The organism is Actinoplanes sp. NPDC048988 (genome assembly GCF_043197815.1).
In the GTDB taxonomy this organism is placed as follows: domain Bacteria; phylum Actinomycetota; class Actinomycetes; order Mycobacteriales; family Micromonosporaceae; genus Actinoplanes.
In genome coordinates, this window is the sequence record NZ_JBICTW010000011.1 from 1 (window position 1) to 57,078 (window position 57,078).

The 57,078-nt window shown below is 70.3% G+C and carries 51 protein-coding genes and 2 pseudogenes (1 of these 53 only partly in view); 24 read left to right on the forward strand and 29 right to left on the reverse strand.

Annotation, left to right across the window (positions count from 1 at the left end; genetic code table 11):
- Positions 1-257 (forward strand): hypothetical protein (locus ACGFJ7_RS29080; RefSeq protein WP_392644863.1); only part of this gene is annotated, 257 nt, incomplete at its 5' end.
- Between the two features lie 424 nt (positions 258-681).
- Here the strand turns inward: ACGFJ7_RS29080 and ACGFJ7_RS29085 are convergent.
- A complete protein-coding gene (locus ACGFJ7_RS29085) occupies positions 682-1,569 on the reverse strand; it encodes a hydroxymethylglutaryl-CoA lyase (RefSeq protein WP_392644865.1) in 888 nt (295 codons plus the stop codon).
- A gap of 49 nt (positions 1,570-1,618) precedes the next feature.
- Between ACGFJ7_RS29085 and ACGFJ7_RS29090 the strand changes: the two genes are divergently transcribed.
- The 5 genes from ACGFJ7_RS29090 to ACGFJ7_RS29110 all read left to right on the forward strand — a co-directional run bounded on the left by ACGFJ7_RS29090 (position 1,619) and on the right by ACGFJ7_RS29110 (position 6,541).
- The gene (locus ACGFJ7_RS29090; RefSeq protein WP_360261650.1) at positions 1,619-2,281 is read left to right on the forward strand and encodes an isochorismatase family protein; all 663 of its coding nucleotides are present in this window, start codon (positions 1,619-1,621) and stop codon (positions 2,279-2,281) included.
- Between the two features lie 79 nt (positions 2,282-2,360).
- The gene (locus tag ACGFJ7_RS29095; protein ID WP_392645142.1) at positions 2,361-3,173 is read left to right on the forward strand and encodes a class I SAM-dependent methyltransferase; all 813 of its coding nucleotides are present in this window, start codon (positions 2,361-2,363) and stop codon (positions 3,171-3,173) included.
- Between the two features lie 128 nt (positions 3,174-3,301).
- Positions 3,302-4,174 carry a hypothetical protein gene (locus tag ACGFJ7_RS29100; RefSeq protein ID WP_360261645.1) on the forward strand — a complete coding sequence of 291 codons (873 nt, stop codon included), beginning with the start codon at positions 3,302-3,304 and terminating at the stop codon, positions 4,172-4,174.
- Positions 4,171-5,355, forward strand: a complete 1,185-nt coding sequence (locus ACGFJ7_RS29105; protein WP_392644867.1) for a serine hydrolase domain-containing protein — start codon at positions 4,171-4,173, stop codon at positions 5,353-5,355. The genes ACGFJ7_RS29100 and ACGFJ7_RS29105 overlap by 4 nt, the downstream gene beginning before the upstream one ends.
- A 172-nt stretch (positions 5,356-5,527) precedes the next feature.
- Positions 5,528-6,541 (forward strand): alpha/beta fold hydrolase, encoded by a 1,014-nt coding sequence (locus ACGFJ7_RS29110; RefSeq protein ID WP_392644869.1) that lies wholly within the window; start codon positions 5,528-5,530, stop codon positions 6,539-6,541.
- Between the two features lie 87 nt (positions 6,542-6,628).
- On the opposite strand, the gene ACGFJ7_RS29115 is transcribed toward ACGFJ7_RS29110, so the two are convergent.
- From ACGFJ7_RS29115 to ACGFJ7_RS29125, 3 genes and pseudogenes are all read right to left on the reverse strand, one after another.
- Positions 6,629-6,808 (reverse strand): hypothetical protein, encoded by a 180-nt coding sequence (locus ACGFJ7_RS29115; RefSeq protein WP_392645155.1) that lies wholly within the window; start codon positions 6,806-6,808, stop codon positions 6,629-6,631.
- A gap of 2 nt (positions 6,809-6,810) precedes the next feature.
- A pseudogene (locus ACGFJ7_RS29120) lies at positions 6,811-6,927 on the reverse strand (methyl-accepting chemotaxis protein); the annotation flags it as partial.
- 107 nt (positions 6,928-7,034) lie between these two features.
- Positions 7,035-8,099 carry an erythromycin esterase family protein gene (locus ACGFJ7_RS29125; protein WP_392644871.1) on the reverse strand — a complete coding sequence of 355 codons (1,065 nt, stop codon included), beginning with the start codon at positions 8,097-8,099 and terminating at the stop codon, positions 7,035-7,037.
- A 56-nt stretch (positions 8,100-8,155) separates the two neighbouring features.
- Here ACGFJ7_RS29125 and ACGFJ7_RS29130 point away from each other — a divergent pair, with 56 nt between their 5' ends.
- The gene (locus ACGFJ7_RS29130; protein WP_392644873.1) at positions 8,156-9,382 is read left to right on the forward strand and encodes an endonuclease/exonuclease/phosphatase family protein; all 1,227 of its coding nucleotides are present in this window, start codon (positions 8,156-8,158) and stop codon (positions 9,380-9,382) included.
- 45 nt (positions 9,383-9,427) lie between these two features.
- Here ACGFJ7_RS29130 and ACGFJ7_RS29135 read toward each other — a convergent pair whose 3' ends face one another.
- Positions 9,428-10,297: an SDR family NAD(P)-dependent oxidoreductase gene (locus ACGFJ7_RS29135; RefSeq protein WP_392644875.1), complete on the reverse strand. Its 870-nt coding sequence runs from the start codon at positions 10,295-10,297 to the stop codon at positions 9,428-9,430.
- Between the two features lie 21 nt (positions 10,298-10,318).
- Positions 10,319-11,290 carry an alpha/beta hydrolase gene (locus ACGFJ7_RS29140; RefSeq protein WP_360261628.1) on the reverse strand — a complete coding sequence of 324 codons (972 nt, stop codon included), beginning with the start codon at positions 11,288-11,290 and terminating at the stop codon, positions 10,319-10,321.
- Between the two features lie 111 nt (positions 11,291-11,401).
- Between ACGFJ7_RS29140 and ACGFJ7_RS29145 the strand changes: the two genes are divergently transcribed.
- Positions 11,402-11,959: a TetR family transcriptional regulator gene (locus ACGFJ7_RS29145; protein WP_360261625.1), complete on the forward strand. Its 558-nt coding sequence runs from the start codon at positions 11,402-11,404 to the stop codon at positions 11,957-11,959.
- Here ACGFJ7_RS29145 and ACGFJ7_RS29150 read toward each other — a convergent pair.
- The 8 genes from ACGFJ7_RS29150 to ACGFJ7_RS29185 all read right to left on the reverse strand — a co-directional run bounded on the left by ACGFJ7_RS29150 (position 11,946) and on the right by ACGFJ7_RS29185 (position 27,047).
- The gene (locus ACGFJ7_RS29150; RefSeq protein WP_392644877.1) at positions 11,946-12,890 is read right to left on the reverse strand and encodes a hypothetical protein; all 945 of its coding nucleotides are present in this window, start codon (positions 12,888-12,890) and stop codon (positions 11,946-11,948) included. The genes ACGFJ7_RS29145 and ACGFJ7_RS29150 overlap by 14 nt on opposite strands.
- 8 nt (positions 12,891-12,898) lie before the next feature.
- The gene (locus ACGFJ7_RS29155) at positions 12,899-13,519 is read right to left on the reverse strand and encodes a hypothetical protein (RefSeq protein WP_392644879.1); all 621 of its coding nucleotides are present in this window, start codon (positions 13,517-13,519) and stop codon (positions 12,899-12,901) included.
- Between the two features lie 10 nt (positions 13,520-13,529).
- Positions 13,530-16,523 carry a family 43 glycosylhydrolase gene (locus tag ACGFJ7_RS29160; RefSeq protein WP_392644880.1) on the reverse strand — a complete coding sequence of 998 codons (2,994 nt, stop codon included), beginning with the start codon at positions 16,521-16,523 and terminating at the stop codon, positions 13,530-13,532.
- A gap of 11 nt (positions 16,524-16,534) precedes the next feature.
- Positions 16,535-21,979: an Ig-like domain-containing protein gene (locus ACGFJ7_RS29165; RefSeq protein ID WP_392644882.1), complete on the reverse strand. Its 5,445-nt coding sequence runs from the start codon at positions 21,977-21,979 to the stop codon at positions 16,535-16,537.
- Between the two features lie 40 nt (positions 21,980-22,019).
- Entirely contained in the window at positions 22,020-23,960 is a 1,941-nt protein-coding gene (locus ACGFJ7_RS29170; RefSeq protein ID WP_360261615.1) for a beta-L-arabinofuranosidase domain-containing protein, read from the reverse strand.
- A gap of 7 nt (positions 23,961-23,967) precedes the next feature.
- Complete coding sequence (locus tag ACGFJ7_RS29175; protein ID WP_360261613.1) at positions 23,968-24,783, reverse strand: carbohydrate ABC transporter permease; 816 nt, start codon at positions 24,781-24,783, stop codon at positions 23,968-23,970.
- Entirely contained in the window at positions 24,783-25,595 is an 813-nt protein-coding gene (locus ACGFJ7_RS29180) for a sugar ABC transporter permease (RefSeq protein WP_360261611.1), read from the reverse strand. Before ACGFJ7_RS29180 ends, ACGFJ7_RS29175 begins: the two co-directional genes overlap by 1 nt.
- A 141-nt stretch (positions 25,596-25,736) precedes the next feature.
- A complete protein-coding gene (locus ACGFJ7_RS29185; protein ID WP_360261608.1) occupies positions 25,737-27,047 on the reverse strand; it encodes a sugar ABC transporter substrate-binding protein in 1,311 nt (436 codons plus the stop codon).
- A gap of 138 nt (positions 27,048-27,185) precedes the next feature.
- Here ACGFJ7_RS29185 and ACGFJ7_RS29190 point away from each other — a divergent pair, with 138 nt between their 5' ends.
- A complete protein-coding gene (locus ACGFJ7_RS29190) occupies positions 27,186-28,226 on the forward strand; it encodes a LacI family DNA-binding transcriptional regulator (protein WP_392644885.1) in 1,041 nt (346 codons plus the stop codon).
- A 1,828-nt stretch (positions 28,227-30,054) separates the two neighbouring features.
- Positions 30,055-30,876: a phosphotransferase gene (locus ACGFJ7_RS29195; protein ID WP_392645144.1), complete on the forward strand. Its 822-nt coding sequence runs from the start codon at positions 30,055-30,057 to the stop codon at positions 30,874-30,876.
- Between the two features lie 82 nt (positions 30,877-30,958).
- Here the strand turns inward: ACGFJ7_RS29195 and ACGFJ7_RS29200 are convergent, their stop codons facing one another.
- On the reverse strand, positions 30,959-31,084 hold the full coding sequence (locus ACGFJ7_RS29200) for a hypothetical protein (protein WP_360260401.1): 126 nt from the start codon (positions 31,082-31,084) through the stop codon (positions 30,959-30,961).
- Positions 31,081-32,472, reverse strand: coding sequence for an OFA family MFS transporter (locus ACGFJ7_RS29205; protein ID WP_392645145.1), 1,392 nt, complete (start codon positions 32,470-32,472; stop codon positions 31,081-31,083). The genes ACGFJ7_RS29200 and ACGFJ7_RS29205 overlap by 4 nt, the downstream gene beginning before the upstream one ends.
- Positions 32,473-32,961: 489 nt before the next feature.
- Here ACGFJ7_RS29205 and ACGFJ7_RS29210 point away from each other — a divergent pair, with 489 nt between their 5' ends.
- The 7 genes from ACGFJ7_RS29210 to ACGFJ7_RS29240 all read left to right on the forward strand — a co-directional run bounded on the left by ACGFJ7_RS29210 (position 32,962) and on the right by ACGFJ7_RS29240 (position 36,931).
- The gene (locus tag ACGFJ7_RS29210) at positions 32,962-33,459 is read left to right on the forward strand and encodes a hypothetical protein (protein ID WP_392644887.1); all 498 of its coding nucleotides are present in this window, start codon (positions 32,962-32,964) and stop codon (positions 33,457-33,459) included.
- Entirely contained in the window at positions 33,456-33,899 is a 444-nt protein-coding gene (locus ACGFJ7_RS29215; protein ID WP_392644889.1) for a hypothetical protein, read from the forward strand. Before ACGFJ7_RS29210 ends, ACGFJ7_RS29215 begins: the two co-directional genes overlap by 4 nt.
- Positions 33,900-33,943: 44 nt before the next feature.
- A complete protein-coding gene (locus tag ACGFJ7_RS29220) occupies positions 33,944-34,312 on the forward strand; it encodes a hypothetical protein (protein WP_392644891.1) in 369 nt (122 codons plus the stop codon).
- A gap of 70 nt (positions 34,313-34,382) precedes the next feature.
- Positions 34,383-34,772 (forward strand): hypothetical protein, encoded by a 390-nt coding sequence (locus ACGFJ7_RS29225; RefSeq protein WP_392644892.1) that lies wholly within the window; start codon positions 34,383-34,385, stop codon positions 34,770-34,772.
- A complete protein-coding gene (locus ACGFJ7_RS29230; RefSeq protein WP_360260393.1) occupies positions 34,766-34,993 on the forward strand; it encodes a helix-turn-helix transcriptional regulator in 228 nt (75 codons plus the stop codon). Before ACGFJ7_RS29225 ends, ACGFJ7_RS29230 begins: the two co-directional genes overlap by 7 nt.
- Entirely contained in the window at positions 34,990-35,919 is a 930-nt protein-coding gene (locus ACGFJ7_RS29235; protein WP_392644894.1) for an NAD(P)-dependent alcohol dehydrogenase, read from the forward strand. The genes ACGFJ7_RS29230 and ACGFJ7_RS29235 overlap by 4 nt, the downstream gene beginning before the upstream one ends.
- 7 nt (positions 35,920-35,926) lie before the next feature.
- Complete coding sequence (locus tag ACGFJ7_RS29240; protein ID WP_360260387.1) at positions 35,927-36,931, forward strand: methyltransferase; 1,005 nt, start codon at positions 35,927-35,929, stop codon at positions 36,929-36,931.
- Here the strand turns inward: ACGFJ7_RS29240 and ACGFJ7_RS29245 are convergent.
- Entirely contained in the window at positions 36,921-37,628 is a 708-nt protein-coding gene (locus tag ACGFJ7_RS29245; protein ID WP_360260384.1) for an alpha/beta hydrolase, read from the reverse strand. The two genes, ACGFJ7_RS29240 and ACGFJ7_RS29245, sit on opposite strands and share 11 nt — an antisense overlap.
- Positions 37,629-37,683: 55 nt before the next feature.
- On the opposite strand from ACGFJ7_RS29245, the pseudogene ACGFJ7_RS29250 reads away from it, so the two are divergent.
- A pseudogene (locus ACGFJ7_RS29250) lies at positions 37,684-38,091 on the forward strand (SigE family RNA polymerase sigma factor); the annotation flags it as partial.
- Positions 38,092-38,405: 314 nt separating this feature from the next.
- Here ACGFJ7_RS29250 and ACGFJ7_RS29255 read toward each other — a convergent pair.
- From ACGFJ7_RS29255 to ACGFJ7_RS29265, 3 genes are read right to left on the reverse strand one after another with little or no spacing between them, the layout of a single operon-like run.
- On the reverse strand, positions 38,406-38,846 hold the full coding sequence (locus ACGFJ7_RS29255; protein WP_392644896.1) for a hypothetical protein: 441 nt from the start codon (positions 38,844-38,846) through the stop codon (positions 38,406-38,408).
- A gap of 55 nt (positions 38,847-38,901) precedes the next feature.
- Positions 38,902-39,048 carry a hypothetical protein gene (locus ACGFJ7_RS29260; RefSeq protein WP_392644897.1) on the reverse strand — a complete coding sequence of 49 codons (147 nt, stop codon included), beginning with the start codon at positions 39,046-39,048 and terminating at the stop codon, positions 38,902-38,904.
- Between the two features lie 13 nt (positions 39,049-39,061).
- Entirely contained in the window at positions 39,062-39,187 is a 126-nt protein-coding gene (locus ACGFJ7_RS29265; protein WP_392644899.1) for a hypothetical protein, read from the reverse strand.
- 203 nt (positions 39,188-39,390) lie between these two features.
- On the opposite strand from ACGFJ7_RS29265, the gene ACGFJ7_RS29270 reads away from it, so the two are divergent.
- From ACGFJ7_RS29270 to ACGFJ7_RS29285, 4 genes are all read left to right on the forward strand, one after another.
- Entirely contained in the window at positions 39,391-40,563 is a 1,173-nt protein-coding gene (locus ACGFJ7_RS29270; protein WP_392644900.1) for an SGNH/GDSL hydrolase family protein, read from the forward strand.
- 50 nt (positions 40,564-40,613) lie between these two features.
- Positions 40,614-41,810 carry a M28 family metallopeptidase gene (locus tag ACGFJ7_RS29275; protein WP_392644901.1) on the forward strand — a complete coding sequence of 399 codons (1,197 nt, stop codon included), beginning with the start codon at positions 40,614-40,616 and terminating at the stop codon, positions 41,808-41,810.
- A 42-nt stretch (positions 41,811-41,852) separates the two neighbouring features.
- Positions 41,853-42,539, forward strand: a complete 687-nt coding sequence (locus ACGFJ7_RS29280; RefSeq protein WP_360260373.1) for a hypothetical protein — start codon at positions 41,853-41,855, stop codon at positions 42,537-42,539.
- A 75-nt stretch (positions 42,540-42,614) separates the two neighbouring features.
- Positions 42,615-45,131 (forward strand): M14 family zinc carboxypeptidase, encoded by a 2,517-nt coding sequence (locus ACGFJ7_RS29285; protein ID WP_392644903.1) that lies wholly within the window; start codon positions 42,615-42,617, stop codon positions 45,129-45,131.
- Here the strand turns inward: ACGFJ7_RS29285 and ACGFJ7_RS29290 are convergent.
- From ACGFJ7_RS29290 to ACGFJ7_RS29300, 3 genes are all read right to left on the reverse strand, one after another.
- On the reverse strand, positions 45,128-45,268 hold the full coding sequence (locus tag ACGFJ7_RS29290) for a hypothetical protein (protein WP_360260367.1): 141 nt from the start codon (positions 45,266-45,268) through the stop codon (positions 45,128-45,130). The two genes, ACGFJ7_RS29285 and ACGFJ7_RS29290, sit on opposite strands and share 4 nt — an antisense overlap.
- A 44-nt stretch (positions 45,269-45,312) precedes the next feature.
- Complete coding sequence (locus ACGFJ7_RS29295; protein ID WP_360260364.1) at positions 45,313-45,819, reverse strand: class I SAM-dependent methyltransferase; 507 nt, start codon at positions 45,817-45,819, stop codon at positions 45,313-45,315.
- 125 nt (positions 45,820-45,944) lie between these two features.
- A complete protein-coding gene (locus ACGFJ7_RS29300) occupies positions 45,945-49,859 on the reverse strand; it encodes a discoidin domain-containing protein (RefSeq protein WP_392644905.1) in 3,915 nt (1,304 codons plus the stop codon).
- Between the two features lie 239 nt (positions 49,860-50,098).
- Between ACGFJ7_RS29300 and ACGFJ7_RS29305 the strand changes: the two genes are divergently transcribed.
- Complete coding sequence (locus tag ACGFJ7_RS29305) at positions 50,099-50,653, forward strand: ATP-binding protein (RefSeq protein ID WP_360260358.1); 555 nt, start codon at positions 50,099-50,101, stop codon at positions 50,651-50,653.
- Here the strand turns inward: ACGFJ7_RS29305 and ACGFJ7_RS29310 are convergent.
- From ACGFJ7_RS29310 to ACGFJ7_RS29325, 4 genes are all read right to left on the reverse strand, one after another.
- A complete protein-coding gene (locus ACGFJ7_RS29310) occupies positions 50,637-50,960 on the reverse strand; it encodes a hypothetical protein (protein WP_360260355.1) in 324 nt (107 codons plus the stop codon). The two genes, ACGFJ7_RS29305 and ACGFJ7_RS29310, sit on opposite strands and share 17 nt — an antisense overlap.
- A gap of 68 nt (positions 50,961-51,028) precedes the next feature.
- Positions 51,029-51,850: a MetQ/NlpA family ABC transporter substrate-binding protein gene (locus ACGFJ7_RS29315; protein WP_360260352.1), complete on the reverse strand. Its 822-nt coding sequence runs from the start codon at positions 51,848-51,850 to the stop codon at positions 51,029-51,031.
- A gap of 13 nt (positions 51,851-51,863) precedes the next feature.
- Positions 51,864-52,520 (reverse strand): methionine ABC transporter permease, encoded by a 657-nt coding sequence (locus ACGFJ7_RS29320; RefSeq protein WP_360260349.1) that lies wholly within the window; start codon positions 52,518-52,520, stop codon positions 51,864-51,866.
- Entirely contained in the window at positions 52,517-53,491 is a 975-nt protein-coding gene (locus ACGFJ7_RS29325) for an ATP-binding cassette domain-containing protein (protein ID WP_360260346.1), read from the reverse strand. The genes ACGFJ7_RS29320 and ACGFJ7_RS29325 overlap by 4 nt, the downstream gene beginning before the upstream one ends.
- Positions 53,492-53,758: 267 nt before the next feature.
- Between ACGFJ7_RS29325 and ACGFJ7_RS29330 the strand changes: the two genes are divergently transcribed.
- Positions 53,759-56,020, forward strand: a complete 2,262-nt coding sequence (locus ACGFJ7_RS29330; RefSeq protein WP_360260342.1) for a catalase — start codon at positions 53,759-53,761, stop codon at positions 56,018-56,020.
- A 56-nt stretch (positions 56,021-56,076) separates the two neighbouring features.
- Here the strand turns inward: ACGFJ7_RS29330 and ACGFJ7_RS29335 are convergent, their stop codons facing one another.
- Both ACGFJ7_RS29335 and ACGFJ7_RS29340 read right to left on the reverse strand, forming a co-directional pair.
- Positions 56,077-56,586 carry a class I SAM-dependent methyltransferase gene (locus ACGFJ7_RS29335; RefSeq protein WP_360260339.1) on the reverse strand — a complete coding sequence of 170 codons (510 nt, stop codon included), beginning with the start codon at positions 56,584-56,586 and terminating at the stop codon, positions 56,077-56,079.
- Positions 56,587-56,717: 131 nt separating this feature from the next.
- A protein-coding gene (locus tag ACGFJ7_RS29340; RefSeq protein WP_360260336.1) for a caspase family protein crosses the window boundary here: on the reverse strand, positions 56,718-57,078 show its 3' portion. It continues 1,265 nt past the right edge of the window; only the last 361 of its 1,626 coding nucleotides appear in the window; its start codon lies off the right edge, out of view; its stop codon occupies positions 56,718-56,720.

A 57,078-nucleotide genomic window follows, 5' to 3' on the forward strand; every position in this document is an offset into this window, starting at 1 on the left:
CTCCCACCGACTCTCCGCAAAGAGAAGCCGGCCGGGGTATTACTAATTGGCACTGGCTTATCAAGCACCCTGTTGAGTTCTCAAAGAACAACCGCGTTCCGGTTAACCGCCCCGGCGCGCTTGCCTGGAATTACTTTACCCGCCGTTTCCCGTTCCGCCAAATTCAGCGTTTCGAAGAAACCGTGGGCACCATTCACCACCGCGACCCGCACCGCCGACCCGAAGGCGCAGCAAAGCGAACCCCGCTGAGTTCATGATTTCCGTCAGGACGGCCGCGCCGGGCCTCGGAAGAGTCCCGCTCGCTCGCCCGTCTCCCTGGCGGCTCGGAAAACATTACCCCCTCATCGCCGCAACGCCAAATCGGGGTCCGGCCGAGCGCGTCCGCCCAGATGGAGGCGGCTTGACCGCACACGCAAGGCGCTGAACCCGCGAAGCAGGAGGCGCAAACGCCCCCGAGGGGTTGCGACTGGGCGGTACCCGCGAGCTGGGTGCCGACGGCGCCAGGGAGAGGAGGAAGGAGGAGGAGGAGGAGGAGATGGAGAAGGCAGCGAGGGCGACCAACCAGGTGAAGGCCGGCTGGGACCACCCATGCCGTTGGCCGGCTCCGCGTTGTAGGAGCACGCCGTCGCACTATGCCGGCGACCGTCGGGTCCGCACCGACGGTCCTGACGCGAGTGGGTCTTACGCGGGGAAGTTCCCGGCCCGGCCGAGCTGGGCGGGAACGACCGGTAGTCCCAGCCGCTCACCGATCCAGGTGCCCGCGGCCGCGGCCACGGGCACCTCGACGCCGGTGGGTTCGTCGCTGCGGTTGAGCAGGTAGGCGAGATCCTCGGTGGCGATGTTCCCGGTGGCGGCCGGAGCGAACGGGCAGCCGCCGATGCCGCCGAGACTGGCGTCCAGGGCCCGGAACCCGGCCGCGGCGGCGGCGATCGCGTTGGCGTAGCCGGTGTTGCGGGTGTTGTGGAAGTGGGCCCGGAGCGGGGCGGCGGAGACCTCCCGGACGGCGGCCGCGAGGGCGGTCACCTGAGCGGGGACGCCGACGCCGATGGTGTCGGCCAGGCACAGTTCGTCGATGTCGTCGCCGGCGGCCGCGACCACGTCCCGTACCCGATCGGGGGTGACCTCACCTGTGAACGGACAGCCGAAGGCGGCGGCAACCGTGAGGGTGACAGCGAATCCCTCGGCGCGGGCGCGGGCGGCGACAGCCCGGAAGCCGGCCAGGGATTCCATCGTGGGTACGCCCTGGTTGCGCTCGGAGAACTCGTCGGTGGCGACCACGACGTAGTTGATCTCGTGCGGCCGGTTGGTGAGGGCCAGGGCGCGGTCGAGCCCGCGGGCGTTGAGCACGAGGGCGATGTAACGGACGCCCTCCGCTCGTGGCACCGACTCCAGGACGGCCTCGGCGTCGGCCATCTGCGGGACGCGGTCGGGGCGGGCGAAGGCCGCCACCTCGAGGCGGCGCAGCCCGGCCGCGATCGCCCGGCGTACGAAATCGGTTTTGGTCTCCGTGCCGAGCACTCGCTTCTCGTTCTGCAGGCCGTCGCGCGGCCCCACCTCGACGATCTCCATCTTCGATTCCCTGTTCCGTAGAAGAGCGCCGGCCGGGATAAAGTGAGTGATGCCGGATCTCGATCGAGACTATGCCGCCGCCGGCTTCGCCCGGCGTCTCGGCTGGGGGAACCGCCCGGCCGTCCTGCTGGTGGATCCCGCGCTCGCCTACACGAAGGCCGGGTCGCCCCTCTATCTGAAGTCGGGCCAGGAGGCCGCGACGGCGATGTTCGCTCTGGCCTCGGCGGCCCGCTCGGCCGGACTGCCGGTCATCTGGACGCGCGTCCACTTCGCCGACACCTCCTGCGCTGAGGCGCCGCTGTTCGCGGCCAAGGTTCCGGCGCTCGCGGTCTTCGCCGGCGGGAGCCCGCTCGCCGCGTTCACGCCGCCCCTGTCACCCGAGCCGGGCGACCTCGTCGTGGTCAAGCATTACGCCAGCGCCTTCGCCGGCACCTCGCTCGCGGCCTGGCTCGCCTCCCACGGCGTGGATACGCTGGCCATCGGCGGTTTCTCGACCAGCGGTTGCGTACGGGCGTCGGCCCTGGACGCCCTGCAGAACGGCTTTCGCCCCATGGTCGTACGAGAGGCCTGCGCCGACCGGGACCCCGGCCCGCACGAGTCCAATCTGTTCGACCTCGACGCCAAGTACGCCGACGTGATCGCTCTCGACGAAGCAGTCCGTCAGCTCAGTCGATTTCGTTCGCACCACGATGGCGAGCCGCCGAGGAGTTGATCCACGGTACGGTGAGCCGATGAGCACCGACAGGTGGGCCAGCTGGCTGCTGACCAGGCGTGACGGCGGCTCGGCGGCGATGCGCGGGCGGCACGCGCCAGGTTTGGAGGCATTCCGTGACGGGGTGCTCGACCGGGCCGACCTCGAGCCGGGCGACACGGTGCTCGACGTCGGCTGCGGTACGGGGCTGATCGCGTTCGGCGCCCTTGAGCGGCTGGGCCCGGACGGGCGAGTGATCTTCAGCGATATTTCGCAGGATCTGCTGGATGAATGCCGTCGCCGGGCCGGCGATGATGATCGTTGCCGCTTCGTCCGGGCCGATGCGTCCGATTTGTCGGCGATCCCGGACGGCGAAGTGGACGTCGTCACCACCCGGTCGGTGCTGATTTACAGCGAGCAGCGGGCGGCGGCCTTCGCCGAGTTCCATCGGGTCCTCCGGCCCGGCGGCCGGCTGTCGATCTTCGAGCCGATCAACCGGTTCCTCGCCGAGTACCGGCCCGGCCACCTGTTCGGCACGCCGCTCACGACCGGGGCCGACGATCTTGTCGCCAAGGTGGTCGCCGCATTCCGCTCCGCGTCGCGGGACGACGTTCTGGTCGGCTTCGACGAGCGGGATCTGCTGGATTGGGCTCACCGCACCGGATTCGGCGCGGTCGAGCTCGATTACCGGGCTCAGCTCGACGTGCCGGGCGAACCGTTCGCGGATTGGGAGGGCCTGAAAAGGACCGCGCCCAATCCGCTCGCGCCGACGTACGGCGAGGCGATCGAGGCGGCGCTCACTCCCGCCGAGCGCGAGCGGCTGGACGCCGCGATGACGGCCCTGGAGGGCACTCCGGTGCGGCGGACGCTCGCCGTCGCGTACCTCCGCGCGGTGAAAGAACCAGTGAAATAATTCAATGCGTGATGGCTCGGTTACCCATTGCCACGATTTCACCATTCGAAATCGACTGAAGGACTAGCCTCCGAGTACTACGCACGCGCGTACTTGATGGAACGCGAATCCGAGACAGAATCACTCCTATGACGTACGGAAAGAAGGATCTTCCCTACCCATACTGTCTGGATTTTTCGGGAATCGTCACCCGGGTCAAGGGTGTCCGTGAGTCCACCCGGGCCGCTCTGGTGAACTCGCTCAAGGTCGCGTCCTACCTGAAGGCGGGATCGAACCTGGTCGAGCGCAATCTCGGCGCCGGCGAGCGGGTCACGCCCAACGGGGACGGCCGTAAGCAGTACTGGTCGGGGCTGAGCTTTCTGACCGAGCGGGCGCTGTCGCGTGAGGTGGCCGAGCTGGACCCCCCGTTCCTCCGGCAGAAAGGCGCCGGGCCGTACCGCTCGACCTGGGCCAGCCACGACGACTACCTCAACGACCTGCTCACCTTCCTGCTGCACGCGGCGAGCTACGACCCGCAGTACGGGGCCGAGATGGAGACGCGGGGCGACTGGCTGGTCGACGACGTGAGCTTCGTCGACGCGGTCTACCGCTCGGCGTACCAGGAGCTCATGACGATCTGCCGGATGCCCCTGTTCCGGCTGCAACTGATCATGGTGGCCACGGCCGACCGCAACGACGGCATCCACACGGCCATCGCGAACAACTACCGCGGCGCCCTCGAACCGTGGATGAAGATCTACGACACCACGATCTCGTCGCGCGGCCTCCAGCTGCGCAAGGGGATCACCATCGAGCAGTTCACCAACATCATCGCCGCCGTCCTCGAGGGGTTCGCTGTCCGCCACATGGGTGATCCCGGAGCGGGGGTCGTGGAGGACAACCTGTTGGGTATGGCGATTCTCGGCATCATGAGCAGCTACCTCGAGCCCGCCGATGAACCATCCGGGCTCACCCTCCGTGAACTGTTCGAGGGTGGACCGGAGAACGGGGAGCCGAGATGACCAGCACAGCCGAGCCGGCCGCGGCCGCGCGTGAACCCTCCTGGTGGGACCGCCAGGGCGATCTGATCATGCGCAGGCCGATCAACGAGTGGACGTTCACCCACATGAACTGGCTGATGCCGACCGAGCGGGTCGCCCGCGGCCCGTTCCGTTCGCCGCTGCCGTTCGACCCGCACCCGCTCGACCTGACCTACCGGTTCGAGGACGCCGACTACAGCCTGGCCGAGCTGCACCGGCGAACCTTCACCACCGCCTTCGTGGTGCTGCACCACGGCGCGATCGTGCACGAGACGTACCCGGGCGCCTTCGCCGGCCCCCGTACCCGCATGCAATTGTTCTCGATCTCCAAATCGGTCACCTCGCTGCTGATCGGAATAGCGCTGAACGACGGCGTCATCGGCAGCGTGAAAGACCGGGTCACCGATTACCGGCCCGACTTCATAGGTACGGCGTACGAGGAGAACACGATCGCCGACCTCCTCGACATGAGCAGCGGCGTCGGCGACCTGGAAACGTGGGAAGTGGCCGACAGCGGCATCAAGAGATTCGAGCAGGCCGTCATGGGCGGCGGCGACGTGGCCACCGTGGTCCGCGGGGCGCAACGGCGCGCGCCGGCCGGGGAGAGTTTCAATTACTCGACGTTCGACGCGCAGATTCTCGGCTGGGTTCTCGAGGCGGCCACCGGCAAGACCATCGCGGCGTACGCCGAGGAGCGCCTCTGGCGCCACCTGGGCGCCGACCGCGACGCGTACTACTGGCTGACCCGGGCTCGCCCGCGCACCGCGATCGGCGCCGGCTCGTTCAACGCCACCGCTCGTGACCTGGCCCGACTCGGCCAGCTCATGATCGACGACGGCCTGGCCAACGGCCGTCAGGTCGTGCCGCGCGACTGGGTCCGCCGCAGCCGCGGCTCCGAGCAACCGCAGCTCGCCGTGGGCGCCCTCGGCCCCTCCGGCTACGACCACTACGGATACGCCAACCAGTGGTGGACGCTGGGCACCGAGTGCTTCCAGGCCTTCACCGCCCTCGGCGTGCACGGGCAGTACCTCTACGTCGACCCCACCGCCGACGTGGTCATCGTGAAGTGCAGCGCCTGGCCGACCCAGGACGACGAGAGCCGCGACCGGGAGACCGTCGCCGCCCTGCGCCGCGTCGCCGACCATTTCGCGATAACGCGCTAGCAATTCCCCTTTGAACTTCCGGGCCGCGCCCCTTGCGGCCCGGACCCCGTTGTGCGCTTTTCACAGAAATCGAAAGGAAAGAACGATGCACCCTGCCCTGAGACGGCTGGCCATTGCGGCCACCATCATTCTCAGTGTCTCCCTTTTCTCCGCGCCCGCTCAAGGCGCGGTATTGGCCGGGACGGTTATCACCAACGTCACGGCGACCCTTCCGGCCGAGCTTTCCCCACTGGCCACCGGCAAGCGCATCTCGTATGTGACGACGAATGTGAACGGCGGCGTCATCACCGCCACCGGTCTCGTTCTGACGCCTAAGACCGGCAAGAACAACAAGACGGTGGCGTGGGGTCACGGCACCACCGGCCTGGCCGACCAGTGCTCCCCCTCGGCCAGCCAGTCCGTCTTCTGGCCCGAGGCCCGCGCCGCGATCGCGGAGCTGCTGCGGCGCGGCTGGACGGTGGCCGCGCCCGACTACCCCGGCCTCGGCACCCCCACCGCCCACCCGTACCTGATCGGCAACAGCGAGGCCCGTTCCATCATCGACAGCGTCAAGGCCGCGCGGCGTCTCGACCCGGCACTGACCACGAAGTACGTCGTCGACGGGCACTCGCAGGGTGGACAGGGCGCCCTGTTCGTCAACCAGATCGCCCCGTCGTACGACAGCCCGCTCGACCTGCGCGGCACCGCGTCCATCGCCCCGGTCTCCAACGCCGACCTGTTCGCCCCGGTCATCCCCGGCACCGCCGGTCAGGGCTACCTGGTCATGGGCCTCTACGGCCTGCAGGCCGTGGACCCGAGCGTCAACCCGAACACCCTTCTGGCGCCGCCCGCCCGCCAGAAGGTGCCGGTGCTGCAGTCCGGCTGCCTCTACCAGATCCTGGACGCCTTCGCCCCGCTGACCGCCGAGGAGCTGCTCGTCGGCGGCGCCCTGCCGGACGCGGTCGTCACCAAACTGGCCCGCTACCTGAACCCGGGCCAGACCGCCACGAGCGCCCCGGTGCTGCTGGTGCAGGGCACGGCCGACGAGGCCGTCCCGTACATCTTCACCTCCGGCCCGCTGCGGGCCCAGCTCGGCGCGTACAGCCAGCCCGTCACCTACACCGAGCTCGACGGGGCCACCCACGACGGCGCCGTCTTCGAGAGCACCACCCTGGTCGCCGACTGGATCGCGGCCCGCTTCGCCTGACCCACTCGCCCACCCCACCATGGCGGCGTTCCGGGCGCACCACCCCCCGCCCGGGACGCCGCCACCCGCACCCCGTCACACCGGCGGTCACACCTTGAACTGACCCACCAGGACGCGGAGATCATTGCTGAGGCCGGAGAGCTCCCGGGTGGCGGCCTTGATGTCGAGCACGCCGTCGCTGGTGCTGGTGGCTCCGGGCGAGAGGGCGGCGATGGCCTCGGCGATGTCGGCCGAGCCGGCGGTGGACTGGGCGATGTCGCGGGACATCTCGTCTCGTGGGCCAGGTCCTTCACCTCGCCGGCGACGACGGCGAAGCCCTTGCCGGACTCGCCGGCCCGGGCCGCCTAGATGGTCGCTTTGGGCGCCAGCAGGTTGGTCTGCTGGGCGGCCGTGCCCGGGCAAAGCGGCAGCAGGAGGAATCCGGTGACCAGCCGGGTCGTCACATGGACCCGCCGTAGGAGGTTCACGGTGCAGTTCGTCCCGGTTGCCGGGGTCAGCGGCCGCCGTTCCAGACTCCCTCCGGGGTCGGGTTGATCTCGGGCAGGTTCACTATCAGGTCGTACGCGTCGGCGACCGGCATTTCGAGCCAGGTGTCGAGCAGGCGGATGCGGTCGGGGCCGCGCCGGCCGCGCAGGGGGCGCAGGTCGGCTATGACGGGTCGCGGGCCCAGGAAGTCCTCGACGCTGCCCGGTACGGGCGGCGGCAGCGGCACGGTCACCGTCTCGGCGCCGGCCGGGGCGTCCGGGGCCGGGCGCCGGGTCGGCGTGACGCCGCCGTGCGCGGTCAGGCCGATCGCCAGGTAGTCGTCGCCGTACGCGGCCGCCAGGTGGCTGCCGAGCACCTCGAGGCCGGGGAAGACGCGCTGGATGTGCGTGTTGGCGGCCGCCACCACGATTTTGCGGTGCCCCTGAGCGCGTACCCAATCGACTGTCTCCGCCATCGCGGCGTCGCGCACATTGAAAGACGGATCGGTGGCCCGCAGCATCTGGTCGAGCAGCACCAGCAGGCGCAACTCGTGCCGGGCCTCGGCGGCGCCGCGATGGCGGACGGCGAAGCGAGCGCTGAGCTCGGCCAGGCCGACCGTCAGCGCGTCGCGGTCCTCCAGGGGCATGGCGCGGTACGCGGCCAGGGCGGGCATCGTGAACGCGCTCGCGAACTTGTCCGCGTGCGGGCGTACGGCGCCGACGTCCTCGAATGCGGCGAGATGGTCGAGGGCGGGGCTCATCGAGGCGAGGTCGCCCGGCAGGTCGAGGCCGTAGAAGGCGACACCCCGCTCGCGGGCCCAGCCGATCAGGTGCCGCATCTCGGGGTTGCGGCCGAAGCGGTAGGTCATCGCACCCTCGGGGAACTCACCCGAGCCGTCCCACGCGGTCAGCGCCAGGCCCTCGCTGAAGCCGGACTCCATGACCAGCGCCGTGAAACCCTTCTCCTCCACCAGGAACTGCAGCAGCTGGTGCCGGACCAGGTCGTACTCGCGGACGTGGTGGGCCGACTCGCCGAGCGCGACGACCCGGGCGCCGGCGACCAGATCGCCGAGCCCCGACAGGGAAATGTTCACCCGGCAGACCTTAGTGTTTGTTGATTGATCAAGGTCGCTCCGGATAGGACGGGACCATGAGACGTCTACTGGTGACCGCCGTGCTGGCCACGGTGGCGCTCGGCGCCGTGCCCGCGGCGGCCGAGGCCCATAAGAGTCGCGAACTGCGCGTCGCGACCTACAACCTGTCGCTCAACCGGCCCGCTCAGGGGCTGCTGCGCGACCATCTGGCCGACCCGGACGTGGACGACGTGTACCGCCGGCAGGCGAAGAACGTCGCCGAGGTCATTCAGCGCGCGCACCCGGATGTGGTGCTGCTCAACGAATTCGACTACGACCCGCGTGCGGCCGACCTGTTCGCGAAGAACTTCCTCGGGGTCTCGCAGAACGGAGCGCCGGCGCAGCGCTACCCGTACCGGTTCGTGGCGCCCTCCAACACGGGCGTCGCGTCGGGCTTCGACCTGAACGACAACGGCGTCGCCGACACGACGCCGGGCGACCAGGCGTACGGCGACGACTCGTACGGCTTCGGGCTCTTCCCGGGCCAGTACGGGATGGTCGTCTACTCGAAGTACCCGATCGACCGGTCGGCGGTGCGGACCTTCCAGCTGTTCAAGTGGAAGGACATGCCGGGCAACCTGCTGCCCACCGACTACTACTCGGCCGAGGAGCAGGCGGCGCTGCGGCTCTCGTCGAAGAGCCACTGGGACGTGCCGGTGCGGGTACGCGGCAAGACGGTGCACTTCCTGGTCTCGCATCCGACGCCGCCCACCTTCGACGGGCCTGAGGACCGCAACGGCCGCCGCAACCACGACGAGATCAGGTTCTGGGCCGACTATGTCGCGGGCGCCCGATACTTCTACGACGACCAGGGCCGCCGCGGCGGCCTGAAGCGAGGCCAGGACTTCGTCATCGCCGGCGATCAGAACGCGGACCCGCTGGACGGCGATTCCTACCAGGGTGCGGTCAACCAGCTGCTGGACCACCCGCTGATCAACTCCCGCACCCGGCCGTCGAGCGCCGGCGCGGCCGAGGCGGCCGCCCTGCAGGGCGGCGCCAACGCCATCCACCGGGGCGACCCGCGCTACGACACGGCGGACTTCGCCGACACCGCGCCGGGCAACCTGCGCGCCGACTACGTGCTGCCCGGCAAGGGCCTGAAGGTGACCGACGCCGGCGTCTTCTGGCCGAAGCAGTCCGACCCGCTGTCGCGGCTCACCGGCGTGTACGACCCGGTCTGGGCCCCGGTCAACGGATTCCCCACCTCGGACCACCGCCTCGTCTGGCTCGATCTGCACAAGTGATCGCCCGCCCGGGGCGGCGAGTGCTGCCCCGGGCGCGGACGGTCGTCAGAGGATGCGTTCGAGCGGCGTGTCCCCGGCCGGCACGTTGAGGACGGTCCACAGGGGACTCGGCTTGCCCAGGGCGAAGTTCTGGAACTCCTCCCAGTAGTTCTCGATGCCGAGCAGGCGCTTCAGCCGGGGGATGGCCAGCGCGTCGGGGCCCGCGTAGTAGTGCACCTTGTTGGTCCGGCCGTCGGTGGCGGCGCCGAAGACGACCTCGGCGACGACGGCCGGGTCGGAGCCGGACTCGGGGATGTGGTCGAAGAAGGCCTTGATCGGGGCCTCGTACGCGTCCACCGCGATCTCCGGGCGGTCGATCTTCGAGAAGATCCGGGTCGCGTGCTGGCCCGGCATCACGGCCTTGACCTGGACGCCGAAGCCGTTCATCTCGATGTTCAGGGCCTCGCTGATGGTCAGGACCGCGGCCTTGGAGGCGGAGTAGGCGGACGTGTACGGGTAGCCGCCCTCGGCGCCGATCGAGGCGATGTTGACGACGACGCCCGAACCCTGCCCGCGGAAGACCGGCAGGAACGCCTGGGTGAGGGCCAGCAGGCCGAACACGTTGGTCTGGAACTGGCGGTGGATCTGCTCCATGCTCGAGGACTCGAGCGGGCCCATCTGGAAGTAGCCGGCGTTGTTCACGAGGACGTCGACCCTCCCGAACGCCTCGACGGCGGCTTGGGCGAAGGCGGGCGCGGCCGCTTCGTCGTCGACGTCGAGCAGCAGGGTCCGGACGTTCGGGTTGCCGGCGTGGACGTCGAGGTCGGCGGCCTTGCGGACGGTGGCGACGACGTTCCATCCCTCGGCGGTGAACTTCTCCACGGTGGCCTTGCCGAGGCCCGTGGTGGTGCCGGTGACGACAGCTGTCTTGCTCATGGCTTCTCCTGAGGTAACTAGTTACTTACTTGCGGCGGTGAAGAGACGGGCCACCCAGTCCGTACGCGTCGAGCGCGCGATCCGCGAGATAGCGGCCTGCGGGGCGATCTGGTCGAAGCCGTGGAACGCTCCGGGCCACACGTGCAGCTCGGCCTGGCCACCGGCGGCCCACAGAGCCGTCGCGTAGGCCACATCCTCGTCGCGCAGCAGCTCGGCCGAGCCGACGTCGATGAAGGCCGGCGGAAGGCCCGAGAGATCCGTGGCCCGGGTGGGTGCCGAGTAGACCGACACCTCGCCGCCGTGCCGGCGGCCGCCGAGCCGGGCGTTCCACGCCATCTCGTTGCTGCCGCGATCCCACGTCCCGGTGCCGACGTACTGGTGGCTGGACACGGTGTCGTTGCGGTCGTCGAGCATCGGGTACATCAGCAGCTGGCCGATGAGCGCCGGGCCGCGCCGGTCGCGGGCGAGCAGGGCCACGGCGGCGGCGAGGCCACCGCCGGCGCTCTCCCCCGCGATCAGCAGGCGGGCGGGGTCGAAGCCGAGTTCCCCGGCGTGCTCCGCGGTCCAGAGCAGGGCGGCGTAGCTGTCCTCGACGGCGGCCGGATCGGGGTGCTCGGGAGCCAGCCGGTACTCCACCGAGACGGCGACGGCGTCGAACTCCTCGACCCATTCGAGCCACACGTCGGCACCGACGAATCGGTCGCCCATGATGCCGCCGCCCCCGTGGGTGTGGAAGATGCCGGGGCCGGCGGCCGCGTGGTCGACGCGCCGGAAGATCGAGACGGTCAGGCCGGGGCCGCCGTCCGGGCCCGGGACGACCCGTTCGAGGTGCTCGATCGGCCGCCCGGCCAGCAGCGTCTCCACCGGCGGACTGGCGGTGGCCGCGCGCATCGGCCCGATCATGTCGGAGGTCATCGGCTGGGGCAGGTGCTCGCTCAGCGCGGCCAGGACGGGCTCCAGCTCGGCGTCATACGGCGGTCGTGAGTCGGTCACGACGCCTCCTCGAAAAGTAGGTAGTTACTTACACGAGGAACCATAGGCCGCCGTCCTCGAATCAGCCAGGGTACGTGGCGCAAGTAACTACCTACTTATTACCCTGGCCTGGTGACATCACGAGCCGAGCAGACCAAGACCGCCATCCTGCGCGCCGCGATCGAGGAGTTCGCCCGCTACGGCATCGCCGGGGCCCGCGTCGACCGCATCACCCGCGCGGCCGAGGTGAACAACGCTCTGCTGTTCCGCTACTTCGGTAACAAGGCGCAGCTGTTCGACGCGGCGTTCGAGACCCTGGCCTCGGCGTCGGTCGACACGGTCCCGTTCGACGCGGCCGACCTGCCCGGCTACGCGGGCCGCCTCTTCGACCAGTACGAGACCGATCCCGAGCTGGTCCGGCTGGCCGCCTGGTACCAGCTGGAACGCTCGGACGACGAGCTGCCGGCGGCCGTGGTGGCCTCGCACGCGGCGAAGCTGCGCCAGCTGGAGGACGCGCAGCGGGCCGGTCTGGTCAGCTCACGGATCCCGGCCGAGCAGTTGCTCAGCCTGGTCGTGCACCTCAGCCTGTCCGGGTCGGGGCAGACCCCGGTGCTCGAGCCGCGGCCCGCCGACCGGGACGCTCAGCGGGCCGCGATCGTCGAGGCGGTCCGGGCCGTCACGGCGCCCTGACCCCGAGCGTCCGGCCCTCCTGCCGGGCCCGCTCCAGCAGGCGCTGCAGGCGCCGGCGCCGCCAGCGCCACAGCAGGACGAGGGCGGCGAGAGCGGCCAGCACGAGCAGTTGTGGCCACGGGACGAACCAGGTCGTCACCGTCACGGGCTCGCCCTGGGACAGGGTCACGGTCGTCGTCACCCGGCCCAGCGCCCAGACGTCCACGCGCGCCGAGGCCGTGGTGATTCCGCCGGGCAACAGCTCACCCAGGTCGGTCGCGGTCGTGCGGGTGGCGAACAGGGCGGCGGCCTCGGCCCGGCCCTGGACCGGCAGACGGACGTTTCCGGTGTTGGCGGCCGTGTAGGACAGCGCGACGGCGCCCGGGCGGAACGGATTCCACGAGCACTCGTACCGGGCCTGAAGGTGGCCGGCGGTCGTCTTGGAGCGGATCTCGCCGGAGGCGCGCAGCAGGACGCGGAAGCCGACGCGGCTCTCGACCTGGACGGTGCCCTGCCGGCCGGCGATGGTCGCCGCGATGCCGGCCGGGTGGTCGCCGGGGCTCACCTGGGCCGGGACGGTGATGGTGAAGGGGACGACTTTCGTCTGCCGGGGGCCGACCGTGACGGACTTCTGGACGCTGATCCAAGTACCGCCGTCGACCGACTTCTTGTCGGACGGCAGCATGTTGAACCGGCCCTTGCCGGTGAGGTAGCCGTCGGCCGCCTTGAGCGCGAAGACCGCGCCGGTGTCGGAGAAGTTGCGGACCGCCAGGTGTTCGGTGACGGTCGTGCCGGGGTCGAGCGTCCGCTCGATCCAGCGGCGCCCGTCCGGGCCGTTCTTCGCGGCGGGCTGGACGGTCCAGGTGACGGACCCGGATGCGGGCGCCGCCGCGGCCGGCACCGCCGGCAGCAGGAGGGCGGCGGCGATGACGGCAACGGCGACGCGACGCATGGGGTTCCTTACTCGAACAGGGACAGGGTCAGCTTGGCGTGGTAGGAGCCGGCCGGAACGTCGGCCGGGGTACGCAGGTTGAGGCCGGCGTTGACGGTGTAGGCGCCACCGGTCACCTCGCCCGAGTCGTACGTGGACACCAGCAGTTCCTGGTCGACGAGGCCGACGTTGTTGCCGGGCTGGGTCGGCTCGTCCAGCACGGTCACCACCTCTGAACCCTCGGCGACCAGGCCGGAGTCGCCGCCGTCGATCAGCTTGGGCTTCCAGCCGAGGTGGTCGGCGGTGATGGCCGGCCGCCCGGTGGCGGTGAAGTCGGTCGAGCTGCCCAGCACGGCCCAGGCCGATCCGGCCGGGATCTCCTCCAAGGTGCGGGTGTCGGTGACGGTGACCGTCGGCAGCGTGCCGGTGAACTGCCGGACCAGCAGGTCCGAGCCGTCCTCCTTCAGGGCCACCGAGTTTCCGGCCACGGTCAGCGCGAGCACGCCGGGCTCCTTGATCTCGATGATGTCGACGCTGACGTCGAGTTCGGCCTCGTCGCCCGGATCGGCCACGGCCGCGGCCGGGAGGACGGCCACGCCGGCGAGCAGCGAGCCGGCCGCGGCCAGGCTGAGGCGGGTTCTTCTGTTCATCTGTTCTCCTCTACGAGCAGTTCAGCGCGGGGTAGGTGGCGGTGACGCCGTTGGCGGTCGCGGTGCCGGCCGGCACCGAGGAGGTCCGTGCGGCGAAGGCTTGGTAGGCATTGCCGCCGGCGGCGACATTCGCGAAGACCTTCTTGCCGTACGCGGTGACGAGCTCGACGCCGGTGGCCGCGTTCCCCGCGTTGCGGGCGGTCACGGCCAGGTACGCCGTCCCGGCGATGCACCGGGGCTGCGCGGTGACCGTGATCGTGGGCCGGCTCTCGTCGGCGAGCACGCGCCACTCGGTGACGGCCACGGCCGAGTAGGTCGTGCCGTTGCCGTCGGCGTCGACGGTGGCCCGCAGCCGCGAGGTGGTGACCGGGTCGAACGTCACCTTGTTGAAGGCGGTGCTGCTCGTCCCGTACGTACTCGCGTCGGTCACGTCGGTGAAGGCCGTGCCGTTCCAGTACTGGAGTTTCCAGCCGCGGGGTTCGGCCACGCCGTCGCCGGTGCCCTTGTCGCTGTCCCGCCAGAACTTGAGCTCGGCGCCGGTGAGCCGGATCGGCCGAGACCAGTCGTACTGGATCCACTGGGTGGCCGGCCGGGTGCCCGACCAGGTGCCCCAGATCTGGGCCTGGCCCGGGCCGGCCGGGTCGGCGTCGTCGTTGAGCGCGGTGACGCTGTTCCAGCCGGCCGTGTACGACGCCGTCGGCACCGCGATCGGCGCCACGTTGCCGGTCAGCGGCCCCGACAGGTCGGCCGGGACGACCACCGACTTGGCGGTCTCGAGGTTTCCCGCCTTGTCGAGGGCGCGGAACGACACCGTGTGCTTCGAGGCCGAGGGCGCGGGAACGGGCCCGGCGTAGGCCGTCCAGGTCCCGTCGCCGAACGTGTACTCGACGCGGGCCACCCCCGAGGTGGCGTCGGTGGCGGCGACTGTCACCTTCCGGTCGGCCACCGTGCCGGTGCTGGCCGGGGCGGTGGCGTCGATGTTCACGGCGAGCGTGGCCGGCGCCGACGTGTTGCCGGCCCGGTCGGTCGCGGCCGCGGTGACCGTGTGCCGCCCGTCGCCGGTGACCGTGACGTCGGCCTGGCGTACCGGGGTGGCCTCCACCGGTGCCGCGCTGTCCACTGTGGTTCGAATGGTCATGCGGCCGCCGCGGTCGTCGGCTCCGGCGGCCCGGACGCGGACCGCCGACCGGTACCAGCCCTCGGTTCCCGCGCTGCCGCTCGGGGTCAGCGTGAGCGTGGGCGCGGTCGTGTCGCCCTCGGTGTCGGCCGGTGAGATGACGGTGACCTCGGCCGTGACCCGGCCGGCGGCATAGCCGAGCACGCTGCCCGGCACCGTGAACCGGCCGGGCTGGGCCACATCGGCCGGGGTGACCGCGTCCCAGTAGACCGGGATCTGGAGGCCGTCGACCGGGAGCGTGGCCGGCAGATCGGTCTCGCCGACCTCGACCGTGACCGCGGGGGCCGGGACGGAGGCGGGCTGGGCGGCCAGGACCTTCCACTCCTCGACGGCGACCGCCGAGTAGGTGGCGCCGTTGGTCGAGGCGTCGAACACCGCCCGCACCTGGGTGGTGGTGACCGCGTCGAAGGTGGTGTTCTGGAAGCCCTGCGTGGCCGTGGGATAGCCGCTCGGGTGAGGCACGTCGGCCCATTGCCCGGTGCTCAGGTTCCAGTACTGGATCTTCCACCTGGCCGGCGCGGCCACGCCGACGCCGGTGCCCTGCGGCTGGTCGTTCCAGAACTCGATCTGCGACCCGGAGATCCGCATCGGCTGGTCCCAGGTGTACTGGACCCACTGCTGCGGTGGGTTGTCGCCGGTCCAGGTGCCCCACATGTCCGGCGGCAGCGGGTTGGCCCGCACGATCTCGTCGTTGAGCGCCTTCACCCAGTACTGCGTGGGCACCGGGTTGTTGGAGACGGTCACCCGCGCCGCCTGGGCGATGTTGGCTCGTGGGGTGCGGTCCGGCTGCTTCACCGGCGTCTGGACGACCTGTTTCAGGCGCGGCGGCGACTGGGTGTCGTCCCACTCGACCTTGTCGATCGCCACCGAGCGGCGGAAGTGGTTGCCACCCACGGCGTCGGCCGTGTGATAGGCGATGTACCACTGGCCGTCGTACTCGAGGATGCCCGGATGGCTGGTGGTCGAGGAGACCGGGGTGAGGACGGTACCCCGGTACGTCCACGGCCCCTCCGGGGCGGACGCGGTCGCGTAGGCGATGCAGGCGTGGTAGTTGGCCGGGGTGCACGCGGACGTGGGCCCCGCGTTGTTGCCGGCGTACGCCAGGTAGTAGGTGTTGTTCCGTTTGAAGAGCCAGGGCGCCTCGAAGTAGCCGGTGGGCGCGGTGACGGCCCGCTGGGTGCCGACCGGGGTCTTCATGTCGGCCTGGTACTCCAGGAAGCGCAACTGGCCGAACGTTCCCCAGTAGACGAAGACCCGCTGCCCCTCGACCAGGACCGTCGGGTCGATGTTCTGGATGTCGTTGGCGGTCGGCGTGCGCTGCGAGATGAGCGGGCCGCCGATGTGGTCGGTCCACGGGCCGGTCGGGCTGTCCGAGACGGCCACGCCGATCGCGAACTTGTCGGCGGCGGTGCTGGTGCGCTCGCTCACCGGAACGTACCAGTAATAGCGCCCGTCGGGGCCCTGGACGACCTGACCGGCGTACGCCCGGCCCGGTGCGGCCCAGGAGAAGACGGTCTCCGGCCGCATCAGGGACGGGAAGTGGGTCCACTCCCCCGAGGTGACGTCCCCGGTCCGGAAGGCGCCCCACTCGTTCATGATGAAGTCGTTGGTGGTGGGACCGGCCTCGTCGTGGCCGGTGTAGATGTACAGCTGGTCGCCGGCCACGAGGGGCGCCGGGTCGGCCGAGTAGTAGGAGCCGTCGGCCAGGATCGGGTTGGAGGCGTGGGTGAAAGTGATCGGGTCGGCCGCCTGGGCGGCCGCGGCGGGTGCTGCGAGGAGCAACCCGGCCGCGACCATCCCCGCGACCGCTGCGGAGAGCGGTCTCAAGGCGATTCCTTCTATGAGCAGCTGATGGCGCCGTACGGCGCCGGCACACTGGTGCCCTCGGCCTTCACGCCGGCCGTGCCGGCGGCGATCTGCGTGGCGCGGCTGGTGAAGGACTGGTAGGCGATCTTGCCGGGGGCGAGGCCGGTCACGGTCTTCGTCCCGTACGGGGTGACGAGCTCGACGGTCAGCGGCCGGTCGCCGTTGTTGCGCGCGGTGACGGACACGTACGCCTTGCCGGCGAGGCATTGTGTCTTCGCCTCGGCGGCCACCGGGACGGCCGGGGCCGCGACGTCGTACACCTCCCACTCCTGGACGCCGGGCGCGCCCTTGCCTTCCTCGGTGCCACTGGCGGTCAGCAGGGCCCGCAGCTTCGTGGTCGTGACGGCCTTGAAACCGACCGTGTTCCACGCCGTCGCGGAGGTGCCGTAGGCCGTCGGCGACTCGACGTCCTGCCAGGCGCCGGCCGGCGTCCAGTACTGGAGCTTCCAGGCGCGGGGCGGGGCGACGCCGTTGCCGTCGCCGTCGATGTCGTCGACGAACCAGATCCGGCTGCGGTCCACCGTCACCGGCGCGGCCCAGTCGAGCTGGATCCACTGCTCGCCGACCTGCGGCCAGGTGTTCCAGACGTCGGTGTTCGGCCCGATCGGCCCGGTCGGCGTGACGCCGTCGGCCAGGTTGTCGGCGGTGACCCAGCCCGGCGTGTACGACGCCGAGGCCGTGCCCGTGCGGGCCACGTTCACCGGCGCCTGCCCCGCCTCGACCTCGAGCGTGCCCACGGCCGAGGTGTTACCGGCCTTGTCGACCGACCGGTACTCGACAGTGGTGGCGGCCGAGCCGATCGGCACCGCGCCGGTCGCCGTCGTCCAGTCCGGCGTCCCGGTCAGCCGGTACTGCACCGCGCCGATGCCCGACAGGGCGTCGGTTCCGGCAACCGTGACCGTCCGGGCTGCCTTGTCGTACGAGGCCACCGCTGTGGGCTTCGTCCGGTCGATGCCGGCCACCAGCGAAGTGACCGCCGAGACGTTGCCGGCGCCGTCGGTGGCGCGGGCCTTGACCGTGGTCGAGCCCTCGGCGGTCACCGTGACCGGCCCGGTGTAGTCCTTGAACGCGCCGTCGCCGACCGCTATCTCGATGGCCGGGGACGGGTCCCGGTTGTCGGTCGCGGAGGCGGTCACCTTGACGTCCGACATGGTCCAGGCCGCTTCCGGCGTGGCTGTCAGCGAGACGACCGGGGCCGAGGTGTCGACCGGTCCGCCGGTGCCGACGGTGACCGTCGCCGTGGCCGGCTTGTCGGTGCCGGCGACCTGCCCGGTCACCTCGAAGGTGCCCGCCTTGGCATAGGACGCGGGGTCGATCGGCGCCCAGGTGACCCCGATGCCGCTCTGCCGCGAGCCGTCGTTGTAGCCGACCGTCACCCCGGCCGGCAGGACGGGCGCGACGCCGACCGCGGTCGTGACCGCCACCGGGTCGACCGTGTTGATCTGCACCGGGGCGCTGCCGCGGACCCACACGTGGGCCGAGGCGGTCAGGGTGGTGCCGGCGACGAAGCCGCTGACCGTGAAGTCGCCGACCTCGGCCAGCCGGGCCGGGTCGATCTCGCCCCAGGCCACCGCGACCGGCAGGCGGGCGCCGTCGGCGTACGTCACCTGGACGGTGGCCGGCAGGGCCGGCTGCACACCGGTCGGCGTGCGCACGTCGACCGGCTGGATCGAGCTCGCCGCGGAGGCGAAGACCCGCCACTCGGTGACGCCGACCGCCGAGTACGCCGTTCCCGCCGCGTTGGGCAGCGCGTTGAACGTGGCCCGGAGCCGGGTCGTGGTGACCGGGTCGAAGCCGACCGCGTTGGTGCGGCCCCGCACGGCCGGGTCGAAGCCGGTCGCCCCGGTGACGTCCTTCCACGCCGTGCCGTCCCAGTACTGGATCTTCCAGCTCTTCGGAACCGCGACGCCACTGCCGCCGGCCGTGCTGTCCGACCAGAAGTCGATGGACGCCCGGTCGACGCGGACCGCTGACGGGAAGTCGTACTGCAGCCAGCGGGTCGCCGGCTCGTTGCCGGTCCACGTCCCCCAGATGTCGGAGTTCGACCCGCCGCTGAAGAACGGCGCCTTGTCGTCGTTGACGGCGTCGACGTTGTTCCAGCCGGCCGTGAAGCCGGCCGACGCGGCGGCCGAGGTGGCGATGTTGATCTCGCCCTCGGCGAGGGCGGTGGCGTTCACGACGACGTCCTTGGTGGAGGTCTCGTCACCGCTGTTCACGGTCAGCCGCAGCACGTGCCGGCCGGCCTCGGTGAAGCGGGCGATGGTGGTGGGCGCGGTGGCCGGGTCGAAGGCGACCGAGCCGCCGGCCGGGGCGTCCACGACCGACCAGGAGGAGGTCACCGGGGTGCCCGGCGTGCCGTCGTCCTGGGCCAGGCCGAGCAGCCGGACCGAGCCGTCCTGGGAGTAGGTGGAGTCCACCCAGGCGTCGGCCAAGGGCTTGGCGTTCTGCGCGTCCGGGGCGGCGGCACCACTGTCGTACGCCTGGATCTCCTTGATGCCGGTCCTGGCGCCGGCCGCGTGGTGCACGGTCACGCGCAGCTTCTGCGCGGTGATCTCCGGGAAGCGGACCTGGTTGAGGTTCCCGCGCGGATAGGCCGGGAACCGGCTCTGCCCGGGCACGGTCTTCCAGCCGTCGCCGTTGTCGTACTCGACGGTGAATTGCGAAGGCGGCGCGTAGCCCTGAACGGTCGCCGTGGTCGACGTCTTGTAGAAGTGGACCCGTACGTCGTCGATTTTCCGAGGCCCTTGCAGGTCGACGGTTATGGCGTCGGTCGCGGTGGGCGAGCCGGCGGTGCCCCAGAAGGGCTCGTTGACCGTCGTGCCGTTGACCGCCCCGGCCGGAGCGCGCCCCGGGGCCGAGAACGTGGCGGTGGCCGGGTGGCCGGCCGCGACATTGGTGGCCGTGTTCATGCCGGCCTTGGCCATGATGTCGGTGACCCGGGCGCCGGCCGCGTAGGTGACGTCCTGCGGCGCCTTGATACCGATCTTGGCGGAAGCGAGGACCTGTACTCCCGGCGCCGCGTCCACAGCGCCGGTGGCCGGGTCGTACACCAGCTTGCCGAGCTTGTCGGCGGTGAAGGCGAGCTGCCCGTCCAGGTAGACCGAGTAGCCCTCCGGGGTGTCGCCGTAGTATCGCTGGCCGCCCGGCGCGTCCCAGACGACGGTCAGGTCCTTGTCGCGGTACCTGATGTTGTTGGCGGTGAAGTGGTCCCACCCGATGTCGATCGGGTCGAGCTCGACCTTGGCGTCGGAGCGCGGGCGCAGGCCCATCGCGTCCTCGATGACGGTGAAGTTGGTGGCGCCCAGGATCGTGTGGTGGATCCAGGAGCGGTAGCCGATGCTCTGGTTGGCGGCCGACCCGTCGGCCCAGAACTCGTTCTGGTCCGGGTACCGGTTGTCGCCGTTGTTCTGGTAGTGCGCCCAGGCGTTCCAGTACAACAGTTTCTTGTACCACTCGGCGTTGATGTACTGCGTCGGGTAGTTCCGCAGGACCGAGGAGAGCATCCGGAACGTCACCGTCGAGTTGATGACGGAGAAGTTGTTGCTGCCCGGGTCGCCCTGCGCGGCCGCGGCCGCCTTGTCGGCCTGGTTGGCCGTGGTGAACGGGAAGATCGGGTACTGGGCGTCGTCGGCGAACAGCCGCAGCGCCTCGACGTACGGCTGGTCGTAGTCGGGGTCACCCGGCTTGGGCATCAGCCCGACCGAGAACGGGTAGTAGTTGTTGATTTCCTTCCACGGCACGAGCGAGTCACTCGCCACGTGCCGGTGCTTGAGCAGATTGCCCTTGAGGCCCATCTCGTCCGGGGTGTCGCGGGCGGGCTCCCACAGGTTCTCCAGCACCGCGGCCTTGACGCGGGCGGCGAAGGCGTCCATCTCGGCCGCCTTGGCGGTGTTCCCGGCGGTCCGGTAGGCGGCCGCGGACGCCTTGGCGTTCGAGTACAGGTAGGCGTTCTCGGTGCGGTCCATGTTCCCGGGCTTCCAGTCGAACGACACCGCGTCGGCGTCGTTGCCGGTCATCGCGCCCCAGCTGTACTCGATGAGCCCGTTGCCGTCGAAGTCGTACGCGTCGAGCAGGCCCTCGACGTCGCTCTCGGCGTACTCGGCGAGGTTCCCGGCGATCGCGGCCGGTCCGCCGTGCAGCTGGTACGAGCGCCAGGCCGCCTCCGAGATGTACTCGGTGTAGCTGTTCGACCAGTTGGCCGGGTCGCCCGGGTTGTCGACGTACTTGGTGCTCTTCGCGACCTCACCGGCCGACACCCACGGCCCGTACGAGAAAGCGGGGTCCCGGAAGTACTTCAGGTCGTCGATGAACATGCCGGTGGTCAGCACGATGGCGTTGTTGTAGCCGAGCACGCCCTCCATCGACGTCGGGAACTGGTAGTCGTTGCCCGGAAGGTCGGCGTCGAGGAAGTTGAACCGCATCAGCCACCAGCGGTAGAACAGCGTCTTGTCGATGTTGTTCTCGGGGGTGTCCAGATACGGGACGTTATCGGCCCACCAGCGGTTGTACGCGGTGACGTGCTCCTTGTACGCGGCGGCCGGGGCGAGAGCGCGGTACTTGGCGTACTCGGTCGCCGAACCCGGAATCTCCTTGGCCACGAGGCCCAACTGCACCTTGGTCCGCACGGAGCCGCTCGCCGGAACGGCCAGCGTCCGCTTGAGGGTGCCGCCGGCCGGGACGAAGCCGTCGCCGGAGAAGCGCGGGAACAGGTCGGTGAGCTTGTTGAAAGCGCGAACGGCGCCGGTGAGTTCGCCGTTGTCACTCTCGAGCGTGCGGGCGAACGGCGAACTCGCGGTGAGCACGACGTCCTTGGCCCCGTTGGTGCTGGTCACCTCGACGTCGGTGACGAGCACGTTCTGGTCGGTGATGTACTTGGTCTGCGTGATCCGCAGCCCGGCGGCGGTGCTGACGAACACCGAACGCCAGTAACTGGGCGTCTGCTTGCGCTGCGCGGCGTCCTCGGTGAGGGTGACGTCGGCCCCGTTCACGGACGCGGTGATGGTGTATCCGCCCTGGCCGCCGGCGATCGACTCGATGTAGGCGAGCTCGCCGCCGAAGCCGAGCACGCCGGGCGTGTGGGTCTTCATGAAGGCGGCCCGGCCCCGGCTGAACAGGTACTGGTTGGCGTCGCCGTTCGACCCGCCGGGCTGGCTGCCGGTCCGGGCCAGCAACTTGTCGACCCAGAAGTCGTTGTCGGTGGAGCTTCCGGCACCGGCCGCCACGTCGGCGTCGAAGATGCCCTGGAGCTGGTTGCGGACGTGGTATCCGGTGCGCTCGTCGGGCACCGGATTGGCGTCGCCCTTGAAGACGGGCAAGGGCGTGCCGGAGTTGGGAGCCGCCTCGGCGGCGGCTGTCGGACTCAGGAAGGTGAGGAGCAATCCGGCGGCCAGGGCCGCCCTCAATCGTGGTGTCTGCACGGACGGGGACACCTTTCTACGGGGGTGTGTGGCCAGGCCGTCAGTCGCCGTTGACCGGCAGCCAGACGCGCATGGTGGAGGGGCCACGACGGGCCCAGCGGTGGTACGGCCGCAGCGGCGCCTCGAACGCCGTGTGCTCATCGGAGGGTGGGGTGGCGGCGCCGTACGGCCACGCGTCGCTGCCCGGGGGCAGCCGGCGGAAGGAGGCGACGACCTCGCCGTCGCGCTCGGCCAGGCCGGCCGTGAGGTCGAGGCGCACCTCGTCGACGCTGAGGCCGCCGGGCAGGTCGACCGACTCGACCGAGTACACCTCGGGGCCGCGCTCGACCGCGACGCTGCCGCGCACGGCGTCGATCCGCGGGTCCCCGAAGGTGACCCGGGGCCGCACCGGCAGGTCGAGGACGACGACCTCGCCGGGGGTGAAGCGGCGGCGGAGCTGCACGGTGCCGGGCTCCACCCCGCGCCGCCGGCCGCCCTCCTCGAGGGTGGCGCCCTCGGCCCAGTGCGGCACCCGGAGGCTGAGCGTCCACGGCGTCTCGGGGGCGCTCACGACGCGTACCGCTATGCGGCCGTCGGCCGGATATCTCGTGTCTATCTCGAGGGCGACGGAACGGCCGCCGGGCAGGGAGACGTCGAGCGCCGACGCCGCGTACTGATGGATCTGGACGCCGTCCTCGTCGGTGGTGGCGAGGTAGGCGCCGAGCCCGGCGAACGTACGGGCCAGGTTGGTCGGGCAGCAGGACACGGCGAACCAGGGCGCGCGCAGGCTGGAGGCGGCCCGCGGGACGATCTGGTCGGGCCGCGGCTCCGTGCCCGGCACCCGCTGGTGCAACGTGTTGGTGTAGAAGAACCGGGTCCCGTCGTCGGCCGGCGAGGCAGCGATGACGTTGAACAGCGTGCGCTCGATCAGGTCGGCGTAGCGCGGGTCGCCCTCGGCCAGCAGCAGCCGCCAGCTCAGCATGATGGAGCCCACGCTGGCGCAGGTCTCCGAGTACGCCCGGTCGGCCGGCAGCACGTAGTCGTCGCCGTAGGCCTCGTCCTGATGGCGGGAACCCACCCCGCCGGTGATGTAGGTGCGGCGGGCCACCGCCGTACGCCACTGCCGGGCCACCGCCTCGAGCAGGTCGGTGTCGCCGGTCTCGACGGCCACGTCGACGGCGCCGGCGCCCAGGTAGTTCGCGCGAACGGCGTGGCCCCGCAGCACGCCGGCCTCGCGGACCGGGAGGTCGTCCTGGAAGTAGGCCCGGCCGAACTCGATGTCGTCGAGGACCTGGTGACCGCGGCGCTCGACGAACAGGCCGGCCTGGTCGAGGTAGCGGCTGTCGCCGGTGACGCGGTACAGCTCGGTCAGGGCCGGCTCGATGACCGGGTGCCCGCAGACCGACGGGATCCCGTCGGGGCCGAACGTGGCGCAGACGTGGTCGGCCGCCCGGATCGCCACGCGGGCCAGTTCGTCGTCGGCGCCGTACGCGCGGGCGGCGGCCACCCCGGCCTGGATCAGGTGGCCGTAGCAGTAGAGCTCGTGACCCCATTCCAGGTCGCTGTAGCGCGGCTGCTGCCCGGGCCGGCCGAAGTTGGTGTTGAGGTAGCCGTCGTCCTCCTGGGCCGCGGCGACCCGGCGGACGATGGCCCGGTAGCGCGCGTCGAGGTCCCGGTCGCCGGCTCGCCCGTACTCCCAGGCCATGGCTTCCAGAAGCTTGTAGACCTCGCTGTCGGAGAACTCGCGGCCGCGGCGGCCGGCCGGCAGCCGGCCCTCGACGGCGGCGTCGAAGTTGGGCAGCCAGCCCGCTTTCTCGAGCCAGTGCTCGATGTGCGCCAGCGACGCGGCCCGGTTGGTCTCCTGGCGCCGCTGCCAGAATCCGGGGCGCAGGGTGACCTCGCGCAGGCCGAGGGGACGAAGACGGCCGGTGCTGGGTGCGGCGGGAGTACCCCCGCGCGCGGTCCAGTCCGTACGAGTGGGGAGTGCTTCGTTGATGGTCACGTGTTGATCAACCCTTGAGTGCGCCGGACATGAAACCACGGACGTAGTGCCGCTGGAGGGCGAGGAAGAGCACGATGCAGGGCAGCGCGAGAACGACCACGCCGGCCTCCGTCGCTCCGTAGTCGACGATGCCCATCACCTGCTGGCGCATGTTGGCCACGGCCAGCGGCAGGGGCAGCTTCTCGGAGTCGCTGATCAGCACCAGCGGGGTGATGAAGTCGTTCCAGGCGGCCAGGAAGGCGAACAGGCCCACGGTGATCAGGCCCGGCTTCACCGCCGGCATCAGGATGTGAGTCAGGGCGCGGAAGCTGCCGCAGCCGTCCACCTCGGCCGACTCCTTGAGGTCCTTGGGAATCGCCTCGAACGAGATGCGCATCATGAAGACCGCGAACGGCAGCTGGAACATGGTGAGCACCAAGGCCAGGCCGAACAGCGAGTTCTGCAGCCCGAGCTGGTTGAGCAGGACGTAGAGCGGGATCAGCAGGGTCGCGTACGGGACCATGAGAATCGCCAGCGTCACCAGGAACAGCACGTTGCGGCCGGGGAACTTGAACATCGCGAACGCGTACCCGCCGAAGGTGGCCACGCCGAGCGTGAACAGCACGGTCATGGCCGAGACGAGGGTCGAGTTCAGCAGGTACTGCCCGATGCCGGCCTGATAGTTCGCGAGGGTCTCGTAGTTGGCGAAACCGAAACCCTTCGTCTGGGCCGTGCCGGGCTGCGGGCTCACCGACGCGTACGAGGCCCAGAGGAGCGGAAAGAGAAAGAGCAGGGCCAGGGCGCCGGTGAGTACGTACTGGGGCATGCGGACGAAGCGCAGCATCAGCTCTCCTTGTCTCGGAGGCCGCGGAACTGAAGGGCGTTGAGGACCAGCAGCGCGACGAGGATGAGGATCGACAGCGCGGCCGCCCGCCCCAGGTTGTTCTGTCCCTGGAAGGCCATGTTGTAGACGAGCTGGACGATGGTGATGGTGCTGTTGTCCGGGCCGCCCTTGGTGAGGATGTAGAACTGGTCGAAGGCGAGCAGGGAGCCGGTGACGCAGAGGATCGTGCAGAGCGCGATCGACGACTTCAGCAGCGGCAGGGTGACGTACCGGAAGGTGTGCCAGCGGTTGGCGCCGTCGAGCCGCGCCGCCTCGTACACATCCGCGGAAATGCCTTGCAGGCCAACGAGAAGAAGCAGCATGTAGAAGCCGGCGAACCGCCACACGATCAGCGCGACGGTCGACCAGAGCGCCTTGCCCGGCGTGCCGAGGAACGACACCGGGCCGAAGAAGTCGAGCGGGCTGCTCTGCGGCGAGTAGAGGGCGTAGAAGAGCAGCGAGGCCGAGGCCAGGCCGAGCGCCGACGGGATCAGGAACGACGTACGCAGGAAGCCGGTCCAGCGCGTCGACTCCTGCACCAGCAGGGCCAGGCCGAGGGCCAGGGCCAGCAGGATCACGGTGGTGACGACGGTGTACTTCAGGGTGAACCACACCGCCGGCCACAGCAGCCGGTCGTCGAGGACGTCCTGGTAGTTCTCCGGGGCGTTCCAGCCCTGGTCGCCGGCGAACAGGCCCCAGTCGGAGACCGACATCCGCGCGACGATGATGATCGGCACGACGAAGAAGAGCAGGACGAAGACGGCGGTGGGCATCGCATAGACCCACCCCTTTTCGGACCGCCTTTTTGTCGGCTTCATTACTTTGGCACTGGCTTCCCGGTGCGCGACAAGAGGTGATGCCACGGCGCTTTCCTCCGTTGTGAGGGCGGCGCTTTTCACGGCGCCGCCACTACGTCACTGACCCAGGACCTGCGTGATGGCCTCGTTGTCCTTCGCGAGGCTCGAACCGTCGCCGTAGACCTGGTTGCGGAAGAGGGTCACCCAGGGGCTGCCGGGCGCGTTGAACGCCTGCTGGAAGTTGACCGCCACCGGCGTCTTGCTCTGCGGCGACGCGGCCACCTTGTTGATCGTCGCGACCCGCGGGTCCTTGGCCGAGTACTGGTTGTCGGCCAGGTCGGTGCGCGACGGCGAGGTGTTGTTGGCGGCCAGCACGTCGACCTGACCCTGCTCGGACATCATCCAGGCCAGGAAGTTCCAGGCCTGCTGCGCCTTCTTGGAGTCCTTGGAGACGCCGACGCCGTCACCGCCCACGAAGGTCGAGCCGGCGCCGGCCGAGGCGCCCGGGATCGCGGTGACGCCGACGTCCACGGTCTTGGCCGCGGTCGGCAGCAGCGTCGCCGGGTACGGCATGACGCCGATCTTGTTTTCCTGGAAGGCGGCGACCCAGGTCGCGCCGGTCTCGTCCTTGGAGCCGGGAGCGATGGCGCCGGCCTTCTGGAGATCACGCCAGGTGCTGTAGACCTTCTGCGCCTCGGGGCTGTCGAGCAGCGACTTCTCACCCTGGTCGGCCAACACCTCGGCGCCGCTGGCCCAGACCATCGGGAACCAGGTGAACACGCCGCAGCCGCCGCAGTTGCCGCCGAAGTAGGTGCCGTTGACGCCCGGCTTGTTCAGCTTCTGAACGGCGAGCGCCTGCTCCTTGAACTCGTCGAGAGTGGCCGGCCCCTTCTCGGGGTCGAGCCCGGCCTCCTTGTAGAGCTTCTTGTTCCAGAAGATGACCGACAGGTCGAGCACGAACGGCAACACGAACTTCTTGCCCTCGTACGTGCCGGCCTCGATGTGCCCCTGGTTGATCTTGTCGGCGTACGGAAGCTTGCCGATGTTGCCCGTCAGATCGGCGAACAGCCCGGCCTTGGTCCAGTTCGGCACGTAGACGATGTCGGCCGCGAACAGGTCCGGCAGATCGCCGCTGCCGGCCGCCGCACCGACCTTGGCGACATAGTCGTCGTTCGGGACGATGGTCAGCTTCACCTGGTTCTTGTGGCTTTTGTTGTACGCGTCCACGAGCGCCTTGGCCTGAAGCTCGAGCGGCGCGCGGGTCCAGAGGGTCAGTTCCGAGCCGTCGTCGACCCCCTCGGCGGTCACCTCGGCCAGCGCCGCGGCCGGATTGCCCTTGTCGTCCCCGCCCCCACAGGCGGCAACCGCGGGCGTCATGAGCCCCGCGAGGGCGGCGACAGCGATGCCTTTCAATATCGTGCGTCGCACGGATGCACCTCCATGTTTTCGGTAAGTTTTCGGTCATGCCCGTTATGGGGTAGCCTTCAGCGCAGCGACCTGGGGTTTTGGGGACCGAAAACGTTTTCAGGAACGTAATACGGAGGAAATTTCTTGTCAAGAGCTTCGATGAGCGCTCCGTCTTCATCGGACGGAGACCAGCCGCCCACCCGCACGGTCACCCTGCGCGACGTCGCCCAGCTGGCCGGCGTCTCCATCGCGACCGCGTCGAAAGCCCTCAACGGACAGCCGCAGGTGCGCGCCACCACGAGGGAGAAGGTGGTCCGGGCCGCCGAGCAGCTGTCCTTCTCCCCCAACACGCTGGCCCAGGGCTTGATCACTCAGCGCAGCGGCACGGTGGGCTTGCTGACCTCCGACCTGGAGGGCCGCTTCTCGATCCCGATCCTGATGGGAGCCGAAGATGCCTTCGGTTCCGACCAAACGTCCGTCTTCCTTTGCGACGCCCGCGGCGATAACGTGCGCGAACGCCACCACTTGCGCGCCCTGCTGTCACGCCGGGTGGACGGCCTGATCGTGGTGGGCGCCCGCCCCGACGCCCGCCCGTCACTGGGCGACCTGCCGGTGCCGGTGATCTACGCCTACTCCCCCTCGGACAGCCCGCAGGACCTCTCCCTGGTCACCGACAACGTAGGCGGCGGCCACATGGCCGTGGACCACCTGATCCGCCACGGCCGCCGCCGCATAGCCCACATAACCGGCGACGCCACCTACGGCGCCGCCCGCGACCGGGCCGCAGGCGCGCTCAACCGCCTGAGAGAAGAAGACCTGCCGTTGGCCGGCGACCAGGTCTGGTACGGCGCGTGGTCGGAGGCCTGGGGCCGAGGAGCCACCCGCATGCTGCTGCGCAGAGACCCGACGGTGGACGCCATCTTCGCCGGCTCCGACGAGATAGCCCGAGGCGTCCTGGACGTGCTGCACCAGGAGGGCTTGGACGTCCCCGGCCGGGTGGCGGTCATCGGCTTCGACAACTGGAACATCCTGGCCGCCAACGCCCGCCCCCCACTGTCCACCATCGACATGAACCTGGAACAGCTGGGCCGCCTGGCCGCCCAGCGCTTGTTCGCGGCCATAGACGGCACTCTGGGCTCCGGCATCGAAACCATCCCGCCCCGCCTGATCACCCGAGAATCGACAGCCCCCTTGGACTGACCTCGACCCATCTCCGAAACCACATCACCAGCGCCCCGTGCGGAAATTTCAGCGAGTCATAATTCGCAAGGGCGAGCCCACAAGGAAACTTCGCAGAATGGCCGATCCGCGCGCTTTCCATCGCCGCCCCGGTCGCCGTATTATGTCCAGCGAATGGCCTCACTCGACGAATAACCAGGCTCACCCTGCGACGAGATCACCGCGCTCATATCACCAATGGCACCAGCGCGAGTGACGCCACCCGCGGCGACCTTGCCCACGCCGCGCGGAACCACTCGATGCTGAACGGCACGACCACGCCCTACCACCAAAACCCACAGTGCGGCGCGCGGATCCACCCGGCCCAGCGGACTCGCCCCCAGCGGTGGCCCGCGCCTCCGCCTCGGCGCTACCTATAGCCTCGGGCTGGCGCCGCTCCATCGCCTCGGCCAGTCGCCTCGGGCTGGCACCACCGCTTCGCCCCGGTCAGTCGCCTTCGGCTACGCCACCGCTTCCCCCGGCCAGCCGCCTCCGGTTGCCCCCTTCCCCGGCCAGCCGCCTCCGGCTGCGCCACCGCCCCACTGTCTGACCAGTTCGACCCAGGAAGCACCACCACCATCGCCGCCACGGGCTGGCCAGTCGGCTCGGACTGCGCCGTGGCCACCGCTGGCTCGTCGACTCCAGCGACGCTGCGGCTTTGGCCTGGTCATCGGCCCGAGCTGCGCCGCCACCCTGGCCTGGACTGCCTGCCCGGGCCGCGCCGCCACCTCGGCCCGCACTATCGATCCCGCCACCCCGGTCCGTACTACCGACCCGCACGGCACCCCCACCCAGCCCGTACTACCGACCCGGGCGGCACCCCTCTCCGGCGCGCACTATCGACCCGCGGGGCACCGCCACCTCGGCCCGGAGTGCCGACCTGGGCTTCGCCGCCACCCCGAGCCCGCACTACCGACCCGCACAGCACGGCCACCCCGGCCCGGAGTGCCGAACCCGGCTTCGCCGCCGCCCGGGTCGTCGGCTCGCGCTGCTCCACTACCTCGGCCTGGACCGCCAGCTCGGGGTGCGTTACCGCCTCGGCCGGAGCCGCGCTCTCGGTCCGCACTACCGACCCGCACGGCACCGCCACCCCGGCCCGGAGTGCCGACCCCGGCTTCGCCGCCGCCCGGGTCGTCGGCTCGCGCTGCTCCACTACCTCGGCCCGGGCCGCCGACTCGGGGTGCGTTACCGCCTCGGCCGGCGCCGCGCTCTCGGTCCGCGCTGCCGGCTCGGCTCCCACTGGTTTCTGCGGCCGGCCGGCGAACACAGTCTGCGGCGCGCCGTGCGGATGACCACCGGCGCCGGCCGGGCCGCCCAGATCCGGTCGCCGCGCACACGTGAGCTCGTCGTCCCACAGCAGTGGCGGTATCCGTTCGACCGCATCGTGTAAGCCCAACTCCCCGCACAACCGCGAACAGCCATGCAATCGACACAGTTTCAACGCATGACGCCGTTTGAGGCCCCACCGCCTCCGCTCCGCCTGAACACGCCGGAATTCCACCATGTCCGGCGCATGACTCGGCACACCGGACCAGTCACGCATCGCCGATATCTCAGACCTAGAAAAGGACTCCAGCTGCGCCATGAACCATTATCCCGTACCCCGAAGATCGAAAACAAAGAAAGGATCATGCCAAATAAAGAATCGTGAATAGGGGATTCAGCGACACAGCGCGCCCACACTTTGCGGCACCGTCACTATTCGTGTGGGGAGGAGCCGCTGCGCATGACGCCCACCTCCATCGTGCTTGTGCCGGCCGGCCGCGCGGGCGCTCGATCGGGGGTCAGGACGAGCCGGGCCGGCGGCCGCATGGGGAAACGAGGCGACGCACGCTTCCGGTGGGAGGCTAGGCTGCCGGCCGTGGTGCAGACTCATGATCTGGCGTTCCGCGGAGACTCCGTCGTGAAGCGGTATGCGTCATGGGACCGCGGTGAGCATCGGCGTGAGTGGGCCGCCCTGGGTGACATCCAGCAGCACGGGGGCGTTCTGGCTCCTTGTCCGGTTGAGGCCAGACTCGACGATCGGCCGCCGACGGTCACCATGTCGCGGGTTCCCGGCGATCCGCTCACTGATCAGCCGACCGAGGTTCAGCTGGCCGGCGTGGTCGACGCGGTCACGCGGCTCTGGGCCGTGCCGCCCCGCGGTCTGGCCGAGCTGGGTCCCTGGTCTGACGACCTCGACTTCGCTCGTCGATTCACCGGCGCACCCCGCCCCACCGGCCGGGTCGCGGCGCGTGCGTACGACGCGGCGCAGCTCTGGTGGCGTACGGAGGATCCGGCATTGCTGCGCCGTCGTCCGGCGACCCTGGTTCTCGGGCACCGGGATCCGAACTTCGCCAACTACCTGTGGGACGGCCGTCAGGTCTGGATCGTGGACTTCGAGGACGCTGCCGTCTCGGATCCCGCGACCGAGCTGGCCATCATGAGCGAACATCTGTCCTGGCGCGGTATCGACGCTGATGACCTCTGCCGCCGCTTCGACGTGGATCAGGCCCGGCTGCTGGCGGCGCGGCGCCTGTGGGCGATGTTCTGGCTGTGGCTGCTTCGGCCGGACGGGTCCTCCGTACGCCGGAATCCGCCGGGAACCGCCGACCGTCAAGCCCAGCGACTGCTGGATCTCCTCGATCGATGATTTTGAATGACTTGCGAGAGACGAGGACGAGAGCAGCATCCAGACCGGCACCAGCCGGTCTGGATGCTGTGGAAAGCGCCTACTAGTCGAAGAGTTTGGCGGCCGTCATCGCGGTCTGGATGATGCCGTAGCCGAGCAGCACGGCGACCAGCAGCCAGGACAGGACCAGGCGGAGGGTGCTGGTCGTGGTGGTGTTGTCGGTGGTCATGCGGCGGCCTCCTTCGCGGCCGGGGTGGACGCGGGCTCGTGGTAGGTGGACGGGACCGGGCGGATCAGCAGGTTGGCTATGAAGCCGACGGCGAGGACGCCGACCATCGTGAGCAGGGCCGGCTGGTAGGCCGAGGAGGTCAGCGTGCCGGGCTTGCCCTGCTGGTCGAGGAAGCCGTTGACGATCAGCGGGCCCGCGACGCCGGCGGCGGACCAGGCGGTCAGCAAGCGGCCGTGGATCGCGCCCACCTGATAGGTCCCGAACAGGTCTCTCAGGTACGCCGGTACGGTCGCGAAGCCGCCGCCGTAGAAGGACAGGATCACGCCGGCCAGCAGGACGAACAGGGCCGTCGCGACGTCGCCGACCAGGGCCAGGAGCAGGTAGAGGACCATGCCCACGCCCAGGTAGACCATGTAGATGGGTTTGCGGCCGATCAGGTCGGACGTCGACGACCAGGCGAAACGGCCGGCCATGTTGAACAGCGACAGGACGCCCACGAAGCCGCCGGCCGCGGCGACGCTGACCGTCGAGACGCCGTCGGAGCGGAAGAAGTCCTGGATCATCGGGCTGGCCTGTTCGAGGATGCCGATGCCGGCGGTCACGTTGCAGAACAGCACGATCCACAGAAGCCAGAACGCTTTGGTACGGATGGCGTTCGCGGCCGAGACGTTGGCCGTGGTGACCAGGGGCTTCTCGCGGACGGAGGCGGGATTCCAGCCGGCCGGCTTCCAGCCCTCGGCCGGTACGCGGATGTTGGCCACGCCGAACATCATGATCAGGAAGTAGCCGATGCCGAGGGTCAGGAACAGCAGCACCAGCGCGTGACCCGAGGCCACTGAGGTCGCCACGTTCGGGTCGTAGTCCGGGTCGTACAGGGAAAGCAATTGTCTTGAGGCCGGACTGGCGATCAGAGCGCCACCACCGAAGCCCATGATGGCCAGGCCGGTGGCGAGTCCGGGGCGGTCGGGAAACCACTTGATCAGCGTGGAGACCGGCGAGATGTAGCCGATGCCCAGGCCGATGCCGCCGAGGAAGCCGTACCCGAAGTAGACCAGCCACAGTTGCCCGGTGGCTATGCCGAGGGCGCTGACGAGGAAGCCGGCCGCCCAGAAGCAGGCGGAGACGAACATGGCCTTGCGGGGGCCGTTCGCCTCGACCCACGTGCCGCCGACGGCCGCCGACAGGCCCAGCATGACGATGGCGATGCTGAAGATGACGCCGATCGCCGTCTGGCTGGCGTCGAAGTGCGCGATGAACGAGTTCTTGTACACGCTGGTCGCATAGACCTGCCCGATACACAGATGCACGGAGAGCGCCGCCGGCGGGATCAACCACCGGCTGTACCCGGCCGGCGCCACGGTGTGCTGGCGGTCGAGCGCGGTGAGCAGGGACAACGAAACCGCCTCCAACCCTGGGGGATGAGATCGATCCTCACCTCAAACGTTTGCGGCGGCAACCCGGGAGCGAGATCAAATCCCATTGATACGGTCGCGGCCGGAGGAGGTGCGCGGTGCGGCGTTCCCTGCTGGTCGTCATATTGATCTCGGCGGTTCTGGGTACCGTCCAGGGCCTGGTCATCAACTTCGCGTCGGAGAAGGTGCCGCCGTTCTTCACGGAGGACCCGTGGCGACCCTGGCTGATCCTGGCGCTCGTGGTCGCGGCGCTGGTCATCGTCGCGCTGGCGACCGCACCGCCCCCGCCACCGGCTTCTTCGCCCCCGCCGTCGCGCGAAGCTCGCCGGCGGGCCAGGCTGGCCTCGGTGCTGTGGGAGGACGTGCGGACCACCGGGTCGCTGCCACAGAGCACGCACGCGGTGATCGAAAGCTACGTGCGGTCGCGGCTGGCCCGCGACCGGGACGATCGAGAACCGCTTCGCGGTGGACGTCGGCACGACCCGGACGGTGGCCGAGGAGCTCGCTTTCCTGATGCTCGCCGACCCGGGTCTCGGTCTGTCCGCGAGCCGGTCCGTGGTCTCCGCGCGCCTCGTGAAACAGACAGCGTTCTCAGCCGACGAGGTCGAGTCGGCGATCGACGCGCTGCTCTATTGCCATCTCACCCGTTACGCGGACGCCGAGGCCCGGGACAGGGTCACGTTCTCGCATCGGCGCCTTCAGGAGTACTTCGCGACTTGTGCGGTCATCCGCGACGAAAGCGCGGTGACGCCGGCCCAGCTGCTGAGCGACGGACGCTGGCGGGAGACCGCGGTCGTGGTTCTGCAGACCCAACGGGTGGAGCATTCCGTCGACCTGCTGACCGCGATCGAGCGGCGGCTCTGGACGGCGGCACGCGACCCGTCCACGTTCTGGCCGTCGGGAGCGCTCTACCTGCTGGACCTGATGGCCGATGCCCTCACCCCGGAGGACATCGCGCGGTGAGCAGGGCGGCGAACAGGATCCTGGGCCGGGCGTGGTCGGAAGGTGGCCGGCTGGATCAGAAGTGGGTGATCGAACTCTGCGCGGCGGCTGGTGCGGACCAGGCGATCGGCTACCTCGCGCGGGCGTTCGCCAGCGACAGCTTGTGGATCCGGGATGAGGCGTACCGTCAGGTCCGCCGCGTCGGGCCGGGGGTGGCGACGCTCGAACCCGAGATCCGCCAGGCTCTCGTCGACATGAATGTGGACGGGCGGCTCCGGCGTGAGCGGCGTTCGACCCGGATCCAGATGCGGCGGTTGCCCTTCGCGGACCGGCTGCCGCAGGTGATCGACCTTCTGCTGGCGGGACCGATCGCCGCGTATGTCGCCGCCCCGCTCGGAATCGCCCTGGTCCTGCCCTTCGTCGCGGAGGCCGGCCTGCTCTCGTCGCCGGTCTTGTTCTGAGTATCGCCGCGCTGACCATCGCATGGCTCAGAGAGATCTGGCTGATGAGCCGCGATCGCCGCGCGGTCTGCGCGCTCGGGGCGGAGAAGGCGCCCGGCGTCCCCGCGATGCGGCAGGCACTCGGCAAGCTGCGGACCGCGGACGGCATGTACCTGTTCCTCACTGAGACTCGACGGCAGCAACTGCACCGGAACTCCGAAGGGGCGGCGTTCCTGTCGTTCCTCGACGTGGCGCTGAGCCGCCCACCAGACCCGGAGGCACTCGCCGATCAAAGGCCTGATTGGGCTCAGTGGTGGCTCGAGTGCGAGCCGGATCAGCGAGCGATCATGCGGCTCTCGTCCGAGGCGGCGGACGAGATGGGGCGGGGTCCTCGAGGAGGCTTACCGCGCCGGCGCGTTCCGCAGATGAGGTGACCTGAGAGCACACTGAGGGTCGTGTAAAAAATCTTTGACTCGATGTCGTGGATCTTTTACATTCGTAAGTATGCCTCTCGAGGAGAAAAGGGCCTGGAGCCTCGCCGTGACGAGCGTTCTGGGCTATGGGATCTATCTGGTGCTGCTGGCCGCCGGGGTCGGGTACGTGGCGTCCGCCCTCTGGACCGTCGGCGGTGGGATCGTGGTCAACATCGTCGTGGGGATGTTCTTCGGCAAGGATCGGCAGACCGACCAGCGAGACCGGGAGATCGCCCGGTTCGGCGACCACATCGGGCAGTCGCTGGTCGTGGCCGGCGCGGTGGCCGCCATGCTGCTGGCCTTCGCCGAGGCGCGGTACTTCTGGATCGCCAACGTCATCTACCTGTCGTTCGTTCTCAGCGCCGTGCTCGGCTCGGCCGCCCGGATCGTCGCCTACCGCCGCGGGTTCCACCCGTGGTGAAACCGACCCGCATCACCAATGCGATCCGGTCGCTGCGTTTCGCGCACGGTGAGATGACGCAGGCACAGCTGGCCGACCGGATCGGTGTCACCCGGCAGACCGTCATCGCCATCGAGCAGGGGCGGTATTCGCCGTCGCTGGAGGTGGCCTTTCAGATCGCCCGCGTGTTCGGCGTGGGCCTCGACGACGTGTTCCAGTACCCGGAAGGTGAACAGACATGAGAGCCATCGTTCAGGACGTGTACGGCGACGCCGGTGTGCTCCGCGTCGACGAGGTCGCCCGGCCGGCGCCCGGCGGACGGGAGGTGCTGGTCGAGGTGTGCGCGGCGGGGGTCGACCGCGGCGCCTGGCATGCCATGACCGGCCTGCCGCTGGTGGCCCGGCTCGGGTTCGGCCTCGGCCGGCCGCGTCATCGCACGATCGGCATGGATCTGGCCGGCCGGGTCGCGGCGGTCGGCGCCGAGGTCACCGAGTTCAAGCCCGGCGACGAGGTGTACGGGTCGGGCCGCTCCACCTGGGCCGAGTTCGCCACGGCCAAGCCCGCCAAGCTTTTCCGCAAGCCCGAGCACCTGAGCTTCGAGCAGGCCGCCTGCATGCCCACCTCGGGTGCCACCGCCCGCCTCGTCCTGGCCAAGGGCCGGGGTGACGTTCTGGTTCTGGGGGCCGGCGGCGGGGTCGGCGCGTTCACGGTCATGCTGGCCAAGGCGCGCGGCGACCGGGTCACCGCCGCCACCAGCGCCGGCAAGATCGAGGCGGTGAAGGGGTTCGGGGCCGACACGGTCGTCGACTACGCCACGACGCCGTTGGAAGGCCGCTACGACCTGATCGTCGAATGCGGCGGCAACCGTCCCCTGGCCGAGTTGCGCAAACTGCTCAAGCCGCGCGGCACCCTGGCCATCGCCGGCGGCGAGGACGGCGGCCGTTTCCTGGGCGGCCTGGAGCGCAGCCTTCAGCTTCTCGCCGTCTCCCCCTTCACCCGGCAGACGCTGCGCGCACCCCTCGCCCTGACCCGCCGGGCCGACCTCGAGGCCCTGGCCGCGCTCACCGATCCCCCGCTGGAACGTTCCTACCCGCTCGACGAGGCGCCCACGGCCATGCGCCGGCTCGCCGAGGGGCGGGTGACGGGCAAGCTCGTCCTGACGACATGATCGATGGATGTTGACGCCCACACCCCTGATGGAGCTCGTCACCGGGTTCTGGAGTTTCAAGACGTTCGCGGCCGCGGTGGAGCTGGACCTCTTCACACGGCTCGCGGGCGGGCGCACCCTGACCAAGGAGGAGATCGGCCTTCCGGAGCGCCCGGCCGACCTGCTGCTGGCCGCCTGCGCCTCGCTCGGCCTGCTGGAACGCGACGGCGACGGCTACCGAAACTCGCCGCTGGCCGAGGAGTTCCTGGTGCGGGGGAAGCCGTACTACTTCGGCGGCCAGGTCACCTACTGCGACCGGCGCACCTATCTGCCGTGGCACCGGGTCGGCGAGGCGCTGCGCACCGACCGGCCGCTCACCTGGGATCCGGCGACCCAGGAGTCCATGTTCGACACCGCCGATCCGGCGATGCTGTCGACGTTCTGGGACGCCATGTACTCGACGTCGCTGTTCACCGCGCGGGCGTTGAGCGCGGCGGTCGACCTGACCGGGCGGAGGCGGCTGCTTGATGTCGGGGGCGGCTCCGGGGCGTACCCCATAGAACTCTGCCGGATCCACCCGACCCTGCAAGCGACGGTTCTCGATCTGCCTCACGTGTGTGAGATCGCCGCGGCGAAGGCCGCCGCGGCCGGTCTCGGCGATCGGATCGCGACGGCGCCGGGCGACTTCCGCAAGGACGAGCAACTGCCGCGTGGGTACGACGTCGTGCTGCTCAGCATGATCCTGCACGACTGGGACGAGGCGACCAACCGGCAGCTGCTGGCCAAGGCTCACGCGGCGCTGGAGCCGGGCGGGCTCGTCATCGTCTCGGAGCTGCTGCTCGACGCCGACCGGACCGGGCCGGCGGCGGCCGCGCTGATGGGCATGAACATGTTGGTGGAGACCGTCGGCGGCCGCAACTACTCCGATGTGGAGTACGAGCAGTGGCTGGCCGGCGCCGGCTTCGCCGCGATCCGCACGGTCCGGTTCGACGCGCCCGGCGCCAACGGGGCGGTGCTCGGGGTCAAACCCTAGACAGCAGCGTGCGTACGACGGCCGGGTCCTCGACATGCGCGTTGTGGCCGAGGCCCGGCAGGTCGTGCGGCTCCACTCCGAGAGCCTCGATCTGCGCGGCCGACACCATGGGGTCGCGCTCGCCGCGGGCCAGGATCACCGGGACCGGCGCGGCCGCCAGCAACGACTCCACCGGCGGCGCGCCGACGGCGAAGGCGCGCGGGTCGAACGTCGTACGCCAGCCGCCCTCGACCTCGACGACGGCGGTCTCCGGCACCTCGCCGGCGAGGCCGGCGACCCGCAGGTGACGGCGTTCCGCTTCCTCGCGGGTGGGGAACACCTGCGCCGGCCGCCGCGCGAGGGCGGCCGCCTTGGCCAGTTCCTCGTCCGACCACGACACCTTGATGCCCAGGCCGATGACGGCGCGCACACCCGGTTCCGTGGCCAGTTGCAGGGCGATCACCCCGCCGAAAGAGTGCCCCACGATGACCGTCCCTCGGGGGTCGATCAGGCCGGCCACCGCCTCGGCGACCGCGGCGAAGGAGTACTCGGGAAGAGGCGCGGAGCCGCCGTGGCCGGGCAGGTCGGGCGCGATCCACGCCGGAGTGCCGGGCTCGTCCGGCAGCCCTGTCCACACGTCGGCGGTGGCGCCGAGGCCGTGCAGCAACAGGACAGTCGGTGACTCGGTGCCACCCGTGCGAATGCGGAGCGCTGTCATGCGTACAGCATCTCAACCTTTGGCGAGGGTCCCGCGTTGGGGAGCGGGAGGATGAATGGACGACGGTGACTTCACGACGTTCGCGGCGGTGAGCGGGCCTCGCCTGCTGCGGTTCGGCGTGCTGCTGTGCGGCAGCCCGGCGCAGGCCGAGGATCTGGCGCAGGAGGCGCTGACGCGCGTCTACCTGCGCTGGGACCGGCTGCGGCGGGAGAACCCGGAGGCGTACGCGCGGCGCACGATGGTCAACCTCCAGACGAGCTGGTGGCGCTCGCCGTGGTCGGCCCGGCGCGATCCGGTGGTGCCCGACCGGGCGGGCGCCGACCAGTACGGCGGCGCCGACGACCGGCAGGTGGTCCTGAGCGCGCTGGCCACGCTCCCGGCCCGCATGCGGGCGGTGGTGGTGCTGCGGTACTGGCTGGGCTTCTCCGAACAGGAGACCGCGGCCGAGCTGGGTGTCTCGGTCGGCGCGGTGAAGAGCCAGGGATCCCGCGGGCTCGCCCGCCTTCGTGACCAGCTGACCGACCGAACCGGGCGCCGTCCTCTCCGGCCTGGTCCCGTACGGCCTGTTCTTCCTCATCGCCGTCGCCTACACCGCCGGCGCCGCCCGCTCCGCCGGTCAGGGCGCCCTCGTGCAGCAAGTGAACGCGATCGAGTCGGTGAGCCATGTGGACGTCGTCTGCGCCGACAAGACCGGCACCCTCACCACCGGCAAACTGACCGTCGACGAGGTGCTGCCGCTCGGCGGTCACGACCTCGCGGAGGTGCGGGAGACGCTGGTCACCGAGCGGAGCGGCCGCGACCACCACCGCCGCGGCCGCGGTCGCCCGGCACCCGGACCAGGCCGCCGCGAACGACCGCGTCCGGCGCGACGGAGATCTCGCGCCCGTCGCGCACCACGACGACCATGGCCCGGTCGAGCAGTTGCAGGCGGTCCAGCTTGCGCTTGGCCCGGATCTCCTGAAGCGCGCTGATGACGGCGTTGACGAGGCCGAGCCCGACGCTGATCAGCGCGTCGCCGTAGCGCCGGAGCAACAGCAGCGCGACACCGGTCACGAACAGAATGACATTGAAGAACGTGAAGACGTTGGTACGCCGGATGGTCGCGTAACTGCGGCCGCCGCCCTTGCCGGTGGTGTCGGCCTCGCCCCGGCGGCGGCGCGCCTCGCCCTCCGCCTCGGTCAGCCCTCGCACCGGCACCGGCCGCACGTCGAGGTCCACGATCAGCCGCCCGATAAGCCCGAATGGTTACGGTTTGACCATACACAGGCGTCGCTCACCCCGCGCCGGGTCGGGCCAGACCCATGTCGTACGCGAAAACGACCGCCCGAGCGATGGCCAGGGTTCCGGCTGCCGGGAAGGTGCCGGCCTCGAAGAACAGGACGTCCGAGAAGCCCAACGAGACGATCGACGCGACCAGCACGGGGCGGCCCCGATCAGGCGGAGACGACCATGGGGGCCGGGCGCCGCCACCAGAGCGGAGCCGGCCGGAGCAGAGCCATCTCGCCGGCGGGCAGGCCGGAGAAGGCGACCGGGCCGTCCCGTGCGCGCTCATCGCCCACGAAGGTCCCATGAAGGGGACGAACCGGGTGTTTCTGGCGTCTAGGTGATTCCGGCGGTAGGCCGGGCCGGCCAGGCGAGTAGGACCAGGACCAGGAAGCCGGTCACCGCGCCGGGCCGGAGCGTGAAGGTCAGCCCGGGTTCGATCTTCGCGAGCGGGCGAAGTACCGCTGTACCACATGATCGACTCGGTACCGTGGGCTCGATGGTCGGGAAGATGCTGGTGGCGGCTCTGGCGGTCCTCGCCGTGGCGGGGTGTACGCCGGCCGCACCGGTAACGGAGGCGGCGGACTGGGTCGGCAGCTGGGCCGTGGCCGCGCAGAGCGGCGGCCGCTCGTTCGGCCGGCAGACCGTACGTCAGGTGCTGCGCACCAGCATCGGCGGCTCGACTGTGCGCCTACGGCTGTCCAACGAGTTCGGCGACGCCCCGCTCACCCTCGCGAACGTGCGCCTGGCGCTCAGCGAGGGCGACGCCGCCATCGACGCGAGCACGTCCACGGCCGTGACCTTCGGCGGCGCCGCGACGGCGACGATGGCGGCGGGCGCGAGCCTCGAAAGCGACCCGGTCGCGTTCGCCCTGCCGGCGAGCGCGGACGTCGCGGTCAGCGCCTACCTGCCCGGCGGGAGCAAGGCGACCACGTGGCACTCGTTCGCGAACCGGCACAACTACGTCGGCGCGGACGACCAGACCGCCGACGCCACCCTCACCGGCGCCGAGACCGTCGACAGCTACTTCTTCCTGTCCGGGCTCGATGTGCGCGATCCGTCGGCCGAGGGCGCCGTGGTGGCGCTGGGCGCCTCCATCACCGACGGCTTCGACTCCGCGTTCGGCGCCGGCCGGCGCTGGCCCGACCTGCTCGCGCGGCGTTTGGGCACCGCCGGCCGCACGGTCGGCGTCCTCAACGCCGGCATCAGTGGCAACAAACTCCTCCGGGACGGCGCCGGCGAGAGCGTACCGAAACGTCTTGAGCGTGACGTGCTTTCCCAGCCGGGCGTCAGATGGGTCGTCCTCTCCGACGCCGCCATCAACGACCTCGGCGACGACAGCCCCTCCGGCGAGCAGCTGATCACCGCCCTGCGCGCCGTCATCGACCGGAGCCACGACGCCGGCGTGCGGGTCCTCTGCTCCACCCTCACCCCGTTCAAGGGCGCCGATTATTGGAGTACGCGGGGTGAGGCCGGCCGGGAAGCGGTGAACGCCTTCCTCCGCGGCGCCTCCAGCGGCTGCGACGGTGTGATCGACCTCGACGCCGCCACCCACGACCCGGACGACCCGGCCCGCTACCTCGCCCGGTACGACAGCGGCGACCACCTGCACCCGGACGACGCCGGCATGCGGGCCATCGCCGAGGCGGTGGACCTGTCGCTCTTGCGCTGAGTCGGCCAGGTGACTGAACCGGCGGCACCAGCAGGAGGATCGTCGCCGGCATGACCGCGAAAATTCACTGGGCCGTACTGCCCGCCGACGAGGCCGGAGCCGGCGGCCGCACCTCCGGGCGCCGCGTGCGCCTCGGCGACCAGGCGCTGGTCTGGTCGGCGGAGGCCGAACCGGTCGCACCGGGCGCGCGCACCGGCTCCGTGACGTCCGCGCTGTCCCTGGTCACGCAGGTGGGGCGGGCCTTCCAGGACGCGCACCCGGACGTGCCGGTCATCCTCGACCACGGCCGGCATCTCGTCGTCGAGGGCGGCGAGGCGCTGCGCGGCAAGGACGACACGTGCTGGCGGGTGGAGCCCCTGCCGCCCGGTCCGGTCGTCGTCGACCGGCCGGAGCGGCGGGTCGGGCCGGTGAGCGCGGCGGTCACGAAGGTGCTCGAAGGGGTCACGCGCCCGCCGTACGAAAGCGACCTGACCTGGATCTCCCAGCTGGAGACGCGGCACTCGCTCAGCGAAGGGTTCCGCCAGGCGGCCGACCGCGCCGAGATGGCGCTGACGACCCTGGGGTACGCGACGTCGCGCCAGCCGGTCAGCGTGGGCGGCGGGCAGAGCGCCAACGTCATCGCCGCCCGGCCGGGCCGGGCGGCCGCCGACCGCGGCGCCGTGCTCGTCACCGCCCACCTCGACTCGGTCAACCAGGCCGGCGGCACGAAGGCGCCCGGCGCCGACGACAACGGCAGCGGCGCGGCCGGCCTTCTGCTGCTGGCCCGCGTCCTCGCCGGCCACGAGTGGGAGAACGACCTGCGGCTCATCCTGTTCGGCGGCGAGGAACAGGGTCTGTTCGGCAGCAAGCAGTACGTGGCGGGGCTGCCGGCCGCCGAGCGCGGCCGGATCCGGGCCGTCCTCAACATGGACATGATCGGCGTCCGCAACGGCCCCGAACCCGGGGTGCTGCTGGAGGGCGCCCCGGTCTCGCGGCAGCTGATCGACGACCTGGCCACGGCGGCCGGCGCCGTCACCGGGCTGCGGGTGGAGACGTCGCTCAGCCCGTTCGCCAGCGACCACGTGCCGTTCATCGTGGCCGGCGTCCCGGCGGTGCTGACCATCGAGGGCAACGACGCCGCCAACGGCACCATCCACAGCGAGAACGACCTGCTCACGCACATCGACTACGGGCTCGCGGTGGAGATCCTGCGGATGAACGCGGCCGCGCTGGCCGGGTGGCTACGCCCGGTGGAGGAGGCAGGCTAACATTGCCGCGGTTTCGTCCTTTGCAAGCGAAAACGAGGCGACATGCGGTGGTTCCGGCGCGGGTCCGGCAGTCAGAAGGACCCCGGCCAGCAGCAGGCCATTGTCGACGACATCCGCACCCGCTACGGGCCGCACGTGCCCGGCACCTTCCTGCAGCAGGCCGACGCGGCCGCCGCCCAGCTCGGCGGTGACGACGGGGTGCTGGCCGCGGCCCGCGTCGTGCGGGAGTTCGCCGACGCCGCGTACGCCGACGTGGCCGCCCAGGTCGCCGGGTACGGCTACGCGGTCGACCGCCGCAACTACCGTCCGCTGTGGAGGGAGACCGGCAGCCGCCTGCGCTGGAACCTGTGGGCCCTGCCCGGCGGCCTCCACCCGTACATCCAGGTCAGCGGCGCCGTCGCGGCGATCGGCGCCGAGGCCAAGCGCCTGGTGAAACTCACCGACCCGGCCCCGCCGCTGGCCCACCTGTTCGAGATCCTCGACCTGACGATCGCCGGCTGGGAGTTCGCCCGCGTCCGCCCCGACACCGACGCCGCGACCCTCGCCCACCGCCTCATCGGCACCACCCGCGACCTGCGCGCGGCCATGAGCGACGAGCCACCCCTCCCCCAGCCCGTCCGCGAGCTGATGCGCCGCAACAACACCGTCAACGTCTACGACCCGAACTCCCCCGCCGTCGTCGGCGGCTTCAACCCGGGCAAGGAGATGCGCGAGGCCCTGCTGGCCTAGGGCGGGGCCCATCCCGCCGGGCGAATGGCACAAGCGGTATTACCAATCACGTACGTCGATGGGTAATAGTGCATTGTGGACCTGTCACGGCTCGCCGCGGGCTTCGGCGCGGTTCTGCTCATCACCGCCTCGGCGGTGCCCGCGCACGCCTCGGCGCCCGCGCGCGCCGACGACCGGGGCTCGACGCGGGAGTTCGGGAACGGGCCCGAGCGCAACGAGGTAGCGGCCGCCGACAGCGCGGCGGCGCGGATCCTGTCGGCGGCCGTGCCCGGCGCGGCCTGGAAGCCGGGGCGCCAGGGCTATCCGCGGCGGCACGAGCTGCGGGTCTACCCCGCGAACCCGGAGGACCGCTCGATCAAGCTCGGCCTCATCCCGTACCACGACATCGCCCCTCGGCTGAACGCCCTCCAGCAGGCCTCCGACCGGGTGTCGGCCGAGGTCGTCGGGCACTCCGCGCTCGACCGGGACCTCTATCTGGTCACGGTCACCGCACCCGAGACCGCGGCCGAGGCGGCCCGGCAGCAGCGGTGGCGCGAGCTGATCGAGAACGATCCGGTCGCCGCCAAGCGCGACCGGTCGCTGGCCCGGGGGTACAAGACGCCGGTCTGGATCAACGCGAACATTCACGGCGATGAGTGGGAGGGCACCGACGGCGCGCTGCGCGTCATCGAGCGGCTGGCCACCGCGACCGACGCCGCCACCAAGGCTTTCCTGGCCCGCAGCCGGGTCTACGTCACGGTGACCAACAACCCGGACGGGCGGATCGCCGGCACCCGCGTCAACGGGGCCGGCTTCGACATCAACCGCGACCACGCCACGAGCTCGCAGCCGGAGTCGCGCGCTGTCCGCGACGTCGTCATCGGGACCCAGCCGTTCGTCATGCTCGACGAGCACGGCTACACCGGCACCACGCTGATCGAGCCGGCCACGCCGCCGCACGGGCAGAACTACGAGTACGACCTGTACATCAGGCACGCCCTGCCGAACGCCCTGGGTATGGAGGCCGCGATCCAGCGCCTCGGACACCCCGAGACCACCCGCGCCGACATCCCGTTCCGGGACTACGCTCCCGGTGACTGGGACGACTGGCCACCCATCTTCACCCCGATGTACGCGATGTACCAGGGCGCGGTCGGCCACACCGTCGAGATTCCGTTGCAGGTCAACCGGGACCTCTACACCACTCTGCCGGTCGAGGAGCTGCGCCGCCGCGCGGGCGTCAACACCGACGTCGCCGCCGCGACGATCGAGGCGGCCCTGACGTACGCCGACACGAACCGGGCCTCGTTGCTGGCCGGCCAGATCGAGCAGTTCCGCCGCGGCTGGGCCGGTGAGCCGCAGCGTTCCGTTCCCGACGGTTATGTGCCCGGCTTCGGCCCCGAGGACCGCTACTCGACGACCTTCCCCCGGGCCTACGTCGTTCCGGCCGGCGCCCGGCAGCGTTCCGCACCCGCCGCCGCGCGCCTGGTCAACCATCTGATCGCCCACGACGTCCGGGTCACCGAGGCCCGTACGAGCTTCACCCTGAACGGCCGCCGCTACCCGGCCGGCTCGTACGTCGTGGACATGCACCAGCCCAAGCGCGGCCTGGCCAACGTGCTGCTCGAGGCCGGACGCGACATCTCTTCGCTGGTGCCCCAGATGTACGACATCTCCGGCTGGAGCCATCGCCTGCTCTGGGGCGCCTCGGTCGACATCAGCCGCACCGCGGCGCCGCGCGTGGCCACGTCGCCCGTCTCCGTCGCCACCGGGACGAGCTCCGTTCCCCAGAGCCGGGAGCTGGCTCTCACGCTGCGGGACCCGGCCGACGTCCGGGCCGTCAACGCCCTCCTCGACGAGGGCATCAAATTGCGGCTGTACGGCGCGGCCACCGTCGTCCTCCCGGCCAGTGCGGCGTGGATCGCCGACCGGTTCGGGGTACGTCTCGAGGCCGCCCCGCGCGGCCACGCCGGCACCCCGATCTCGCGTCCGGTGCTGGCCGCCGCCGTGGCCGCCGACGAGCTGTTCGCGCTGCGCGAGATGGGTTTCGACGTCCGAACGGTCTCCACCGCCACCCTCAACGCCGGCGCGAGCCTGGCCGGGGTGACCGGCCTGGTCGTGTCCTCCGGCCTGAACTACACGCAGCTCACCGAGGCCGCCCAGGCACAGGTCGACGACCTGCTCAGCCGCGGCGGTGTGGTCACCCGGGGCGTCACCGGCGCCACGTTCAACGCGGCCGCCGGCCTGCTTCCGGCGACCGCGGTCGCGGGCCGCGGCGACGCCAACGGGGTCGTCGCCGTCCGCAACCCCGGCCAGGTCACCGGCACGGACTCACCGCCTAACTCGTTCGTCTACTCGCCGCTGTGGTTCACCGGCACCGGGTTCACCGTCGAACAGCGCTACGCCGAGACCCCACTCGTCGCCGGACACTGGCTGCCCACCGCTCCCGGCGTGGGTGGCCCGTCCCAGGCGGCGGGCCAGGCCTCGGTCGTCTCCGGCACCACGGCCCGAGGCAGCCGAGCCGTCCTGTTCGGCACCGAACCGTTGTTCCGAGCCCACCCGAAGGGCCTGTACGCGCAGTTCGCCCGCGCCCTCTACTGGACCAACTCTTAGGCGCGGAGCCCTTCGTAGAGCCAGACCAGGCCCGCGCCGGGCGCGCCGAACGCCGGTGGGACCGCTCGTCCGGTGGCGCGGCCCAGGGTCGCCAGGTCGGTCACCTCACCGGGCGTCCAGCCGTGCCGGGTCAGCACCGCGGGTGGCTGCTGGCCGACCAGCCCGTACGCCCAACTGGAGGTCAGCTGCCGCCAGGTGACCCGGCCGCGACCAGCGCCGCGCCGGCACCTTCGGCGGCCAGGTCGGCCGCCACCTCGACCCGCCGGCCGGTGCTCCGGGCCCCCAGCTGGGTCAGCACCCGGTCCTTGAACGCGAACACGGCGGGCCGGTCGACTTCGAAGACCGTGACCTCGGCGCTCAAACCGAGCCGATACGCCCGGGTGTCGAGCCCGGCACCGAGCAGCACCACCTGCCGGCAGGTGTCCTGAGCCCGCCGGACGGCCCGGTCGAAGAACGGGGTGCGCTGCGGGATGTAGAACTCGAACACCGCCCACAGCGAGGACGAGCCCCGGTCGCCGGCCGGCCCCAGGTCGGGCAACGCTCCCGCCGGATCGAGGACCTGACCGGTGTAGGCCGCGATGAACTCCGCCGCGTACGGATCCTCCACCAGGCGGCGGCCGTCCCGGCGGCTCTCCTGAGGCCGGCTGTAGGCGGTCAACAGCGCCGTCCACCCGACATCACTCGACATGCGCAGCAGTCAACCACCGCGTCGCGCCCGCTTCCCGCCATCCGCCTCGGCTGTTCCCTCAAGGGCAACCCGGTTTGCTCACGGGCACGGCCGGCGTCCTGGCGGGGACGCCGGCCGCGGGTTTCTCAGGAGTTGTACGCCTCGGCGGTCACCTTCAGACCGCGGGGGCGGCCGAGCCGGGACGGCCAGGTGATGGCGACCTTGCGGGTCTCACCGGGGAGCAGCCAGAAGTAGTTGTCGCTGTACTCGGCCGGCAGGACCCGCTCCCCCGCGCCGTCGCGCAGGGCGACCCGGACCAGCGCCGCCACCGCCCGGCCCCGGTTGGTGACCGTTGCCGTGACGCCGCCGGCCGCCGATGCCGTGTGCACGTCGAGCTTGGTGTGCGCCATCGTCGACAGGGCCCGCATGTCGGACGGTTTTGTGTACCGCCAATAGGTGTTCTCCGACAGGAGTTCCCCCTTGGCGGTGCGCATTTCCAGCCGTACCACATGAAGCGGTTGACCCTGCGGCGCGGCAACCGTGAACGCCGGAGTCGTCGCGGAAGCCGCCACGGACAGTGTCTGCCTCTGCTCCCGACCCAGCGGCTTGCCCGCCAGGTCGTACGCACGCGCCGTCACCGTCACATCGATCAATGCCGACGGAGTGTGGTTCACCGCCCGCACCCGCCACGTACCCGGATCCGCCTGCACGTGACGCGGCGCACAACTCTTCCGAGCGCCGTAATACGCGCCATTGACATCCAAGTCATAGTCATACGTCTGCCACACCGTGCTGTACCAAGCCGGATGCGACATCCACAGCAACAACCCGGACGCGTTGTCGAACAACGACGAGTTCCACGCCTCGAACATCGCCCGATGGCTCTCATAGTTCACGAACTGAGCGCGAGCGCTGAACTCCTCCAGCGACGACGCCACCCCCAGCCGCTCCTCGATCGCCTGCTGGTAACCGCCGACGTGCTGGTTCCCGATCAGCGCCCAGTCGTGGTAGCCCCACACCTCGCAGATCGGCCACGCCGGCTGGTCGCCGGCGAGGTTGCGCAGGGTCTCCGGGTGCGGCACCACGGGCATGCCGATCTCGGTGTGGAAGCCGAGCGTCCCGTTCTTGTAGACGTTCGGGTCCGGGTAGGTGACCGGGTCGATCCAGTGCCACGGGCCGGAGCCGCTGACGACGCCGGCGTTCGACGACGGCACATAGACGATCTCCGGGTCGAGCTCGGCCACCGCCCTACGCAGGCCGGCGTCGATCGCCGGCGGCGGGAACTGCTCGTTCGCCCCACACCACACCGCGATGCTCGGATGATGCCGATACCGGCGAATCGTGTCGGCGACGATCGCGTCGTACGTGGCCGACTCCTCGATGAACGGCCCGGCCTCCCAGAAATCGTTCCAGACCAGAATCCCGTACTCGTCACAAGCCGCGAAGAACTCCTCACGGGTACTGCTGCCGATCCAGTTACGAATCATCGTGAAGTTCATGTCCCGATGCATCGCCACCGCCTCCCGCAGCAAATGCGGCTGAGTACGGCGCAACAACTCGTCCCAGCCCCAGTTACCGCCACGGCAGAACACCGGCACACCGTTCACGCTGATCTTCAGCTCGGTCGCACGGTTGTCGACCGCCTTGACGTCCTTCCACGACGAGCCGTCGGCCGAGACCTGGACGACGAAGTCCCTGGCGTACGCCTGTTCCCAGTCGATCCGAATTTGGTCGAACGTGGCCACCGCGCCCAGGTCGACCTGGATCCACTGGTTGTCGGCCGACTCGGAGGCCCAGCGCGTCCGGGGATTGCCGTCGGTGACGTTGCCCGGCGGGTTCGACGATTCGCTCGTCGAGGCCGTCGCCGTCTTGCCGCGGGCCAGGTCGTCGCCGTCGGCCAGGACCGAAAGGGCCCACATCGACACGCCCCAGTCCGTGACCCGCTTGCCGGCCTGGACGCGGACATAGCGGCCGCTGGTACCCGGCACCTCGACAACCTGGCGGCCGGTGTTGCCGGGCGCCGTCTCGTTGTCGACCGCCTTCACATCGGTCCACGGGCCGCTCTCGCCGTCGGCCACCTGCACGCGGTAGTTCAGGGCGAACGCCTGCTCCCAGAGGATCGTCACGCGGTCGAAGTCGGCCGCCGCGCCGAGGTCGACCTGGATCCACTCGTTGTCGCGGTAGTCGGAGCTCCACCGGGTGCCCGGGTCGCCGTCGACGACCGCGGCCGGGCTCGAGCCGTCCCCGGCCGACGACGCCGTGGCGGTCTTGTTCAACGCCAGGTCGGCGCCGTCTCCGTCGGAGACCGAAAGGGACCACATCGACACGCCCCAGCCCGTGGCCCGGGCGCCGGCCTGGATCCGTACGTAGCGCTTGTGCTGCCGGTCGAACGTGACGGTCTGCGCCGCCTTGCCGTCCTGGAAGTTCAGCGGCGGCTTGGCGGCCGGGCTGATCACCACCGGCAGGTGCGACTCGTACGAGAACTCGCGGATGCCGTACCGGATCTTGCGGGTGTCGCTGACCGTGCGGCCGACGGTGGCGGTGACCGTGAGGTCGTGCAGATGCGGCTCGCCGTACCCGTTGGGCCACCACAACTTGGGGTCACGAACGCGCACGGTGCCGAGCGTGACGTCGAGGCTCGCGCCGGCCGGAACGGTCACGGTCTTGGTCACGCCGAGCGACGCCTTGAGCGTCACGGTGGTCGCCGTGGCGGCCACGTTGCGCACCGGGACGGTCACGGTGATTTCGCCGGTACGCGAGTCGGGCACCTTGGTGACGACGCGCAGGTCGCCGATGACGATGTCGCCCGTGCTGCGCAGGCGGACATGGTTCCAGATGCCCGAGGCGCGGTCCCGGACGGCCGGCATCCAGTCCCAGCCGGACACCGCGAGGTAGGTCGGCGAATCCTTGAAGATCGAGCCACCGCCGAGGAACGTCCAGCTGTTCAGCGACTTGTCGCCGGGCGTGCCCGGGTGCGGCATCGGCGAGATCTTCACCCGGACGGTGTGCTGGGCGTGGCCCTTCAGCGCCTCGGTGATGTCGAAGGCGGCCCGCGCGAACGGGTGCGTCACGGTGCCCACCTCGACCCCGTTGACCCAGGTCGTGGCGGCGTGGTTGACGCCATCGAACTCCAGCCAGACGTGCCGCGAGGCGTCGAACCCCCGCGGCAGCTTGAACTCGCGGCGGTACCACCACGCGTGCCGGGACAGCGCCTCGGGAATGCGCAGGTTCTCGAAGCCGGCGACCGGGTCGGGCAGGTGGCCCTGCTCGACGAGACTGGCCAGAACCGTACCGGGAACGGTGGCGGGCACCCAGTCGCGCGGGTCCGAGTCGGCGAAGTCGTCCATCGTCAGCGCCCAGCCCGACTCCAGCGGCACCGTCCCGTCCTTGGCGACACCCAGCGCGGGCGCGGGCTCGGTGTTGCCGCCGGCCCAATCGGTCCAGCCCTTCGCCCGCGGCCGGGCGCCGAGGGCACGCCCGTACACCTGGAAGCCGTTGAGACCGGCCGGGTTGGAGTTGTGCTGCTTCCGCACGCTCAGCCGCACGTGCCGCGCTCGCGCCGGCTTCGCCAGGGCGATCTGCTGCACGCCGCCCGAGCCCTCGGCCGTCTCATGTACCACGGTCCAGGTCTTGCCGTCGGAGCTGACTTCGATGGTGTACGCCGTGGCCGCGCTCGACAGGACCTCGTCCCCGTCGGTGCCGCCGTAGTTGCCGTCGAACGGCCCGTCGGCGAGGGTCGCCTCGAACGTCAGCGTGACCGCCGAGATCTCGCAGACGGCCTGCAGGTCGACGGCGATCCACTGCGGGTCACCGCCGCCGGCGCGCCATCCGGAGCCCCGCACGCCGGCCTGCGGCAGACGATCGACGACAAAGGACGGCTGCGCCGGGGCGTACGCCGTGGAGGACGCCGTGACGGGCCGGTGAAGAGCCAATTCGGTGGTGGCGGGAGCAGCACCGGGGGAAGCGGCACGGGCCGCGCCCATCGGCAGCGCGACGGAGGCGAGCAGCCCACCGCCGGCGCCGAGAAGCGCCCGTCGGGACACGGACGGTGAATCGACCATGATGACTCCAGGAGGACGTTGACAACGTTGTCATAAGACGGCCAAGATTCCAATGTGTCAAGACCACGTTTCGACCGTCGATCGTGCGCCGCAGTCAACCATCCTGACCTCGCCGCCCGATGCTGTTCGACCCGGCCTTTCCCGTGAGGGCAACCCCGCTTGCCCCCGAACCGTCCGAGCGGGCGCTTGGCGAGGGGGAATCGGAGCGGCCGGCCGCGACGTTCGCGCACCATGACCTCATGAACGCGGACCACGTACCGACGCTGTTCCTGATGGTCGGTCTTCCCGGGTCGGGCAAGACCGTGCGAGCGCGTGAGCTGGCGGCGGAGCGCGGAGCCCTGCGGCTCACCCCCGACGAGTGGGCGCTCACCCTCTTCGGCCAGGAAGACTGTCACCAGGAGCGACCGAACGGCAAGCGGTGGCTGCTGGAAGGCCTGCTCATCACCATGGCCATCGACACCCTGCGGCTACGGCTCAGCGTCGTACTCGACTTCGGGCTGTGGTCGCGCGACGAACGCTCGGCCCTCCGCTGGCTGGCCGCTTCCGCCGGGGCCGCCAGCGAGATCGTCTACCTGCCGGTGGACCGTGCGGAGCAGTGGAGCCGGATCCAGAACCGCTGGAAACACACCCCGGAGCGGACGTTCCCGATGGCCGAGGCCGAACTCGGCCCCTGGCGGGAGATGTTCGAGGTCCCCGGCGCCGATGAGCTCTCCGGTTCGTTCCCGCCGCCCGAGGACGAGAGCTGGCTCGACTGGGCCCAGCGATTCTGGCCCTCCCTCAGGTGGGATCGGTGAACGAGACCGGCTTCCCGGCGGCCCGGGCGTAGGCGATCTCCCTGCGCGTGGACTCGCCGACGTACCCACCCGGGTTGACGATCAGCACCCGGTCGGCCAGATCGATCTTGCGCAGGTGAAGGTCGCCCAGGACGGCCTTCTGCTCGCCGGTGATCGGCTCGTCCGTTCCGCGTTCCTCACCACGCGGAAAGACAGCCGGCGCAACCACGATGACACCCGCGAGGGTCAGCTCACGGTTGGCCGCGCCGATCTCGTCCAGGAACCGCGCGGAGCCACAGATACAGACAATCTCAGGTCGCCCGGTCACAGCCCATCTTCCCATTCCCTGCCTACGGAAAAGCACCGGCCCGAGGGCCGGTGCTCACCCGTGGTGGATCAGAAGGCCGGCAGGACCGAGCCCTGGTACTTGTCGGTGATGAACTTCTTGACCTCCGCGCTGTGCAGCAGCTTCTCGAGCTTCTGCACGCGGGCGTCGTTCTCGTCGCCGGTGCGCACGACGACCAGGTTGGCGTACGGGTTGTCGTCGCCCGACTCCAGGGCCAGCGAGTCCGTGGCCGGCTTGAGGCCGGTCTCGATGGCGTAGTTGCCGTTGATGACCGAGACGGCCGTGTCCTCGAGGCTGCGGGGCAGCTGAGCCGCCTCCAGCGCCTTGAACTTCAGGTTCTTCGGGTTGCCCGTGATGTCCTTCTCGGTGGCCTTGACGCCGACGCCGTCCTTCAGCGTGATCAGGTTGTTCTTGGCCAGCAGGCTCAGCGCGCGGCCCGAGTTGGACGGGTCGTTCGGGATGCCCACGACGCCACCCGACGGGACCTCGGCCAGGCTCTTCACCGTCTTGGAGTAGACGCCGAGGGGCTCGATGTGCACCGGCTTGAGCGCGGTGAACTTGTAGCCCTTGGACGCGATCTCCTCTTCCAGGTACGGGACGTGCTGGAAGTAGTTGGCGTCGAGCTGCTTCTCCTTGAGGGCCACGTTCGGCTGGATGTAGTCGTTGAACTCGACGATGTCGAGCTTCAGGCCCTCCTTGGACGCCAGGTTGTCCGCGACGTACTTGAGGATCTCCCCGTGCGGGACCGGGCTGACGCCGACCTTCAGGGTGTCGGAGGACGAGCCGGCGGCCTCATCGGAGTCGGAACCGCAAGCGGCCAGCCCCAGCAAGAGGGAAGCGGACGCTACGAGGGCGGTGATGGAGCGGCGCACAGAACAACCTTTCTTATTTGTGGGAGAGCCGGCGGACGACGAGATCGCCCGCCACCTGTACGAGCTGGACGAAGACCACGAGCGCGGCGACGGTCGCGATCATGACCTCGGTCTCGAAGCGCTGGTAGCCGTAGCGGATGGCCAGGTCGCCGAGGCCGCCGCCGCCGACCACGCCGGCCATGGCCGAGTAGCCGACCAGGGCGATGACCGTGATGGTCAGGCCGGCGACCAGACCGGGGCGGGCCTCGCGGAGCAGCACCTTGCCGACGATCTGGGTGCGGGTGGCGCCCATCGCGGTCGCGGCCGCGATCACGTCGTTGGGCACCTCGCGCAGGGCGGCCTCGACGATGCGGGCGAAGAACGGGATGGCGCCGATGGTCAGCGGCACGATGGCCGCGTCGGTGCCGATCGTCGTGCCGACCACGGCCCGGGTGAACGGGATGACCGCCACCAGCAGGATGATGAACGGCAGCGAACGGGTGATGTTCACGATCAGGCCGAGCACCGAGTAGAGCGGCGGCGCCGACAGCAGCCCGCCGGGCGCGGTGAGCACCAGGAGCACGCCGAGCAGCAGCCCGCCGAGCGCGGTCAGGACGGTCGACACGAAGACCATCCAGGCGGTCTCCTGCAGGCCCACCCCGAGCAGGTCGAAGACTTCGGACCAGGTCATGCCACTACCTCCACCTGGGCGCCGGCCGTTCGCAGGAACTCGATCTGCCCAGCGGCGTCACCCGTGAGGGCCAGTCGCCACCGCCCGGCGCGGGTCGCGGCCAGCGTCTCGACGGAGCCACTCAGGATCCGTACATCGGAGGAGAACTCGCGCGACAGCGCGGACAGAAGGGGCGAGTCGGCAACGGAACCGCTGACCGTCACGTCGACGACCGTCTGCCCGGACACCGGGGACGGCGCGCCGAGCGGGAAGATGTCCCGTGCCAGGGAGGAGCCGGGCCGGTGCAGCAGGTCGGCCACCGGGCCGGACTCGAGGAACTTGCCGTCGCGCATCACCGCGGCCGAGTGGCAGATCTTCTTGACGACCCCCATCTCGTGGGTGATCAGCAGGATCGTGAGGCCGAGCCGCTGGTTGAGATCGAGCAGCAGCCGCAGGATCGAGTCGGTCGTCTCCGGGTCGAGCGCGGAGGTCGCCTCGTCGGAGAGCAGCACCTTGGGCCGCGCCGCGAGCGCGCGGGCGATGCCCACGCGCTGCTTCTGGCCTCCGGACAATTGCGAGGGGTACGCGTCCTCGCGCCCGCCCAGGCCGACCAGCTCGATCAGCTCCGACACGCGGGCCTTGCGCGCGGCCCGCGGCTCGCCGGTGACCTCGAGCGCGAACGCGATGTTGCCGGCCACGGTCCGCGAGGAGAGCAGCGCGAAGTGCTGGTGGATCATCCCGATGCCGTGCCGGGCGAGCCGCAGTCTCCGGCGGTTCAGCGCGGTCAGGTCGACACCGCCGACGGCGATGCGCCCCTCGTCGGGGCGTTCGAGCATGTTGACGCAGCGCAGGAGCGTGCTCTTGCCGGCGCCGCTCTGCCCCAGCACGCCGAAGACGTCACCCTCACCGACGGTGAGGTCGACGCCGTCGACGGCGCGCACCTCACGGCCGCGGCTCCGGTAGGTCTTCCGGAGTCCCGTTATCTCGATCAAGAAGCACCCTTAAAGCCTAGATATCCCATAGGCTGATGGGACATCGACAGACCATAGCGGTACCGTTCGCCCGAGGAAAGTTCGTGTAACGACCGTCACCAGCCTGATACCTGACCGTCACCTACTCAGAGCGGCCCGTTTCGCCTTCGATGGTCCGGGTGACTTTGCTCCAAGGATCTTGAGCGGTTCCAGATTTCGTTTATCGGCTCCGGACCCGGGTACCCCGATGGCGTCGCAATCCGCCATCTTCCGGAGGATGTACGCATAATGGCAGCTAGTAACCCCGCCAAGAAGGTCAAGGACGTAGTGGAAGCCGCCGCCGCGAAGGTGGCCGACGCCCTGACGCCGCCGGTGCCGGGAGCGCCCTCGAGCGCGCCGCCGACCGTCGCGGAACCCACCACGCCCGTCGAGCCCCTGCCGCCGAAGAAGGAACACGGTGCGCCGGACACCCGTACACCGACCGGCGCCGAAACCGGCGCGCCGGCCGAGAGCAAGGGCCAGCAGGGTGCCTATCTGACCACGGCGCAGGGCGCTCGCCTGCGCGACACCGACCACTCGCTCAAGGCCGGGCCGCGCGGGCCGATCCTGATGCAGGACCACCACTTCCGCGAGAAGATCACGCACTTCGACCACGAGCGGATCCCGGAGCGCGTCGTGCACGCCCGCGGCGCCGGCGCCCACGGCACGTTCGTCGGGTACGGCACCGCCGAGGGCGTCACCCGGGCCGGGTTCCTCAAGAAGGGCAAGGAGACCGACGTCTTCGTCCGCTTCTCGACCGTGCTCGGTTCTCGGGGATCGGCCGACACCGTACGGGACACCCGCGGTTTCGCCACGAAGTTCTACACCGACGAGGGCACGTTCGACCTGGTCGCCAACAACATCCCGGTCTTCTTCATCCAGGACGCGATCAAGTTCCCGGACGTCATCCACGCCGGCAAGCCGCACCCGGACCGCGAGATCCCGCAGGCGCAGAGCGCGCACGACACGTTCTGGGACTTCGTCTCGCTGCACACCGAGGCCCAGCACCACACCATCTGGAACATGTCCGACCGGGGCATCCCCCGCTCGTACCGGACCATGGAGGGTTTCGGGGTCCACACGTTCCGCCTGATCAACGAGGCCGGCGAGACCGTGCTGGTCAAGTTCCACTGGAAGCCCAAGCTCGGCGTGCACTCGCTGACCTGGGAGGAGGCGCAGATCGCGGCGGGCGTCGACCCGGACTTCCACCGGCGCGACCTCTACGACGCCATCGAGGCCGGCGCGTTCCCCGAGTGGGAGCTGGGCATCCAGGTATTCCCGGACACGCCCGAGGAGACGTTCGCCGGCATCGACCTGCTCGACCCCACCAAGATCGTGCCGGAGGAGCTCGCCCCGGTTCAGCGGGTCGGCAAGCTGGTGCTGAACCGCACCCCGCGCAACTTCTTCGCCGAGACCGAGCAGGTGGCCTTCCACCTCGGCCATCTGCCGCCGGGCATCGACGTGACGAACGATCCACTGCTTCAGGGTCGGCTTTTCTCGTACGTCGACACGCAGCTCACCCGGCTCGGCGGTCCCAACTACTCGCAGATCCCGATCAACCGGCCGCACGCTCCGGTCAACGACATGCTCCGCGACGGCTTCCACCAGCACGCGGTGCACGCCGGGGTCGCGCCGTACCGGCCGAATTCGCTCGACGGCGGCAACCCGTTCACCGCGGGCGACAAAGAGCAGGCCTTCCTTGATTTCCCGGTACGCGTCGCCGAAGCACCCAAGATCAGGCAGAACCCGGCCTCGTTCGACGACCACTACAGCCAGGTGCGCCTGTTCTGGCTGAGCATGTCGCCGGTCGAGAAGGAGCACATCATCCGGGCCTACACGTTCGAGCTCGGCAAGTGCTACGAGCAGGCGATCAAGGAGCGCCAGCTCCAGAGCCTGGCCAACATCGACCCGGTGCTGTGCGCCGAGGTCGCCACCGGCCTGGGCCTGCCCGCACCCAAGCCCACCGTCGAGCTGATCGACCCGCAGCCGAGCCCGGCCCTGTCGCAGGTCGGCGGCGAGTGGCCGCCGGACGGCCGGATCGTCGGCATCGTGGTCGGCCCCGACGGCACCGAGGTGCCCGGCCTGGCCGAGGTCCGCGAGACGATCCAGGCGGCCGGCATGGTCCCGCTGATCATCGCCCCGCACGGCGGCAAGGTCGGCGGCCTGCCGGTGCAGCGCACGTTCGCCACCGCCCGCTCCATCGAGTTCGACGCGATCCTGGTCGGCGCCGCGCCGGTCCCGGCCCCGGACGCGATCCCGGCCCGCGACGACAAGGCCGGCGCCGCCGCGACCTCGGTCGACCCGCGGGTGGTCCTGTTGCTCGACGAGGCGTGGCGCCACGCCAAGGCGATCGGCGCCTGGGGCGAGGGCGCCGAGGCGCTGGCCGCGGCCGGCATCACCGGCACCCTGGGAGTGGTCAGCGCCGAGTCCGGCGCGGCCGCCCTGACCCAGGTGCAGCAGCTGATGGCCGCCCACCGCGTCTGGGAACGCTTCCCGGCCACGGTGGCCTGACCGCTCCTCGCAGCGTCATCGACAGCGGGACCCGTGACGACACGGGTCCCGCTGTTTCAGCGTTCCGGCCGCTTACCGGCCACTTCCACCCGGGTGCCGGTCAGCGTGGAGGTGACCGAGAGGAAGCGCGCCGCGCGCAGGGCGCTCGCCACCCGGGTGGCGATCCCCTCGATCGCCTCCCGGGTCGGGCGCTCCGCGACGACGTGGAAGGTCCCGCCGGGCGCGAGAAGCCGCCCGACCCGCTCCACCAGCCGAGGCGGCGTGCCCAGCCAGAACAGGCTCACATTGACCGCGAAGATCACGTCGAACGACCCGTCCGGCAGCTCAGCCGTCGTGATGTCGAGCTGCCGCACCTCGGCCCGGCCGGCCCGGATATGAGCGGCATTCCGCTCGCGGGCCACGCGCACCGCCCCGGCCGCCCGGTCGATGGCCAGGATGTGCCCGGTCGTGAGCCGCTCGGCGACCAGCGCGGCCGTGGCCCCGCTGCCACACCCGATCTCCAGCACCCGGTCGGCGCCACCGACCGCGAAGGTCTCGGCCCGGCTCAGCAGTGCGTTGAAGCCCATGGCACCCCCGCGCCCAACGCTCTCACGTTGATTGATGTCACCACACGATCATGCCGACACCACCTCCCCTTCCGCCACGCCGGGCCCCGCGAGCTACCTCACGCTCACCCTGGCCGGCCCGTCCGGTCGTTTCAGAAGGCGCCTTCCAGCACGCCCAGCCGAAAGCAGACGTCGATCTCCTTGACGATGCCGCACAAAAAGCGGTGGTTCCGGGCGAGGTGATCTCTCGCCGCCGACCGGTTCTCCGGGACGGTCCTCGCCTGTTCGCTCTCGAAGTCGTGGATCCGCTTCTCGAACACCGCATACGCCGGCAGGATCTCGTGCAATGTTTTCGCGACGTCGTCGTGCGTCGCTTCGGGATCCAATTCGACACAGAATTCGGCCAACTGCCGCAGGTAGTAGTAATACCACGCCCTGTTCTCCTCCGCGATGGAAAGAATCTTCCGCCGAGTTGCCATTCGACCGGCCGAACCTCGAAGGCCGGAGAATACC

Coding starts and splice junctions, on each gene's coding strand:
- ACGFJ7_RS29085 (WP_392644865.1), bottom strand. CDS start 1,569: ATGGAGATCGTCGAGGTGGGGCCGCGCGACGGCCTGCAGAACGAGAAG.
- ACGFJ7_RS29090 (WP_360261650.1), top strand. CDS start 1,619: ATGCCGGATCTCGATCGAGACTATGCCGCCGCCGGCTTCGCCCGGCGT.
- ACGFJ7_RS29095 (WP_392645142.1), top strand. CDS start 2,361: ATGCGCGGGCGGCACGCGCCAGGTTTGGAGGCATTCCGTGACGGGGTG.
- ACGFJ7_RS29100 (WP_360261645.1), top strand. CDS start 3,302: ATGACGTACGGAAAGAAGGATCTTCCCTACCCATACTGTCTGGATTTT.
- ACGFJ7_RS29105 (WP_392644867.1), top strand. CDS start 4,171: ATGACCAGCACAGCCGAGCCGGCCGCGGCCGCGCGTGAACCCTCCTGG.
- ACGFJ7_RS29115 (WP_392645155.1), bottom strand. CDS start 6,808: ATGTCCCGCGACATCGCCCAGTCCACCGCCGGCTCGGCCGACATCGCC.
- ACGFJ7_RS29130 (WP_392644873.1), top strand. CDS start 8,156: ATGAGACGTCTACTGGTGACCGCCGTGCTGGCCACGGTGGCGCTCGGC.
- ACGFJ7_RS29135 (WP_392644875.1), bottom strand. CDS start 10,297: ATGAGCAAGACAGCTGTCGTCACCGGCACCACCACGGGCCTCGGCAAG.
- ACGFJ7_RS29150 (WP_392644877.1), bottom strand. CDS start 12,890: ATGCGTCGCGTCGCCGTTGCCGTCATCGCCGCCGCCCTCCTGCTGCCG.
- ACGFJ7_RS29155 (WP_392644879.1), bottom strand. CDS start 13,519: ATGAACAGAAGAACCCGCCTCAGCCTGGCCGCGGCCGGCTCGCTGCTC.
- ACGFJ7_RS29175 (WP_360261613.1), bottom strand. CDS start 24,783: ATGCTGCGCTTCGTCCGCATGCCCCAGTACGTACTCACCGGCGCCCTG.
- ACGFJ7_RS29180 (WP_360261611.1), bottom strand. CDS start 25,595: ATGCCCACCGCCGTCTTCGTCCTGCTCTTCTTCGTCGTGCCGATCATC.
- ACGFJ7_RS29190 (WP_392644885.1), top strand. CDS start 27,186: ATGAGCGCTCCGTCTTCATCGGACGGAGACCAGCCGCCCACCCGCACG.
- ACGFJ7_RS29195 (WP_392645144.1), top strand. CDS start 30,055: ATGGGGAAACGAGGCGACGCACGCTTCCGGTGGGAGGCTAGGCTGCCG.
- ACGFJ7_RS29200 (WP_360260401.1), bottom strand. CDS start 31,084: ATGACCACCGACAACACCACCACGACCAGCACCCTCCGCCTGGTCCTG.
- ACGFJ7_RS29220 (WP_392644891.1), top strand. CDS start 33,944: ATGAGCCGCGATCGCCGCGCGGTCTGCGCGCTCGGGGCGGAGAAGGCG.
- ACGFJ7_RS29225 (WP_392644892.1), top strand. CDS start 34,383: ATGCCTCTCGAGGAGAAAAGGGCCTGGAGCCTCGCCGTGACGAGCGTT.
- ACGFJ7_RS29235 (WP_392644894.1), top strand. CDS start 34,990: ATGAGAGCCATCGTTCAGGACGTGTACGGCGACGCCGGTGTGCTCCGC.
- ACGFJ7_RS29240 (WP_360260387.1), top strand. CDS start 35,927: ATGTTGACGCCCACACCCCTGATGGAGCTCGTCACCGGGTTCTGGAGT.
- ACGFJ7_RS29245 (WP_360260384.1), bottom strand. CDS start 37,628: ATGACAGCGCTCCGCATTCGCACGGGTGGCACCGAGTCACCGACTGTC.
- ACGFJ7_RS29270 (WP_392644900.1), top strand. CDS start 39,391: ATGGTCGGGAAGATGCTGGTGGCGGCTCTGGCGGTCCTCGCCGTGGCG.
- ACGFJ7_RS29275 (WP_392644901.1), top strand. CDS start 40,614: ATGACCGCGAAAATTCACTGGGCCGTACTGCCCGCCGACGAGGCCGGA.
- ACGFJ7_RS29280 (WP_360260373.1), top strand. CDS start 41,853: ATGCGGTGGTTCCGGCGCGGGTCCGGCAGTCAGAAGGACCCCGGCCAG.
- ACGFJ7_RS29295 (WP_360260364.1), bottom strand. CDS start 45,819: ATGTCGAGTGATGTCGGGTGGACGGCGCTGTTGACCGCCTACAGCCGG.
- ACGFJ7_RS29300 (WP_392644905.1), bottom strand. CDS start 49,859: ATGGTCGATTCACCGTCCGTGTCCCGACGGGCGCTTCTCGGCGCCGGC.
- ACGFJ7_RS29305 (WP_360260358.1), top strand. CDS start 50,099: ATGAACGCGGACCACGTACCGACGCTGTTCCTGATGGTCGGTCTTCCC.
- ACGFJ7_RS29320 (WP_360260349.1), bottom strand. CDS start 52,520: ATGACCTGGTCCGAAGTCTTCGACCTGCTCGGGGTGGGCCTGCAGGAG.
- ACGFJ7_RS29330 (WP_360260342.1), top strand. CDS start 53,759: ATGGCAGCTAGTAACCCCGCCAAGAAGGTCAAGGACGTAGTGGAAGCC.
- ACGFJ7_RS29335 (WP_360260339.1), bottom strand. CDS start 56,586: ATGGGCTTCAACGCACTGCTGAGCCGGGCCGAGACCTTCGCGGTCGGT.